Here is a 57671-nt window from a genome sequence, read left to right as displayed (position 1 = left end):
CCGTTTGTCAAAAGGCCAAATTAAGCTTCAAGGCACAGAAAAACGCGTCATCGCACCAACAGCCAAAAAAGCGACTTACATTTTCCTGACAGCCATCGTTCTTGTTGTGGCTTATGCCGCTGCCATTTCAGGCTCTATCGGTTTGATTGAAAACCCAACATTGGGCCGCAATGAAGCCATCATGACCTTCATGCTGGCAGCCGCGTCGCTCATCGTTCTTACAACCGGCATTGATGCGTCTAAAATTGCCGCTGCACCGACGTTCCGATCAGGCATGACAGCGTGTGTATGTGTATTGGGTGTGGCTTGGTTAGGTTCGACCTTTGTTAACGCACACGTTGAAGGCATTAAAGAAGTGGCTGGTACTCTATTGTCAGATTACCCATGGATGCTGGCATTGGTGTTGTTCTTTGCTTCTATGTTGCTTTACTCACAAGGCGCAACCACAGTTGCATTGATGCCTGCCGCTTTGGCGATAGGTGTTGCACCACTGACAGCGATTGCGTCATTTGCTGCGGTATCTGCATTGTTTGTATTGCCAACCTACCCAACGTTACTTGCCGCAGTAGAAATGGATGACACAGGGTCAACCCGTATCGGCAATCTTGTCTTCAACCACCCATTTTTCATTCCAGGTGTGGTGACCATTGCAACGTCTGTCGCACTAGGCTTTGTGATCGGCGGGTTAGTGCTGTAGATAGCAGTTAAATCCCAACAAGCTATTATCAAAGGGCTCTTCGGAGCTCTTTTCTGTGCGCTTTTACCAATACCAATACCAATACCAATACCAATACCAATACCAATCATCTCAATTCATCAATATTGAACGACTCAATCTTTCCGTTCTCATTATCGAGTACTTTCTGGAAACGAATTCGGGCTTTTCCGGTCTCAGTGATATAGTTCTTTTCTCTTTTAGGATTAACGGTTGCTAATGAAGGCCATGTCAAAGATAGGCTCGCGATTTTTCGCACTTTTTGCCTTTACGCTATTTAGCGTATTTCCAGCGCATGCAGAGTTTTCTCTGTTTAACTCTCCCGTTCCTTCGATAGGCACTGCACCCAAATTTGTGCCTGCCGATCAAGCGTTTCCGTTCAACTTCACGCAGCAAGGCGATCGCGTCTATCTTGATTGGCAAGTCACGCCAGGCTATTACCTCTATCAAGATAAAATCGAGGTCAATTCCAGTGAAGATGCAGAAGTCGGCGCACTCACCATGCGCCAAGGCTTGCCGCACAACGATGAGTTTTTTGGCGAAGTCTTTATCTTCAAAAAACCATTAACCGTGACAGTGCCAATTGTTCACGCCACTAACAACAGCTCACTAAAAGTGACCTATCAAGGGTGTGCGGAAGCCGGTTTTTGTTATCCACCAGAAACCATCTCAGTCCCTTTAAGCGCGGTGAATGGTTCAACTAATGGTAATGACCCCACAAACTCCGTCGATAACACGAGCAGCCAAAACCAACGTGCAGCCTTACCAGCAACGGCTGAAACTCAAACCACATCATCAAGCTCAAACACCGAAGTCAGCAGCTTAGCGGACAATTGGTGGCAACCTTTGTTGTTTCTAGGCCTTGGTATCGGGTTGGCGTTTACGCCTTGCGTATTGCCTATGTACCCGATTCTCACTGGCATCGTTCTCGGCGGTGGTAAGAAGACTCATGGGCAAACGTTCAAGCTTTCCATGCTTTACGTTCAAGGCATGGCGCTGACATACACCCTGCTCGGTCTCGTTGTTGCCTCGGCGGGTTTACAGTTTCAGGCAGCCTTTCAGCACCCCTATGTGCTCATGGGGTTAAGCGGTTTGTTTGTGTTACTGGCGCTGTCGATGTTCGGTGTCTTTAACCTACAACTTCCCGCCAGCCTTCAAACCAAACTCAGCGAGATGAGTAACCATCAGAAAGGTGGCAGCAGCGCTGGCGTGTTTGCGATGGGCGCGATTTCAGGGCTGATCTGTTCGCCTTGCACCACGGCTCCTCTTTCTGGCGCGTTACTGTATGTCGCGCAAAGTGGCGACCTACTCACAGGAGCGGTAACGCTGTATGCGTTGGCGTTAGGTATGGGGATCCCACTGATTATCGCCGCCATGTTTGGCAACAAACTGCTGCCAAAAGCAGGGGCGTGGATGGATCGTGTGAAAACCTTCTTTGGGCTGATTTTGCTCGCCGCCCCTATCTTCCTGTTAGAAAGGTTACTGCCAGAAAATATCAGCGTATGGCTGTGGGCTTTATGGTTACTGGTGTCACTGAGCTGGCTCTATCACATCAGTCGTTCACTGAAGCCAGGCAAGCTCGCCAGTGCCTTGGGTATCGTGGCGATTCTCGGACTCAGTGGTGGTGCGGCTTATACCTATAACGCTTTAGTGAGCCCCACAGTTAAAGCGACCATTCCGTCAGTAGAATTCATCAAGATAGTGACAAACGAAGATCTCAACCGCGAACTAGCGGCAGCAAAAAAAGCGGGTAAACCCGTTATGCTCGATTTCTATGCGGATTGGTGCGTGGCCTGCAAAGAGTTTGAAAAATACACCTTCCATGACGCCAGTGTCGCACCAAAATTACAGGACTTTGTATTGCTACAAGCTGACGTTACCGCCAATCGACCACAAGATATCAAGCTGCTTATGTCGCTCAATGTTCTTGGTTTGCCGACACTGGATTTTTGGGATGAGAACGGCAACCCAATGCCCGACGCCAGATTAACGGGCTTTATGAAGCCAGCGCCCTTTCTGTCTCACTTAGCGCAAAATCAGCTGATTAATTCTCAGAACTAATTGCAGTCAAACTTGATCCCGACGACATTGCCGCCAATGACGGGGGATCAAGCTCTTAATTCGCACCTATGCAAATTGATCAATTTACCCCCCAGTGTTAACTTTTTTGTTAAAGACGTATTAATGAAATTGTTATGGACGCTCAATACACCATTGTCATCGCTGACGATCATCCCTTGTTTCGCAATGCACTGTTTCAATCCGTGCATATGGCGATCAGTGGTGCCAATCTGCTGGAAGCCGATTCACTCGACAGTTTGTCAGCCCTTTTAGAGAAAGAGCCTGACATTGATTTGCTGCTTCTCGATCTCAAAATGCCCGGTGCCAATGGTATGTCGGGATTGATTCATTTGCGTGTGCAATACCCCGAACTTCCTATTGTTGTGGTGTCTGCCAGTGAAGAAGCGAGTGTTGTTCGACAAGTCAAAGCCAATGGCGCGGTTGGGTTCATTCCTAAATCCAGCGACATGCGAGAGCTGATTAACTCGCTCAATCATGTGCTAGATGGCGAACCTTGTTTTCCTGCAGGCATCGACTTTAGCGGACACAGTGACGAAGAAACCATCATGGAGAAAGTCGCTTCACTTACCCCTCAACAATACAAAGTGCTGGGTATGTTGTCTGACGGCTTGCTCAATAAGCAAATTGCCTACGAATTGGATGTCTCAGAAGCGACCATCAAAGCGCACATGACCGCTATTTTTCGCAAACTAGGGGTTAAGAACCGCACACAAGCGGTGATTTTGCTGCAGCAAAGCAGTCCTGATCACTAACCTTTCCCGAAACACTCTCACATCTCGCTTTAATTTTTGTACATTCAGCCAGCAGTCAGCGCCGTGTGATAACATTGCTTATCACAGTTCGCTGTTCTGGCGAGCCATCTTTTGACCTTCTCTACCTGTTAGGAGGCCATTCTTGCTTACTGCACTGATCACTCAATTCGTTGTCCTTTGGGCTGTCATCGACCCTATTGGATCCGTTCCGGTTTACCTTTCACAAACCAGCCACATGACCAAACAGCAGCGCCGAATCGTCGCCATCAAAGCTGTGACCATCTCTTCATGTATCTTGTTATTCTTTCTCATTGCTGGACAGTTCCTGCTCGAAGCGATGCAAATTCCTCTGCCCGCCTTTCAGGCTGCGGGCGGTTTAGTGTTGTTGCTGTTTGCATTAACCATGATATTTGGCGAGAGCAAACCCGACCAAGAAACAAAAATGAGCAGTGATAACCTGTCGCGCTCTGATTTATCCGCTACTGCCGTTTACCCCTTAGCCGTGCCGTCCATTGCCTCCCCAGGTGCAATGATGGCGATTGTGATGCTGACTGATAACCACCGCTTTGCCCTCGTAGAACAAGCCATGACCGCAGGCATTATGATGCTGGTATTGGTAGCAACCTTGCTACTGTTGCTCAGTGCTAATGTCATCCACAGAATCATCGGTCATGTCGGGGCATCCATCATAAGCCGCGTTATGGGTTTAATCCTTGCAGCCGTTGCAACCAGCAATTTGCTACAGGGCATCCTCGACTTTTACACCTTAGCCTAAAGACTATTAGACCTTTGGCGTAGTTAACAACCTGTTAACATGCCGAAGGTTTGTCTCACATCACATAAAACCCTATCTCACAGGCAGTTACGGGCTTTTCCGCCTCGACTAAAGTTGCAGTGTTTCCTTATACCTAGGCTGCTATTGTCGAAGCGTAACAATCCGTTAACCCGTCACTTAAGGAGATGGTGATGTCTGAGGAACAGAAAAGAGATAACGCCCAAGCGTACTGGCAAAAAAATGTCAGGCTAATGGCTGGCTTACTGGTCGTTTGGTTCGTGGTGTCATTTGGATGCGGCATCTTATTTGTCGATGAGCTGAATCAAATTCGCATCGGCGGCTATAAGCTGGGCTTTTGGTTTGCACAGCAAGGTTCAATCTACACCTTTCTAGCAATCATATTTATTTACGCTTTTCAAATGCGCAAACTCGACCGTGAGTTTGGCGTAGAAGACGACGAGTAAGGAGCTGTATCATGGATTTGAAAACCGTTACTTACCTTGTCGTAGGTTTTACGTTTGTGCTGTATATCGGCATCGCGATTTGGGCTCGCGCTGGCTCAACTAAAGAGTTCTACGTTGCAGGTGGTGGTGTTAACCCCGTTGCAAACGGTATGGCAACAGCCGCAGACTGGATGTCAGCAGCATCGTTTATCTCAATGGCTGGTCTTATTGGCTTCATGGGATACGGTGGCTCAGTATTTTTGATGGGTTGGACTGGTGGCTACGTTCTGCTGGCTCTGCTTCTCGCACCTTACCTACGTAAATTTGGTAAGTTTACTGTGCCAGAGTTTATCGGTGAGCGTTTCTACTCAAACACTGCCCGTATTGTGGCCGTTATCTGTTTGATTATTGCGTCTATCACTTACGTAATCGGTCAAATGAAAGGTGTTGGCGTTGCGTTCGGTCGCTTCCTAGAAGTGGACTACGAAACAGGCCTCTACATCGGTATGGCTATCGTATTCATGTACGCTGTTTTCGGTGGCATGAAAGGCATTACCTATACCCAGATCGCGCAGTACTGTGTCCTCATTTTGGCTTACACCATTCCAGCTATCTTTATCTCGCTGCAACTAACGGGTCACCCTCTGCCACAAATTGGCTTAGGTAGCACCATGACGGGGACAGATACCTACTTGCTCGATCGGCTTGATCAAGTGGTGACCGAACTCGGCTTCAGCGAATACACAACATCAGTACGTGGTGACACTCTTAACATGTTCGTCTACACCCTGTCTCTGATGATTGGTACAGCTGGTTTGCCACACGTTATCATCCGTTTCTTCACTGTACCTAAAGTCCGTGATGCACGTATCTCTGCAGGTTGGGCATTGTTCTTCATCGCGATTCTTTACACCACTGCACCTGCTGTTGCTGCAATGGCGCGTTTGAACTTAATGGACACTGTTAACCCAGCGCCTGGTCAGCACCTCGCCTATGACGAGCGCCCTGATTGGTTCAAAAACTGGGAGAAAACAGGCCTACTCGGTTTTGACGACAAGAACAATGATGGCGAAATCAACTACACCTCAAGCGCTGCAACGAACGAACTGAAAGTTGACCGTGACATCATGGTTCTAGCGAACCCTGAAATCGCGAAACTTCCTAACTGGGTGATTGCATTGGTAGCGGCAGGTGGTCTTGCTGCGGCACTGTCCACAGCGGCAGGTCTCCTATTGGCAATATCCTCTGCGGTGTCTCATGACCTATTGAAAGGGGTCGTGATGCCGAACATATCAGAGAAGAATGAGCTTATGGCGAGCCGGATAGCTATGGCCTTTGCCATCGCCTTCGCGGGGTACCTCGGACTCAATCCGCCCGGATTCGCCGCAGGCACGGTGGCACTCGCCTTCGGCCTGGCAGGCTCGTCCATCTTCCCTGCTCTGATGATGGGTATCTTCTCGAAGACCATCAATAAAGAAGGCGCTATCGCCGGTATGATTGCAGGTATCAGCGTAACCTTGTTCTATGTATTCCAACACAAAGGCATCTTGTTTGTGTCTGATTGGAAATACCTACAAGACTGGGGCAGCAACTGGTTCTTCGGCATTGAACCAAACGCATTTGGTGCTATCGGTGCGATGATTAACTTTGCCGTAGCAATCGCGATTTCTCGTGTAACCGCAGCAACACCACAACACGTGAAAGACCTTGTAGAACACGTGCGTATTCCTGCAGGCGCAGGCGATGCACAGTCACACTAATCCTCTTCGTCTCGCTGCTCGCAGCGTAGGAAGCGACTCGCTTCTAAAAAGAAGGGTATAAGCATCACGTTACCGCTAAAAAGCCCCTTAATGGGGCTTTTTTTAAGGTATGTTTAGCCCATAAGCCCAAGGATGAAAGCGAATAGCCTACCTATTATGTTAAAAAACAAACATATAATTGCCGCAATGCTCGTTGCCCCTATCTTAGCCATCATCGCTTACTTCGGTGTAGACCTCGCCGTTAGCGAGAAGCCACATGCTGCAAAAGAAGGGGAATCTTATAAATTGGTGGCCAGCTCAAACTGCCGATATACCAGTGGTATCTGTACGTTAGAAAATGGTGACTTCAAACTAAAACTTCGTTCAGAACAGCTCACAGAAAATGCGTTGGTCATTAAGCTAGTCTCTGATTTTCCTTTGGATGGCGCCAAGATCAGCTTGGTACAACAAGAAGGGAAAAGTGCTACGCCCATCGACATGAGCGTCACGCAAGAAGATAAGAAAGAATGGTTCGTAGATCTTCCAGCCCCTACAACGGCAGAAAGTGAGATTCATTTGGTGGTCAAAGCAGGTGAAACACTCTACTACGGAGAAGCGCCTGCGATATTTGCTGAATACAAAACCCTATTTACGGAAGATAAATAACGTTCGTGCGCGTTGGGCTTTCGCATACAACGCGCAATAACAGTTCAGCACTCGCACTTATTGCCCCAAAAGATAATGTTTGGCAGCGCTCACCACCGCTGCCACTCTTCCTTCGTGTTCTTGCTCTGAAAGCCAAAAAGTCACATCAACCCAGCCATCAGTACTCATCATCGCTAACTCCGCGAACTGGATATCAGCCGTCAATGGATCCCACGCGCCATCAGCACGAATAAGGCCAACTTCAGTATCTAACCTAGGTATAGAGAATGCTTCCATGTCAGCTCACTTTTTGTTGAAGAAGAGTTCTTAGCTTTAAGGGCTTAACGGGTTTGGCGATATAACTAAAGCCCAACTCGCGAATTAACGTTCGCGTATCCATCGTACGATCTGCGGTAATAATCGCGCCGATAAACGCATCATCACCCAGTATTTCTCTGCAGCGCTGCAACACATCTATTCCCGTTAGCGACGGGGCAAGATGATAATCACTGAGGATGGCGTCAGGCACGAGGCCTCCGTCCAATAGACTGACAACTTCATCAAGGTCTTCCGCGAGGTCAACGTGGCAGCCCCAGCGAGTCAGCAAGCTTTCCATACCGGACAAGATGTCTCTCTCATTATCCACACAGAGCACACGAACCCCAGCGAGTGGTTCATCAATTTTCACCGATTCTTCAGCCACAACCCCAGTGTTACAATACTGAGGCACTGCACTGTCACATTGCGCAGTGATTGAAAACACCGTTCCTTCTCCCGGCCAAGATCGCAGGCCCAACGGTTGATTAAGAATCCGACTAATCCCTCGCGCGATGGCCAGCCCAAGCCCTAACCCTAATTCAGCCCCTTTGCGGTCAATGCGCGTAAATTCATTGAAGATATCTTGCTGGCGATCTTCGGGAATACCCAATCCGTTGTCCCACACTTCTATGCGACATTGTGAGCCTTGGCGGCGCACACCGAGTAAAACGCGGCCATCGGGGTTATAGCGAAAGGCATTGGTGAGGAAGTTTTGCAGTACTCTTCGCAGTAAGCGTCGGTCTGATCGGATCCACAAGCCAGTGTGCTGCACGCGAAAATCCACGCCCTGCTGACGGGCGATCATGCCAAACTCTGCGGCAAGGGTAGAAAACACCTCATCGAGTTGAAAGTGGGTGACCTTGGCTTTCATCTTGCCCGACTCTAGGCGGGAAATATCCAATAAATCACCAATCAAATCTTCGGCTGCGCCCAAAGCGCTCTCAATGTGAGATGAAGTTTTTTGCACATCTTTATCTTGCGCCATTTCACTGAGTGACGACGCAAACAGGCGCGCCGCATTCATCGGCTGCATCAAATCGTGGCTTACCGCCGCAAGCAGACGACTTTTTGATTGGGAAGCTTGTTCCGCTTTTGCCGTCGCGCTGATAAGGCGTCGGTTTAGTGATTCCAGCGCTTGAGTACGTTCTACAACCCGCGCTTCCAAGGTTTCATTGGACTGTTTCAACGCTTCTTCCGCATCACGGAACGCTGTGATATCCGTAAAACTCATCACAAATCCACCGCCGGGCATCGGGTTACCCTGCACTTCGATCACTCGACCATCAGGATGAACGCGCGATGACGTATGCGAGGAGCCTTGGCGAAGGTAAGAGACTCGCTTTTTTATATGATCTTCAATCTCGCCCGGGCCACACAGCCCACGCTCTGCGTTATAACGCACCACGTCCGCAATCGGCCTGCCCACTTGAATCAAATCCGGCGGGAAGTTGAATAGCTCCACGTATCTTTGGTTCCACGCCACCAGCCTCAACTGCTTATCAACCACTGAGATGCCTTGGCTGATGTGCTCGATCGCGCCTTGCAATAAGCCACGACTGAAATCAAACAGCTCTGACGCTTCATCAACAATGGTGGCGATTTCTTCTAGCTGCATGTTGCGACCTTGCAGCGCCGAGGTCAGTACGAGCTTGGCCGATGACGCACCAAACACCCCAGCTAACACGCGCTCGGTGTGACGAATCAGCGCTGCACTGGCTTGCTGTTGTGGCAGTAGCACTTCACCGCGTTGTTCACCAAAAGCGCGGAAGGTTTGACGCATGCGAGTGCGGCCAACGAAACGCGCAGCCAGCATCTCAAGTTCGGCCACTGTCACGCGGCTTTGATACAAGCTCGAATCGTCACCTTCAGGTAATGGCGTTCCCACAAAGCTTGCGGCTTGCAGACGTTCACTCAACGACGGGCGCGTGGCCATCGAGACCACCACAAAGCAAGATGTGTTCACCATCAAGCTCAATACCATGCCCCAATCCACCGGACTCAATGATCGGAAAAACGGAATATCTGGCGGCGCTAATAGCCACAACACAATGTTGGTATTGGCGTCTCCAGCGAGCATGCCGGTTTGCATCATCAGGGTCATAATCCACACGATAAACCCAGAGAGTAATCCTGCATAAACGCCTTTCTTATTGGCTTGTCGCCAGTAGATACCCGCCACTAAAGGCGGTGCGAATTGCGCTATCGCCGCGAAAGAAAGGAAGCCTATCGCAGACAACGACGGCACTTCGAGGATCAGTTGATAAAAGCCCCATGCCGCGATGAGCAGCAAGAAAATCAGCGCGCGGCGCACATTGAGCAATAAGCCAGAGAATTGCGTAAAGTTACGGTTAGACACACGCATTCTGCGCAACAACTGCGGCAAGACAAGATCGTTCGACACCATGATCGCCAGCGCGATGGTGGATACAATCACCATGCCACTCGCCGCCGATGCGCCACCTAAAAACGCCAGCAACGCGATGCCTTCGTTACCCATTGAAAGCGGCAATTGGATAACATGGGTTTCAGCTGACAAATGCGGCAAGAATATCTGCCCTGCATAAGCCAGCGGCAGTACAAACAGACCCATTAATACTAAGTAGGACGGAAACACCCATCGCGCCGTGTGCAAATCTTGGGCGCGGGCATTCTCAACAACCATGGTATGAAATTGGCGCGGTAAACAAATAATCGCCGCCATGGTGAGCAAAGTATGCACCAGCAACGCCCCCCACTCAGGCTCACCGATGAGGTTGGTTTCTTTTAAGCTGGGCAAAGGGCCGGGGGCGTCAAATAGTAAAAAGACCGCGAAAACACCGACCACCAAAAACGCGACAAGCTTGACGATAGACTCAAACGCCACCGCCATCATCATGCCTCTATGATGCTCCGTTGAATCAATATGTCGCGTACCAAACAGCACGGTAAACATCGCCAACGACATACACACGAGCCAAGCAATCTGCCCTTGGTTCAAGCCAGCGCTTTTCCCAATATCCGGCGCGATGACATCTAACCCCATGGTGATCCCACGGAGCTGTAACGCGATATACGGTAAGATCCCCAACACGGCGATCACCGTGACCATCACCGCCAACCCCTGCGATTTTCCATAACGCGCAGCAATAAAGTCGGCAATAGAGGTGATGTGTTCACGCTTGGCGATCAGGATAATTCGAGCGAGAAAACGCCACCCTATGGTGAACACCAATATCGGAGCAAGATAGATGGGAAGGAAGGACCAGGGCTGGCTAGATGCTTGCCCTACCGTGCCGAAAAAGGTCCACGAAGTACAATAGACCGCAATCGATAGGCTATATATCCACGGACGCCAGCCGCGTAACCAACGTGGTCGACTATCGCCATACCACGCAATTAAAAACAAAACGCCAAGGTACGCCAGTGCCACTGGCACCACTATCCATCCAGCCGACATAATTCCTTCCATGACATGCGGTTATCAATTGCTTATTTACCACGGCAGGTAAAGCGCAACAACGTGCATGCTGAATGCCGTGAGCCACCTCTCCCTGACGCAACACGGCATCTAAAGTTCATTCATTGTTGACGTATTTTTGGCGCACCTAAAGAGAGGAACAATACCGGCACACCTAACAGAGCCATGATGTAGAAGCTGTCACCACTCCACAGCGAATAAAACTCACCGCTGATCACCGTTAGCACCGCCATAACGCCGCCTAATGGCAGTGCACTGTAAAGTGCCTGTAACGCCATCACCTTCTCAGGCACTTGTTGTTGGATATACCGCATCGCCGCAAGGTGTGCGACACCAAACGTCACGCCGTGCAGCGACTGCGCAATCACCAGAACGCTCAATTCTGTCGACCACCCTGTAAGCAACCAACGCACAATCACCGCAAGCGCAGCCAGTCGAAATAACGATTGCACCGACCAATGTCCAAACAAGCGCGCGCTGAATGCAAACATCAACACTTCTACCGCAACACCCAAACTCCACAAATAGCCTACCCACAGATCTGACACGCCAGATTGCGTCCAATGGAGCGCGCTAAATGCATAGTAAGTGGCATGACTGCCCTGAATCAGGGAGACAATCAAAAAGAAAACCAACACATCGCGGGATTTGAGTACTTGAACGAGGGGCATTCTGACTGGCGAAGAGAGCGCTTCGTTCTCAGGTAACGGGGTCGGTGACACCAAACTCCAACACCAAGAAACAAACAAGGCACCAGCGGCCAGAGGAACGATAATAGAAGGCCCGAACGTATCGATCATACTGCCCGTGATGGTCGAACCCACCACAAAGGCGAGCGATCCCCACAACCGAGCTTTTCCATAATCCACCAACTTGCGGCGATGATAATGATTCGCTAAGGCATCCGAAACAGGAATCGTGGGTCCAATCACCGCGTTGATCATCACTGATAGCGCCGTTAGCCAAAGCACATTCGGCGTCGCGATCAAATGCAGAAAACCAATAAGCGTCGCCAGAAGCGCCAGACCACGCACTGCGGGAAGTAAATGTTCGGGCAAGTGAAAACGAGGGGTGACGGTCAGGTTGACGACAAAACGCGTCATGATGCCAGCACCAAGCACGATGCCAATATCATCAGGAGAAAGCCCTAGCCAAGCAAGCCACACTGACCAAAAAGGCAGATACACGCCAAAGGCAAAAAAGAAGGTCCCGTAATACATCGACAACCAATGAAATGGTGAGGGACGAAGACGTTTCAAACTGGTGGATCCTTCTACCAAGGTTGAACCCCTTGCTTGCCGAAGCGGAGACTTCAGATGGCGCAGAGTTGAGAGTTAGAATTCTGACAGCGAATGCGAAAAACTGATAGCGCAAAAATACAACAAGGGTTCATATACCCAAACAACTGAAGATGCCGTATTCAGGTTGTTTGGGCATAGACTAAAGTCGGCTGGCAAGCGTCCAAGCGGTGAGACACACTGAAACTATACGCTGTGTGCCGTATTTACTATGCAAAAGGAGTTGCCATGCCAGAGCCCTTTGATACGTCTTCTCCGCCGTTTGATCGCCTTGATAGCAAACAGGCGCATACCTTGCTGTCGGCACTCGACGTAGCCTATTACCGTCGCGGTGACACTTTGGTAGAGAAAGGCTATCAAAACAGCGCCTTAAACATCGTGATCAAAGGGCGAGTGCAAGAACTGAACCCCGACACCAAAGAAGTGCAAGCACAGTACATCAAAGATGATTTGTTTGATGCCCGTGCACTTTTGCTTGGGCATTCGCACCACAGCTATCGCGCTGTCGAAGACACCTTGTGCTACGTGCTGCCAAAAGCCGTTTTCGTTGCCCTTTATGAAGAAAATCAGGCCTTCGCTGATTACTTCAATACCAGTTTCAGTCAGCGAAAACGTCTGTTAGAAAAAGCGCAACAACAGCAGAACTTAGCAGAGTTCATCTTAACCCAAGTTGACGACAGCAATATTCAGCCCATTCTTACCCTCGATCACGACACATCGATTCATGACGCCACACACATCTTGCGCAAACAACGTCAAGACTGCGCATTGGTGGCGATGAAAAGTGGCACAAACGACATAGGGATCATCACGCGTACCAATCTGTTGCATGCATTAGTCGAAGATGGCGTTTCGCAAGCTCATCCTATTGGCGATGTCGCCACTGTCCCCGTGATCAGTGTTGAGATCGGAGATTTTCTCTTTAATGTGATGATATTGATGACCCGAGATCGGGTGAAGCGCGTTCGCGTCACGCACAATGGCGACACCGTGGGCATGCTCGATATGACGCAAGTTTTGAGCTTGTTCTCAACACACTCCCACGTGCTCACCCTGCAAATTAATCGCGCTCACACCATCGAAGAACTGGCACTTGCCGCCAACAACCAACAACAGTTGGTGGCATCACTCACCAACAACGGCATTCACACCCAGTTCGTGATGGAGCTGATTTCCGCGGTTAACGAACAAATTATTGAAAAAGCCTTTCGTCTAACTATGCCAAAGGCCTTCCATGACAAGTGCTGTTTGTTTGTGATGGGCTCAGAAGGGCGCGGAGAGCAGATACTAAAAACCGACCAAGACAATGGTCTGATTCTGGCCGACGACGCCGATTGGCCGGATGTTCAACATTACATGGGGCGCTTTAGCGAAGTGTTGAGCCGACTGGGTTATCCCCCCTGCCCTGGTAATGTCATGGTCAGCAATCCGCGCTGGGTAAAAACGCAGTCAGAGTGGAAAAATGAGATGCTCGCATTGTGCAAGATTTCAGACGAAAGAAGCCTCATGGACCTCGCCATTATTGCTGACAGCCATGCAGTGGCAGGCAATAAAAGCCTATTGGACCCCGTTTCCGATCTGCTTCGAAGCACGCTAAAAGGCAACATGCTCACCCTCAACACTTTTGTTCGCCCCTGTCTCGCGTTTCGAGTTCCTCTGACATTATTTGGCAGCCTGAAAACCGACAAAGAAGGGTTGGATGTCAAAAAAGGCGGGATCTTCCCACTCGTCCATGGCGTTCGAACCCTCGCGTTGGAAAAAGGGATCAGCGAAACCAACACTTTCGACCGTCTCAACGCACTGGTGGAATGCCACGCGCTTGAACAAGAAACCGCTAACAACCTCGCCGAAGCGTTGAAATTGTTCGTTAAAACCCGATTGGTTCAACAACTCGACAACGACGCTACAACTGGCAACCAACTCGATGTCACGCGCCTACCCCGCACTGAGCGCGATCTGCTGCGAGACTGCTTGAGTGTGGTCAAGAAGTTCAAAGAACGGCTCGCGTCTCACTACCAAGTGAGGGACTAGCATGAACGTGTTGTCGCGGTATTGGCACCAGTACAAGTGGCGAAACACCCCGTATGCACCGCTCTTTGTGTCACCGACACATCAAGAGTTGGTCGCACTCGATTGCGAAACCACCAGCCTCGACCCATACAAAGCCGAGCTAGTGACCATTGCCGCGACAAAAATACGCAACAACACTGTGCTCACCAGCGAGCCACTGACTCTCACACTGCGTGCGCCGTCATCGCTCAACGCCCAATCGGTCAAAATTCATGGTATTCGCCATCAAGATCTCAACGATGGACTAACGGAAAAAGATGCCATGCAGCAACTGGTCGATTTCATCGGAAATCGGCCCATCGTCGGGTATTACATTCACTACGACAAAGCCATACTTGATCGCTACGCCAAACGGCTATTGGGGTTCAAACTGCCTAACACCACTATTGAGGTAAGTGACATTTACCGCAAAAAGCTCGAACACATACTTCCCAACGCAGATTACGATTTGAGTATGGAGGCAATAGGACACAACTTGGATTTACCACTGTCTGGTCGACATGATGCACTTCAGGATGCGGTCAGCGCAGCCTTGATATACGTGCGTTTAAAGTACGGTGACGTACCAGTACCCAGATCATATTGAACAAAACGCAACTAGGTGCATTCAAGTGAGATCAAGGCCTCATTGTAAGGCTCGTCAGTTCACAAATATCAGAGAAAATGGACACGTCATCCTAAAGTCTAATTGTCGAGAACCTTCATCTGACCGACCTTAATGTAAAACAAGACCACAATACCGTACCCTATTCTTATATGACGTGGTCGAAAAATCAGGATGCCAGACAGCATCACGCAGGAACACAAGGAGAAAGATAATGAGTGAGGTTCACCTGCACCCGGTAATGCCGGAGATTGAAGCAAACGCGCACGTAAACAACGATGGCTACCGTGAGATGTATCAGCAATCTGTTGTGAACCCAGAAGGATTCTGGCGCGAACACGGCAAGATCGTTGATTGGATCAAACCGTACACCAAGGTGAAACACACCTCTTTTGACACCGGCCACGTCGACATCAAGTGGTTCGAAGACGGCACTCTCAATGTTTCTGCCAACTGTATTGACCGCCACCTTGCAACCAAAGGCGACCAAGTCGCGTTAATTTGGGAAGGTGACGACCCAGCTGATGACAAATCACTGACCTACAACGAACTGCACACTGAAGTGTGTAAGTTTTCCAACGCATTGAAAAGCCAAGGCGTACGTAAAGGCGACGTGGTTTGCCTATACATGCCAATGGTACTTGAAGCGGCGATTGCCATGCTGGCATGTACCCGCATTGGTGCGGTTCACACCATCGTATTCGGTGGTTTCTCGCCAGATGCACTGGCTGGGCGCATTGTCGATTCCAATGCAAAAGTGGTTATCACTGCCGATGAAGGCGTTCGTGGTGGCCGCGCTGTTCCTCTGAAACAAAATGTTGATGCTGCGCTAGCAAATCCAGCCGTCACCTGTGTAGAAAAAGTGGTTGTTTATCAGCGCACAGGCAACACGGTTGAGTGGCATTCCGATCGCGATGTGTGGTGGCATGAAGCAACCGCTGTCGTCTCAGACAACTGTGAGCCAGAAGAAATGAACGCAGAAGATCCGCTGTTCATTCTCTACACGTCAGGCTCAACAGGCACGCCAAAAGGCGTGCTGCACACCACGGGTGGCTACTTGGTTTACGCCACCATGACCTTCAAATACGTGTTCGATTACCAAGAAGGCGAAGTCTTCTGGTGTACGGCGGATGTGGGTTGGATCACCGGTCACAGCTACCTCATTTACGGACCGTTAGCGAACGGCGCAAAAACAATCCTGTTCGAAGGTGTACCTAACTACCCGTCAACGGCGCGCATGAGCGAAGTCGTTGATAAGCACCAAGTGAACATTCTGTACACCGCACCAACCGCAATCCGTGCATTGATGGCAAAAGGCAACGAAGCCGTTGAAGGCACCAAGCGTGATTCTCTGCGTATTATGGGTTCAGTGGGTGAGCCAATTAACCCAGAAGCGTGGGAGTGGTATTACAAGACGATTGGCGATAGCAAATGTCCGATCGTTGATACATGGTGGCAAACTGAAACTGGCGGCATTTTGATTTCACCATTGCCGGGCGCAACAGCGCTAAAACCTGGTTCCGCGACACGTCCGTTCTTCGGTGTTCAACCCGCGCTTGTCGACAACATGGGCAACATCGTCGAAGGCGCAACCGAAGGTAACTTGGTGATGCTAGATTCATGGCCAGGACAAATGCGTACCGTATTTGGTGACCATGAGCGTTTCGAGCAAACCTACTTCTCTACGTTTAAAGGCATGTACTTTACCGGTGACGGTGCGCGTCGCGATGAAGACGGTTACTACTGGATCACAGGTCGTGTCGATGACGTATTGAACGTATCCGGTCACCGTATGGGTACGGCAGAAATCGAATCAGCACTGGTTGCTTTCGATAAGATTGCTGAAGCGGCGATTGTTGGTGTTCCACATGACATCAAAGGTCAGGCTATCTACGCCTACATCACCCTTAATTCTGGTGAAGTGCCAAATGCAGAGCTAACCAAAGAAGTGAAGAACTGGGTGCGTAAGGAAATTGGTCCTATCGCCACACCTGATTTCATCCACTGGACAGAAGCGCTGCCGAAAACACGCTCAGGTAAAATCATGCGCCGTATCCTGCGTAAGATTGCCACTGGCGACACTGGCACCTTGGGTGATACCTCGACGCTGGCTGACCCAGGTGTGGTTGATAAACTGATTGCAGAGAAATCTACGGTCGTTTAAACCCCAACTAACTGAATGAAAGGCCGCATTGCGGCCTTTTCTTTTTCCATGTTTTAAACGGCTAGCCTGTAATCACTTTTAGTCATAGCAACCCCATGCACAATTATTCATGGGAGCGAGATAACACTTTTTATTTCAGGAGTGGTTAAATCGTGAACTACTCTGTCTTAATTCCGGTCATAACCCCGTAATCTAAAGCTCTCATTGTCCTAATATGTCTGATTAGACCAGTATTTTGCTGCCATTTGCGGTGATTTCTCTATAATTGCCAATTAGTGAATGGTCGGAGTGCCATTTTAGAGGCTCTCGCATCACTCTGTGTTGAAAAGCAGAAGTTACGGTCTTTTCGCAACAAGAACAGGAACAAAGCGATCACTATGACGACAAATCGCAAAGTTTTACTACTCAACGGCCCCAACCTCAACATGCTGGGCGTTCGGGAACCTGGGCACTATGGACAGAAAACGTTAGACCAAATTGTCGCCGATCTGACCTCCCTTGCTGCAAACCTCAACCTCCAGCTTGAACATCTTCAGTCAAACGCCGAATACGCGTTGATTGATAGAATTCATCAAGCCATGGGCAATGTTGATTTTATTATTATCAACCCCGCCGCTTTCACACACACAAGCGTCGCGCTTCGCGATGCCATTCTCTCGGTAGGTATCCCGTTTATTGAGGTACACCTATCCAACGTCCACGCACGCGAACCTTTTCGCCACCACTCTTACTTTTCTGATAAAGCAGAAGGGGTGATTTGTGGCTTAGGCGCCGATGGATACGAATTTGCACTGAAGGCAGCGGCACGCCGTCTGCAATCAGACGCCAACTGAACAACAATTTTGAAGAGACTAGACAACATGGATATTCGTAAAATCAAGAAACTGATTGAGCTGGTTGAAGAATCAGGTATCGCTGAACTAGAGATTTCAGAAGGTGAAGAATCAGTGCGCATCAGCCGTGCAATTGCACCTGTTGCAGCTCCAGTACAATATGCAGCGGCGCCAGTTCAAGCACCTGTAGCACCTGCACCAGCGGCGGCGGCTCCTGTAGCAGCTCCTGTAGCAGCTCCAGTTGAAGCTGCACCAGCAGAAGTCTCTGGCCACAAAGTTCTTTCGCCAATGGTAGGTACGTTCTACCGTTCGCCAAGCCCAGAAGCGAGCTCGTTTGTTGAAGTCGGTCAATCAGTCAACGTTGGCGATACCCTTTGTATTGTTGAAGCGATGAAAATGATGAACCAGATCCAATCGGATAAAGCCGGTGTGGTGAAAGCGATTTTGTGTCAAGACGGCCAAATCGTTGAGTTTGATGAGCCACTGATCATCATCGAGTAATCGAGGACAGTTATGTTAGATAAAATTGTCATCGCTAACCGCGGTGAGATCGCGCTTCGTATCCTGCGTGCATGTAAAGAGCTTGGCATCAAAACCGTTGCCGTTCACTCTACCGCTGACCGCGATCTGAAGCACGTGTTGCTGGCAGACGAGTCGATTTGTATCGGCCCTGCATCAAGTGTTGAAAGTTACCTGAATATTCCGCGCATCATCAGTGCAGCAGAAGTCACTGGCGCTGTGGCTATCCACCCAGGCTACGGTTTCCTGTCTGAGAATGCGGATTTCGCAGAACAAGTCGAGCAATCTGGCTTTATCTTCGTTGGCCCTCGCGCTGAAACCATTCGCATCATGGGCGACAAAGTTGCAGCCATCAATGCGATGAAAAAAGCGGGCGTTCCATGTGTACCGGGTTCAGATGGCCCGTTGGACAACGACGAATCGAAGAACAAAGCCTTTGCCAAGCGCATTGGCTACCCAGTGATCATCAAAGCATCTGGTGGTGGCGGCGGTCGTGGTATGCGCGTCGTTCGCTCAGAAGCTGAACTGATTGAATCAATCGCGATGACTCGCGCAGAAGCCAAAGCAGCGTTCAACAACGACGTGGTTTACATGGAGAAATTCCTAGAAAACCCTCGTCACATTGAAGTGCAAGTATTGGCTGATGGTCAAGGTGGTGCTATTCACCTTGGTGAGCGTGACTGTTCAATGCAGCGTCGTCACCAGAAAGTGGTGGAAGAAGCGCCTGCACCAGGTATCACCGCTGAAATGCGTCGTTATATCGGTGAGCGTTGCTGCCGTGCATGTATTGAAATTGGTTACCGCGGCGCGGGTACATTTGAATTCTTGTATGAAAACGGCGAGTTCTACTTCATTGAAATGAACACCCGTATTCAGGTTGAGCACCCAGTCACTGAAATGGTTACTGGCGTTGACTTGATCAAAGAACAACTGCGCATTGCAGCAGGCCAGCCGCTGTCGTTCACGCAAGATGATATCGTTATTCGTGGCCATGCCATTGAATGTCGTATCAATGCAGAAGACCCAGTACGCTTCCTACCTAGCCCAGGTAAGATTGATCGTTTCCACGCACCTGGCGGTATGGGTGTGCGTTGGGAGTCACACGTGTACTCTGGCTACACCGTGCCTCCACACTACGACTCAATGATTGGTAAGCTGATTTGTTTCGGTGAAAACCGCGATGTTGCCATCGCTCGTATGCGTAATGCATTGAGTGAAACCATCATCGACGGCATCAAGACCAATATCCCGCTTCAGTTGGAAATCATGAAAGATGAAAACTTCCAGCACGGTGGCGCGAACATCCACTATCTGGAAAAGAAATTGGGTATCCATAAGTAATCACGCGTTGCGATGATTGCCCAATCTCTCGAAAGGCTGCAGCAATGCAGCCTTTTCTTTTTGTATCTTTCTTAGCTTAGGAACAGGCACAGCAACTGCACACGCCCCTCGACCTCGACCTAGCAGTTAAGCATTCCCTTTAGCCATTACTCGGCACCAAAATATTCACCCCGCAAACGTTTCTGGCTGCGACTTGTTTGAGAAAAACAGACACGCATCTTAACCCCTGCACCTGACAAGGGATTGGGAGTACAATGTGCCCCTTTTCTTAACACCGTATTGTTGCAAACAGACTCGGGGTACCGCCGTTTCTGTTTTGGAGACGTCTTATGAAGACACTTAGCAGCCGATACCGCCAAGCGCACAAAGAAGCGAAATGGGCTATTGCGCTCGCCATTGCTTACTTTGTTTGGTGGTATGCCTCCGCCTATGGACTTGCCCCTGAAGGCATTGAACAAACACTTCCAACGCTGTATTTCGGCATGCCACTTTGGTTTCTCATGGCATGTGTTATCGGCCCTTTGCTCTTTACCGTACTGTGCGCCTTAATGGTGAAGTACCTCTACAAAGATATGCCTCTCGATATCGAACAGGACACCACCAATGAATAGCCAGTTACTCATTCCCATGGCGTTGTATTTGGTGGCCGTGTTTGCATTGGCGATTTACTCACGCCGAGAAGGCAAAAAGAGCCAAGGCTTTTTGAACGAATACCTGCTCGGTAACCGCAGCATGGGCGGTTTTGTCCTCGCCATGACCTTAGCGGCCACTTACGCCAGCGCCAGTTCATTTATTGGTGGCCCCGGCGCGGCTTACAAAATGGGGTTAGGTTGGGTGTTACTGGCGATGATCCAGCTACCCGCCGCTTGGCTCACTTTGGGTGTGCTTGGCAAAAAGTTCGCCATCGAATCTCGCCGTCACAACGCGCTGACACTGAATGACATGCTCTATGCGCGATACAAAAATCGTGCTGTTGTCGTTTTTGCCTCACTGGCTCTACTACTCGCATTCTTCGGCACCATGGTGGTCCAGTTTGTTGGCGGCGCCCGTTTACTCCAAACGGTCACTGGCCTTTCTTACATGCATGGATTGATGCTGTTTGCTCTGACCGTTGGTATATACACCACCATTGGTGGGTTCCGTGCGGTAGTGATGACCGATACCCTGCAAGGCATCATGATGATCATTGGCACCATCGCGCTGCTGGTTGGCATCGTGCATGCAGGCGGAAGCATCGGTGAAATGATGACTGACCTTCATGCTATCGATCCTGCATTGATCACGCCTTATGGCCCCGATGAATTCCTCTCACAGCCATTCATGCTCAGTTTTTGGGTCTTAGTGTGTTTCGGTGTGATTGGCCTGCCACACGCAGCGGTGCGTTGTATGTCGTATAAATCGAGTGGCTCGCTGCACAAAGGCATGGTGGTGAGTACCGCGATGGTAGCCTTTTTAATGCTGGGGATGCATTTAGCAGGCGCATTAGGCCGCGCCATCGTGCCGGATATCGCCAATCCCGATCAGATCATGCCCACGTTGATGATGACCGTGCTTCCTCCTGTGGTTGCCGGTGTGTTCCTTGCAGGGCCGATGGCAGCAATTATGTCGACCATCGATTCACAATTGATTCAGGCATCCGCGACGCTGCTGAAAGATTTGTACCTGAACTACATCAACCCCAATGCCGAACGCCAGCCTGAAATCGAAAGAAAGCTGCCGACACTCTCTCTTTGGGTAACGGGCATTTTCTCACTGCTGGTGTTTGTTGCTGCCACCAATCCCCCCGACATGATTATCTGGCTCAATTTATTGGCGTTCGGTGGTATGCAAGCAGTGTTCCTTTGGCCTCTTGTTTTGGGTTTGTACTGGAAGAAGGCCACTGCCGCAGGTGCGATGGCTTCCATGCTCACGGGGCTAGGTAGCTACGCTGCGTTGTCGACCTTCAAGCCCGATATGAGTGGCATTCATGCCATTGTACCGGCCTTGAGTATCAGCCTTGTGGCATTCATTACCGTCAGCACATTCCAGCACCTTCGCCGCCAACCCGTCGCAAACGCTTAATACTTATCTCACTAGACTCTCGGACAGCCTTGGCTGTCCGTTTTTTTACATTTTCTCACTCATACGCTTCTACGTGCCTATGCGAGCTGACTACTTTTTATGCTAGACTCCGCCCCCTAAAACCGTAGTGAAACGAAAAAAGTGAATTAACCATGCCTTGGATTCAAATCAAACTGAACGCAACAGCGGAAACCGCAGAACCAATCGGCGATATGCTGATGGACGACGCAGGTGCCCTGTCAGTGACTTTCCTTGATGCTAAAGACACACCTGTCTTCGAACCTATGCCAGGTGAAACCCGCCTGTGGGGTGAAACAGACATCGTGGCACTTTACGATGCAGAAACTGACATGGATGCGGTGATGAGCATACTGAAAGCAAGCCCGCTGCTTGTTGAAGGTTTCGCACATAAAATCGAACAATTGGAAGACAAAGATTGGGAACGTGCTTGGATGGATAACTTCAAGCCAATGCGTTTTGGTCAGCGCCTATGGGTTTGCCCAAGCTGGTGCGACGCACCCGATCCTGATGCCGTGAACATCATGCTGGATCCTGGCCTTGCGTTTGGTACTGGCACACACCCAACCACCTCTCTTTGCTTAGAGTGGCTAGACGGTCTCGACCTTAATGGTAAAACCGTGATCGATTTCGGTTGTGGTTCAGGCATCCTTTCCCTAGCCGCCTTGCTGTTAGGCGCAGAGAAAGTGATCGGTATCGATATCGACCCACAAGCACTGCAAGCTTCAAAAGCCAACGCAGAGCGCAATGGCGTGGATGATCGTCTTGAGCTTTACTTGCCAAAAGATCAGCCAGAAAACCTGCAAGCGGAAATCGTGGTTGCAAACATTCTTGCAGGCCCACTTCGCGAGCTATCTCCTGTGATCAAAAGCCTGATGATGCCAAACGGTAAATTGGCGATGTCAGGTGTTCTCGAGGCGCAAGCAGAGTCTGTTGCCGATTGTTATCGCGACGAACTGACCGTTGATGACATCATTGTGAAAGAAGAATGGTGTCGTATTACGGGCCAGAAAGCCTAACCCAGTGATAATTGAACAAATTTTGTACTAAAAATTTGAATTCACTGACTTTTTAGAAAATCAATACAGAACGCTCAAATATTGGCCTTTTCAGCGCGGGAAAAAATGCGTAAAATGCGCGCCCTTGCTGAGTTAGAAGGTAATACCTTGCAAATTGGACCATACAAGCTGGAAAACACCCTTATCGTTGCGCCCATGGCTGGCGTAACAGATAGGCCATTTCGCGAGCTTTGCCTTAGCCACGGCGCAGGCATGGCTGTCAGTGAAATGATGTCTTCCAATCCAGCGATGTGGCGAACCGCTAAATCGATGAACAGGATGGTTCATCTCGATGAAAAAGGGATTCGTTCTGTTCAGATTGCAGGTGCAGAACCGACGTTGATGGCAGATGCCGCACGTTACTGTGTTGAGAATGGCGCGCAAATCGTCGATATCAACATGGGCTGCCCGGCAAAAAAGGTCAATAAGAAACTGGCTGGTTCAGCATTGCTGACCCGACCTGACATCATTGAGCAAATCCTAAAAGCAGTGGTTTCAGCGGTTGACGTTCCCGTCACCTTGAAAACACGGACAGGATGGGATCCGGAGAACAAGAATTGTCTCCAGATTGCCAAACTGGCGGAAGACTGCGGCATTCAAGCGTTGGCCCTACACGGTCGAACACGCGCTTGTATGTATAAAGGAGAAGCTGAGTACGACAGCATTCGTGCCGTTAAAGAGGCTATTTCTATTCCCGTTATCGCCAACGGAGATATTGATACCCCTCAGAAAGCGAAACATGTGTTGGAGTATACAGGCGCAGACGCTTTAATGATCGGTCGCCCGGCACAGGGGCGTCCATGGATTTTCCGAGAAATCCAACACTACCTCGACACTGGTGAAGAGCTTGCTGCTCCGCCAATGGAAGAAGTAAAAGCAATTTTGTTAGGTCATGTTCAAGAGCTCCACCAATTTTATGGTGAACTCAAAGGGCTGCGTATCGCACGTAAACACGTGGGATGGTACCTAAAAGAACATGACGTAATTGGCGATTTTCGCCGGACTTTCAACGCAATCGAAGACGCTAACCAGCAGATCGATGCGCTGCAAGATTATTTCGTAAACGTTGCATAAAATACGAGAAGAGCTGACAGAGTATGTTCGAACAAAACCTGACTTCAGAAGCATTGACAGTGACTACTGTGACTTCACAAGATCAAATCACCCAGAAGCCACTGCGTGACTCAGTAAAAGCCTCCCTGAAAAACTACCTAGCGCAGTTGAATGGGCAGGAAGTCAACGACCTGTACGAGCTGGTACTGGCAGAAGTTGAGCAACCACTGCTAGACACCATCATGCAGTACACTCGCGGTAACCAAACCCGCGCTGCAACCATGATGGGTATCAACCGCGGTACTCTGCGTAAGAAACTGAAAAAATACGGCATGAACTAAGTTCAAGCCCTATAAACAGTTTTAAAACGAAGGCCAAGCTTATATAGCTTGGCCTTTGTTGTTTCTGATCATCAACAAAACCGTCCCCTTCGATTTTTCGCTTATCATTGAACGTGCTGAGAAACGCTAATCCCTGATTTTTGACGTGGTTTGGGTATATAATCTCCCCCTAAAATCGTTCAGCCTAACGCATGACTGGAGAGACACAATGGGGCACACCAACGCCACCAGCGACATCCAAAAGATGAGCAACCAAGATAAACCCGCCATCTTACATATCTGTCTTTCTACTGGCTGGGGCGGCCTTGAGATGTATCCCTCTCGCATGGGCAAAGAGTTCATCGACAAAGGCTATCGCGTGTTCGGGCTGGCGTCAGAAAGCTCCCGTGTAGCCAATGCGATGAAAGAAGCAGGCATGGATGTCTTTACCGTGCCGAAAAAATCAGCCTTGTTTGGCGCGACGCTTGTCAAACTCAACAAATGGCTCAAGGCCAACAATGTGCAGATCGTTCATTGCCACAAGTCGGGCGATATCTTGATCTCCGCGTTGCTCAGTCTTCTGACCCGCCGATACACTCTGTTCACCGAGCACATGGGCGTTAAGCGTCCGAAAAAAGACTACTACCACCGCTGGGTGTATGGTCATGTCGATCAGGTGCTTTCGATCAGCAACGAAACCTATCAGCGCAATATAAAGGCACTGCCTGTCGCTGAAAGCAAAATCGAACGACTGTGGCTTGGTACCTACATTGAAAAGAAAACCTTCACTGAAGAAAACCGCCCTCACCTTTTAGCGGACGAGTTCGGCCTTCCCCACGACACCACTTTTATCGGTTCCGTCGGTCGTATCTGTGATGGAAAAGGTCAGGCTGATTTACTGGCAGGGTTTGAATTAATTGCGGCAGATTACCCTAACACGCACTTGGTATTGATTGGTGGACTTAACCCTGATGAAGGCGCAGATGACGATTTCTCTAACAAGCTGCAAGAGAAAGCTAAGTCCTCAGCGTTTGCAGATAGAGTGCACCTTGCAGGCTATCGCAAGAATGTACCAGCCTTGCTTGAAGAGATTCAGGTGGTTTGCCTGCCTTACTGGAACGAAGCATTTGGCTTGACCGCCATTGAAGCCATGGCGCAGCATTGTGCGATTGTGGCATCCAACACTGGGGCACTGCCTGAGATATTGGAAGAAATGGGCGTGTATTGTACGCCTCAAGATCCGCACTCTATTGCCGCGGGTTTGAAGCAATATTTGGAGAATCCGGCGCTCATAAAGAAAAACGCGCAAGAGGGTTATTTACGCGCCTTAGAGCACTTTTCGATGCTAGGACACGCAGACAAGCTGGAAGAAATCTATTTGCGAGGGCTTTAGCCGCCTTTCTAAAACATTCAGTGGCAAACACCCTGCTCGCAAACAACAAAAAAGCGCCAATCATGGCGCTTTTTAAATGCTGACACCTAACAAATTTAGGTATTCACCAATTACAGGTACTCACACAGGTACGCGGTGGTTTGTTCAACTTTCACTAGGAAAGAAGACTCACCAGGGACTTCAAAGTCATCACCTGCGCCGAAGGTTTCCCATTCGATATGACCCGGCAGCTTAACCGTTAGCTCACCTTTGATCACTTTCATACGCTCTGGTGCCGCGGTGCCAAACGTGTATTCGCCTGCTTCCATGACGCCTACGCTCAATGGGCCTTTGTTTTCAAAGCTGATGGACTTTACGCCACCATCAAAATATTCGTTTACCTTTAACATCTTTGTCCTTTATTCACTTGTGATGTACCCATGCGATGGCAAAATGTGTTTGTCACTGCGCGCTATTAGGGGTACGTATCCATTCAGTTTCCCTGACGCTACCACACTCTTTTTGCGTTCCCAAACACTATTTAGTCTCGTGACGAAGAGAACCAAATCAGAGTCTTAGCCCGTATCACGTATTTTATACACTTGATATCGCTAGCATGTGCCAGACTTACCAATCGAACGCGTATTCATTTACAAGGAACCCACAATGTCACAAGTTACCTTTCACGGACAGCCACTTCCACTTTCTGGTTCACTTCCTGCGGCAGGTGCTCCGGCTCCTGACTTCTCGCTGACTGCAGGCGATCTGTCTGATCTCACACTAGAAAGCCTGCGCGGCAACAAAGTGGTTCTTAACATTTTCCCAAGCATTGATACGCCAACCTGTGCGAGCAGTGTGCGTGCATTCAATGAAAAAGCGGCATCGACCAGCAATACCAAAGTGGTGTGCGTCTCTGCGGATCTGCCATTTGCTGTCAGCCGTTTTTGCGAATTGGAAGGCCTTAACAACGTTCAGCATGCTTCGACGTTTCGTAGCCCTGCATTTTTGAAAGACTATGGTCTATTGATTGCAGAAGGTCCCCTGCGTGACCTAGCCGCGCGTGCCGTGGTGGTATTGAATGAAGGTGGTGTTGTGACCTACGTTGAGCTTGTCGGCGAATTGGGCGATGAGCCAAACTACGACGCTGCGCTCGCGGCCTTGTCAGCGTAACTCTGACTTAATGCATAAAAAACAAAGCGAGCCGTTTGCGCTCGCTTTTTTGTTGTCTCAATCGGCTAACCATCCGCCAGCGCTTCAAGTATCGAGCAATGGCTGGCATCATCATCGACATGCCCACAGCAGGCATCATTGAGCTTTTTCAACGCGACCCGAATTTGCGTCAGTTCCGCAATTTTCTGATCAATTTCGTTGAGTTTATTCTGAGTGATACCTTTGACTTCCGCACAACTGTGTTGGCTCGCTTCAAGGCGAATATCCAATAGCTCGTGAATTTCTTCAAGGGTAAGGCCGATACGTTTTGCTTTTAAAATAAAATGAATACGCGATACCGCATCTTCATCATAAAGCCGATAACCACTGTCACTGCGTGATGCGGGCTGAAGGAGTCCGACTTTTTCGTAGAAACGCAAGGTATCGCCTGATACGCCCGCGCGTTTAGCTAGCTGCCCAATCTGCAACATCTTCATGAATTGTTCTTCCGTATTCTGTGACAAAACCACAAAAGCAATCGATTGCGTCATTAAATTAGGTTAGAATGTGCGCCATTCCAGCAAGAGACACCACAGTGTCTGGGTCTTTGGCAAAATGGTCGCTCGCTGACCCTTTTGCCAAATATCCTATCCCCACAGTTAAAGAGATGGTAGCAATGGAAAACGCTCGTCCTATTCGTCGCGCATTGATTAGCGTATCTGACAAAACCGGCATTGTTGAATTTGCCAAGGCCCTCGCGGAAAAAGGTGTAGATATCCTCTCCACTGGCGGTACTGCTCGCCTACTGGCAGAACAAGGTCTCGCGGTCACTGAAGTCTCAGACTATACCGGTTTTCCAGAGATGATGGACGGACGCGTTAAGACCCTGCATCCGAAAGTTCACGGTGGTATTTTGGGCCGTCGTAACACCGATGACAACATCATGAACGAGCACGGTATCGCACCGATCGACATGGTGGTTGTCAACCTTTACCCATTTGCAGAAACCGTCGCAAAAGAAGGCTGTGCGCTGGAAGATGCAGTTGAGAACATCGATATCGGTGGCCCAACCATGGTGCGCTCTGCTGCCAAGAACCACAAAGATGTCACCATCGTGGTTAATGCATCTGATTATGGCCGCGTGCTGTCTGAGCTAGATGCTAACAACGGCTCTCTGACTCTGAAAACACGTTTTGATTTAGCCATTGCTGCGTTTGAACACACAGCAGCCTATGATGGCATGATCGCGAACTACTTCGGTACCATGGTGCCATCGTATGGCGATAACAAAGAAGGTGACGAAGCATCCGCATTCCCACGCACCTTCAACCAACAGTTCATCAAGAAACAAGACATGCGCTATGGCGAGAACAGCCACCAAGCGGCGGCGTTCTACACAGAAGCCAACCCAGAAGAAGCGTCAGTTTCAACGGCGACTCAGCTTCAAGGTAAAGCACTGTCTTACAACAACATCGCAGACACCGACGCCGCACTTGAGTGTGTGAAAGAATTCGTTGAGCCTGCGTGCGTTATCGTTAAGCACGCCAACCCATGTGGCGTTGCACTCGGCGACAACCTGCTTGAAGCATACGATCGCGCTTACAAAACCGACCCTACCTCGGCATTTGGCGGCATCATCGCCTTTAACCGTGAACTGGATGCGGAAACTGCACAAGCGATTGTTGACCGCCAGTTCGTAGAAGTCATCATTGCTCCCTCTGTTTCAGCAGCCGCTTCTGAAGTCGTCAGCGCGAAGAAAAACGTTCGCCTGTTGGTATGTGGTCAATGGAGCACGCAAACCACTGGCTTCGACGTGAAACGCGTTAACGGTGGTTTGTTGGTGCAAGACCGCGACCAAGGCATGGTGTCATTGGGCGATTTGAAAGTAGTCACTAAGCGCCAACCTACCGAAGAAGAACTTCGCGACGCGCTGTTCTGCTGGAAGGTAGCGAAGTACGTAAAATCAAACGCCATCGTCTACGCGAAAGGCAACATGACAATCGGTGTAGGCGCAGGCCAAATGAGCCGTGTCTACTCAGCGAAAATTGCGGGCATTAAAGCGGCTGATGAGAATTTGGAAGTCGCAGGTAGCGTGATGGCATCTGATGCCTTCTTCCCATTCCGCGATGGCATTGATGCCGCCGCTGAAGCAGGAATTACCTGTGTGATTCAACCAGGTGGCTCTATGCGTGATGACGAAGTGGTTGCCGCCGCTGACGAGCACGGCATGGCAATGGTCTTCACTGGTATGCGCCACTTCCGTCACTAAGAGACAGTCGCAAACAAATAGCACATGATGTGCAGTGTCATGAAGAGACTGCACATCTATCCACACTTACGTTTTTGCCCTTTTAAGCGCGCTACGCCTTAAAAGAAAGAGGGAACGCAAAAATATGAACATCCTTGTTATTGGTGGCGGTGGTCGTGAGCATGCACTTGCATGGAAAGCCGCTCAATCTGCAAATGTTGAAACGGTTTTTGTTGCACCAGGAAACGCGGGCACTGCGCTTGAACCAAAACTAGAAAATGTCGCTGTCGACGTTGAAGACATTGCAGGTCTTGTTGATTTTGCTAAATCAAAAAACGTGGATTTGACTATCGTTGGCCCTGAAGTGCCTTTGGTGCTGGGTGTGGTTGATGCCTTTCGTGCTGAAAGCCTCGCTATTTTTGGCCCAACACAAGCCGCAGCACAACTTGAAGGTTCAAAAGCCTTCACCAAAGATTTCTTAGCGCGTCACGCGATTCCTTCTGCTGACTACCAAAACTTCACTGAAATAGAGCCAGCATTGGCTTATGTTCGTGAAAAAGGTGCACCTATCGTCGTAAAAGCTGACGGCTTGGCAGCAGGTAAAGGCGTTATCGTTGCCATGACCTTGGAAGAAGCAGAAGACGCAATTCGCGACATGCTGGCAGGTAACGCCTTTGGTGAAGCCGGTCACCGTGTGGTGGTTGAAGAATTCCTTGATGGCGAAGAAGCCAGCTTCATCGTGATGGTTGATGGTGAGAACGTCTTGCCAATGGCCACCAGCCAAGACCACAAACGTGTGGGCAATGGCGACACTGGCCCCAACACTGGCGGCATGGGCGCGTATAGTCCAGCACCGGTTGTGACGGCTGACATTCACGAACGCGTGATGAACGAAGTGATCTTCCCGACCGTTCGCGGTATGGCTGCTGAAGGCAACCCTTACACGGGCTTCCTTTACGCGGGTTTGATGATCATGGCTGACGGTACGCCAAAAGTGATTGAGTACAACTGCCGCTTTGGTGACCCAGAAACACAGCCAATCATGTTGCGTCTTCAATCTGACTTGGTTGAGCTTTGCCAAGCTGCCATTGCTGGCCAGCTTGATACGGTTGAATCGAAGTGGGATCCACGCGCTTCGATCGGTGTTGTCCTAGCAGCAGGTGGATACCCTGCGTCTTACAACAAAGGCGACGTGATTTCTGGTTTGTCTGCTGAATCATCAGACAGTGCGAAAGTGTTCCACGCAGGTACGGCTGAGAAAGACGGTAACGTCGTAACAGCAGGCGGTCGCGTATTGTGTGCCACTGCCATGGGCGATAGCGTTTTAGACGCTCAGCAACGCGCTTATGCGCTTGCATCGCAAATTAGCTGGGATGGGATGTTCCACAGAGATGACATCGGCTATCGCGCGATAGCGCGTGAGAAAGACGCATCGTCTAACTAACCCCTATCACCTGTCTTAGCGCCAAACGCAAAAACGCGCCCATGAGGCGCGTTTTTTAATTCGTATTTTTTCTTCGCTTAAAACGTTGGCCGCTCGAAGCAATCTTCGCTGTCGTTATTCAATGCAATGATGGCGTCAACGGTATTAGTTTTTCGACCTACGTTTCCGACAGCCGCAATAAAATTGTCTTCTTGGTTCAGGCGCTGCACGATGAAATTCGGTAAAGCGACCTCAAATGACAGCTTTTTCTCTCGTCCCGTATCGCACTCATCCAAGATACCTTCACTCCAGTAACCTTGAAAGAACAGCTGACCGTTCTTTTTAAGCTCTCTCGCTTGAATCAGAGCTTGTTCTGCTTGCTGATAATAGCGAGCAAGGTCTGTATTGCGTAAAGGGCGCATATCGCCATCTAGGCGGTTTTGCTGATAAACAGCCTGACCTTCGGAGTCATAACGAATCACAAACGATTGGTGCGTTAATTTGCCGTCCATCATCACTTCACCGTCACGGTGAATTTCGCGGACAATGCCTTTTCGCCAACGATACTCGGTGCTGTATTGGCCGTAATCACCCATCAACACGCGTTCTGACAAAATTTCTGGAAATCCCTGACGTTCATCCAACCAAAAAATGGTGGTTGCATCACCTTGGACGATAGCCGTTTGGGTTTGTGTAGGAGGCTTGATGCTCTCTGTCGAGCCACAGCCCGCCAAAGACAAAATAAGAAGTGTTGCGAGAGGTGTTAGCGCTAAACGCATAAATATCCGCCAAAACATAAGACATGCTTTGGCGGAGTATAACTTACTTCACTGCGTCTTTAAGCGCTTTGCCCGCTACAAACGCAGGAACGTTTGCTGCAGCAATTTGAATTTCCTGACCAGTTTGTGGGTTACGGCCAGTGCGCGCAGCACGGTGGTTAACTTTAAACGTACCGAAACCGATCAGTTGAACCTGGTCACCGTCTTTCAGTGCACCTTCGATGCCTGCTAGCGTTGCTTCAAGTGCTGCTTTTGCTTGTGCTTTAGACAGGTCTGCTTTCTCAGCAATCAGGTCGATCAAGTTGGTCTTGTTCATTAGGTCTTCCCTTCTTTAGGTTTTCTTGAGACAAGGCAACTCTAATTCAAAAGAAGCCCGACTGGCAAAGGTTTGTGGCGCTACAAGTGACTGTCTGCAGAGTCTTTAACCATAAACTGAGCGCATCCTCACAAAATATTGGGTATATTCCCCTATCAACACTTGTATTTGCTGCGCTAAGACCCGATCTTTGCCGCTTACTTTATTCCTGTTTTATTACTATTACGCTGGAAAACGATGATCCTGCTTATCATGTTTGTGACGCTATCTATTGGTGTCTCATTTATTTGTTCTGTACTCGAAGCGGTGCTTTTGAGTATCACGCCCAGTTATTTGGCCCAAATGCGACAACAAGGTCACCCTGCAGCAGCACGCCTGCAAGAACTCAAAGATGACATTGATCGTCCACTGGCTTCTATCCTAACGCTCAATACCATTGCCCACACCGTAGGTGCAGCTGCATCCGGCGCACAAGCGACCAAGGTATTTGGCGATGCATGGTTAGGCGCGTTCTCCGCGTTCCTCACATTGGCTATTTTGTTGCTGTCAGAAATTGTACCGAAAACCATTGGGGCAACGTACTGGCGCCAAATGGCACCAAGCGCAGCTTCAACACTACGTTGGATGGTATGGGCACTTACCCCGATTGTTTGGGCGTCTGAGCAACTGACCCGCCGCCTATCTCGCGGTAAAGAGCAACCTAAACTGCGTGACGAAATCTCAGCCATGGCATTGCTAGCCAAAGAGAGCGGCGAATTGGCAGATGATGAATCCACCATGCTAACCAACTTGCTGAGCCTGCGTGATGTGTCTGTGACTAAACTGATGACGCCACGCCCAGTGCTTTTCCGCGTTGATGCAGACATGACGATTGAAGCGTTTCTTGACCAGCACCACGACACGCCGTTCTCTCGTCCTCTGATTTATACCGAACAGCGCGATAACATCATGGGCTTTGTTCACCGCTTAGAATTGTTCTACGCTCGCCAACACGGTCGCGGCGCAGACAAGCTTGGCACCATGATGCGCTCAATCCCTGTATTGCACGATTCAACCCATGTTCCTAAAGCGTTTGATCGTCTCATGGCGCAACGTTCGCAGTTGGCATTGATTGTGGACGAATACGGTGATGTACAAGGCATCATCACCTTAGAAGACATTTTCGAACATTTGGTTGGCAAAGACATTGTCGATGAAGCTGACACCACCACCAGTATGCAAGAGCTCGCACATGAGCGCTGGGCAGATTGGAAAGAAACCCACGGTGTGATTGAAAGCAAAGATGATGACGAAGAAGAGGCAAAGCTAGAAGCGATGAAAGCAGAAGCGGCCTCTGCTGAAAACGTCACTGAAACCGAAAATACACCAGCAGAAGATGCAAAAGAAAAAGTCGGTGCATCTAGCAGCGAAGAAAACACAAAATCTTCAAAATAAAAAAACGGGCGAAAGCCCGTTTTTTTCATCTCGATGTTTGCTGTTTATTACAACGACAAACCAAGATTGCTGACACCGTCTTCGCGAAGCTCAGCACGAATTCCGCGGATCATTTCAACGTCGCGCGACTCAGCATCTTTCAGTACGCGGAAGATTTCCCACTGCACATCCCACTCAGCGCAAACTGATTCAATTTCCTTTTGATTCTCGTTAGTCACTTCTATCCCAGTTTGTGCTTCTTCTAACTGGGCAACGCTTGCCACTGACTGCTGGCTGATTTTCAGCACAGATTCCATCATCAGATCGCGATCAAGCAGAGTATGAAGCAGCGTCGACATTGATACACACGCATCCACCGCAGGATAGGTCAGATACATGTCGAACTCTTCGTTGGTTGGGATCAACTCTTCCAGCTTCTCAAGCTGGTTTTCGAAGTTTATCTTGGCCGTTTTTACGGTCAGGATTTCCCATACTGCATCCAGCAGGTTACGAAAAGCCTGTGGTTCAGCAAAATTTGTTTGCTGACAGAACAGTGCGTAATTGGGATACATGCGCTCCACCAGCGCCGTCATAAAAGTGATATGCTGCCAAGGTTCAAGTTTTTCGAGTCGCAGCTGGATCGGATTTTGTAACATGGTCTGCCGTCTATCTTATGACACAGCAAGTGCTGGCCAGAAAGGAATGTGGGGCAAGTTTACTTGATAACCACGAAAGACCTCAAGAAACATGCTTCATAGGCGTTTCAAGGATGATTCAAAATGGAAAAGGAAGTGATATTGAACCGACTGTATCTTTGTTCTGAGAACCATGAGCAATACGTTGATTTGCTCGAGAAAGCCTGTCTGCCCGATATCACGCTCACGACAAATATCGAAGACGCCAATGTGGTGCTTGCTGACCCACCGCGCATTGCACCGCACATTGAGCAAGCCCAAAAGCTGATTTGGCTACAATCCACATTTGCGGGTTGTGATGCCTTGCTCGCCAATCCCAAGCGAGATTACCAACTGACTAACGTGCGCGGTGTATTTGGCCCGCTCATGTCAGAATATGTCTTTGGACAACTGCTTTCTGTTACCCGTCATTTACGTGAGTATCACACACAACAAACTGAACACCATTGGTCGCCCATCCCTTACGGCAGTCTTCAAGGCAAGCAGATGGTGATCCTCGGAACGGGGTCAATAGGCGCACACGTGGCAACCACCGCCAAGCACTTTGGTATGAAGGTGACAGGTGTCAGCCGCCGAGGCGCACCAACGGAGCCGTTTGACGATGTGGTATCCAACGCTGACTTACGCCACGCGCTGGCATCCGCGGACGTGATTGTGTCGACATTGCCTTCGACGCCGCAAACCAAACACCTGTTAAATGCTGAGTCACTGTCTCACTGCCATCAAGCATTACTGTTTAATGTAGGGCGAGGCCCAGTGTTAGAAGAGCAAGGCCTGTTAACCGCCATTGAAAATCAACACATCAAGCATGCCTTTCTCGATGTGTTTGCCACCGAACCGCTTGGAAGCGAGCATCCATTTTGGGCCCATCCCGCCATTTCGGTCACACCGCATATTTCAGCTATCAGTTTTCCCGAGCAAGTTGTCACTATATTTAAGGAAAACTATCTGCGATGGCGAGAAGGACAGCCGTTACAGCACATTGTCGATTTTGAATCAGGCTATTAATCGTGTCTAAAACGCTGCCGACGCTCCTTGAAGAGATAACAAAATGCCAAGTGTGTACCAAGCATTTGCCATTGGGCCCTCGCCCCGTGGTGCAAGCGGCGTCTTCAGCTCGATTACTGATTATTGGCCAAGCACCAGGGACACGCGTTCATGAAACCGGTATCCCTTGGAATGACCCGAGCGGCGATCGCCTGAGGGAATGGCTGCAAATGGATAAAGCACGCTTCTACGATCCCAATGCTATTGCCATTATGCCGATGGGGTTTTGTTATCCCGGTAAAGGAAACTCTGGCGATTTGCCACCACGGCCTGAGTGCGCGCCAACATGGCATGCCTCCATTAAGCAGCACCTTCAAAATGTCGAATTAACCATACTGATTGGTGATTACGCGCAGCGTTACTATCTACCCAATAAACCGCGCACACTGACAGAGACAGTCAAAAACAATGCGCGCTGGGCGCCTGATTTTATTGCACTGCCTCACCCATCGCCGCGTAACAACATTTGGTTAAGAAAGAATCCGTGGTTTGAGGAAGAGGTTCTTCCTAATTTACGAGAGAGAGTTGATCAGCTTTTACGATAACGTTCTGCTTTTCGCTGCACACAAATTCAATCATCGCCTCAGCAATAACATAAGCTATTGATATCTAAAGCCACATTCGATGCGTACAGCTTTCTTAGCAATTTCCCCAGTGAACCCTGCACAGCAAAATCCTATTCAATACAGCCGCCAAGACAGATATCCCTTACATGATCAGCTTTTTTCCCAATTATCAGCCTTTTGGATCACAAGAATAACGGCATAACATATCGAAACCCTAATCCATTGATAATATTGAATTAAATATCACGTACAGCTTTTCGAGGAATTTCCCGAGTGAACCTTCACGTGGTACATCAGTGTGAAAGCCCAAAAACAAAAATGGCCAGCAAACGCTGACCATTTTCAAATTAAATAGGGTGCGGCTTACTTGTGGTAAGGCTTAGAAAGCTCATGCACCGCTTCAACGAACACACCTGCATTTTCAGGTGGCACGTCCAAGTGAATACCATGGCCCAAGTTGAACACGTGGCCGGTATTGCTGTTACCAAACCCTTCAAGAATGGTTCCAACTTCTTGGCGAATACGCTCAGGTGATGCATACAGCATGGAAGGATCCATGTTGCCTTGAAGCGCCACTTTGTCACCGATACGGCGCTTGGCTTCACCAATATCAATGGTCCAATCCAGACCGACGCCATCACAGCCAGTCGCTGCAATTTTCTCTAGCCACATGCCACCGTTTTTGGTGAACAGGGTAACAGGCACACGGCGACCGTCATTTTCACGGATCAAGCCATCAACGATCTTGTGCATGTATTGCAAAGAGAAGTCGTTGTAGTCACGCGGTGTCAGCACACCACCCCACGTATCAAACACCATCACTGATTGTGCACCGGCTTTGATCTGTGCGTTAAGGTACTCAATCACGCTATCTGCCAGCTTATCCAAAAGCAGGTGTAGCGTTTGAGGATCGGCGTACATCATTTTTTTGATCTTAGTGAAGGCTTTCGAGCTGCCACCTTCGACCATGTAAGTCGCCAGTGTCCAAGGGCTTCCAGAGAAACCAATCAATGGCACTTGGCCTTCAAGACCTTTACGAATGGTGCGAACGGCGTTCATTACGTACTGCAGTTCACCTTCCGGATCCGGAAGACCGATTTTTTCTACGTCGGCTTTACAGGTGATTGGACGCTCAAACTTTGGACCTTCACCGGTTTCAAAGTACAAGCCCAATCCCATCGCATCAGGAATGGTCAAAATATCAGAGAACAAAATTGCCGCGTCCAAATTATAACGGCGCAGCGGCTGCAGAGTGACTTCACAAGCCAGTTCCGCATTTTTACACAATGACATAAAGTCGCCTGCTTCCGCACGCGTCGCCTTATACTCAGGCAAATAACGACCTGCCTGACGCATCATCCATACCGGCGTGTAATCGACCGGCTCTTTTAACAGAGCACGCAAATAGCGATCATTCTTTAGTTCTGTCATTGTTCACTTCCTGAAAGTTGAGTGGCGCTATTGTATCACCCTCAGAGAGCAACAAAAGCTGCCCTTTGTGGGTACGATCATAAATATCATCTCTCAGGATGCAGGATGTTTGCCGAAGCATTACGCACATGTTAAAAATTTGCTTCTAATAACAAAATGTCTGATAGACACTACCCATAAATATCGCATCTTACTCCCGCCTCCCTACGGCGGGTTTTTTTTGCCTACTCATCGGCTCGGAAGCCAGACTGAGTCCCGTAATGACGGGTGACTCCGGCTTTTTTCATGCGCCGATGTACGGTAGAACGGTCAACCCCCAGCACCCTTGCCGCTTCCGATATATTCCATTTACAGGCTTGTAGCACCAGCAATATCTCGTTGTCATCTCGGGCTGATTCCTCGCACACGCCAACAGTTTCTTGCGTCTCTTGGTGCGTAAATCGAATGTCGTCGGGCAGATGCTCTGGCAGGATTTCACTCCCAGGGCAAAATGCCAGCGCGAAACGCACGGCATTGTCCAACTCGCGAATGTTCCCCGGCCACGAATATCGGGTCAGTAGATAGCGGACTGATTCACTCAGCACCATGGGTTGAGTGGCTGATTTCTCGATGAGCATGGACGTCAGCCAAATGATGTCCTTTCGTGCCCGTAATGGCGGGATGCACAAGCGAGCGCCACGGATCCGATAAAACAGGTCCTCACGAAAGCGACCGCTTTTCACTAGCTGCGTTAAATCTTGATGCGTCGCGGCCAATACACGAAGCCGAACGGGAACCGCCGTTGTGGCACCAACGGGAAGCACCTCATTCTCTGCCAATACGCGAAGCAGTCTTGCTTGCAGCCCGAGGGGCATATCCCCAATTTCATCCAAAAATAGCGTGCCACCGCTGGCCTGTTCGATCAGTCCTTTCTTCCCTTTCCCTCTCGCGCCAGTAAACGCCCCATCAACATAGCCAAATAATTCACTTTCAATAAGAGACTCTGGGATAGCAGCACAGTTGATCGCCACGAAGTGCCCTTTTCGCTGTGGACTGGATTGATGAATCGCACTCGCAAGGTACTCCTTACCACTGCCAGTTTCACCTTGAAGCAAAATGGGCAATGGCGACAACGCCAGTTGAGAAGCTTTCTGGGCGAGCGCCTCCATCTCACTGTCTCCTTGATACAAGGTAGCGAGAGGCCCACTGACAATGCGTCGCTTATGATGCCCAATAGGCGGTTGCTGCGGCGCGAGTGCATGGGCAAACCAAAGCTCTCCGGTGCATGTGCTGATCAAGCGCTCCTCTGTTGGCAATGCGCGTGTCAGGGTAGGCAGTTCATTGATGTTGATATTGAAGTAATCGGATAATCCGCTGTTTAGTAACACGGATGTATTCTGCCACGGCGTACCTTTGACCCGAGCGAGCAAACGCTGGGCGCTGTGTGTCATACCTATGACCTCGCCGTTGCCATTCACTGCGATGGCACACTCAGGGTCGACATCAAGAAATGCGGGTGATTGGCTAAAACGCACGATCCATTCGCGGCGAAAGGTGTTCATGAGTGCCGCCATTTCTATACGGCGAGTGCAGGATTGAACAAGGCTAAGCGCTAGCGCCTGACTGGCTTTAGGTTCTGGGCTTTTTAATGCGGAGATATCCAGCACCGCAGCGAGTGACCCATCAACATCATAAATGGGGGCCGCCGTGCAGGAGAGCGGCGCATGAGTGGCATCGAAATGATCGGTTTGATGAACGGTGATCGCTTCACCGGTAAAAATGCACGAACCAACACCACAGGTCCCTGCTCGCTGTTCCGACCATTCTGCACCAAGATACAAACCGGACTTTTGCAATTCCCATCGCAGCGATGCATCGCCTTGAAAATCGACAGTCACTCCATCAGCATCTGTCAGCAATAGCACATAGCCGTGCAACGCGATTTGCCGATACAAATCGTCTAACCCGTGTCGCGCCGTGCGCAACAACTTATCAATGCGCTCTTGGTGATACTTCAACTCGGCATGAGGAACGATATACGCCTCTTGCATTACAAGAGGATCCAGCTTGTGATCGGAAACGCAGCGCCGCCACGATTGCTCAATCACAGCATCGCGAGCGCTGTTAACGCCTTCAGCGACACCTTGAACTTCTTTAATATGATCGCGAACCTGTCTAACCACTTCCATGAGACGACTCCTTTCACTCCTTGAAAGTATGCACCTCATTCAGAATTTTCTCGCTCAACCCGCCGCCAACACGCTTCTATCCATCTTATTTTCGCGCCATCAAGACACCGTTAATCTTTTGGGACGCCCCCTCTGGTTGCAACGCCACACCTGTTGCACACGCTACACCACCCATGCATGCCTACGCCCCAGCTAACCAGCTTAAAACACTGAAAAATAGTGATTAAAACTTATTGCCCAGCTCTGGCACGCTTCTTGGTTTAAGCCTGTTATCACTCACCCAAGGACGAATACATTGTGACCAAGCCAATCACTGTCGGCATCATCGCAAACCCGGTTTCTGCCCGCGATATCCGTCGGATCATCGCGCATGCCGCCAACTTACAAATCACTGACCGCGCCAACATGGTGCTGCGGATATTGGCAGGTCTGCGTCACTCTGGGGTGAATAACGTGGTGATGATGCCAGAGCGAGCAGGCCTTGGTGTGCATATTCGCCGCGGGTTGAAACAGGCGCAACGGGCGGATAACGCCCGCTTTCCGGCGTTGGAATGGTTAGATATGCCCGTCACGGGCACATCTCAAGATACGGTCATGGCTGCGCAGCTCATGAAGGAACAAAACGTCGCGGCGATTGTGGTACTTGGCGGCGATGGAACGCATCGACTGGTGGTACGTGAGTGCGGAAACATTCCCATTGCGGGTGTGTCGAGCGGCACAAACAACGCGTTTCCGCCACTACAGGAACCCACCATCACAGGACTAGCGACGGGTCTGGCGGTCAGCGGAACGATCCCTGCCGCGCTGGCTTTTCGCGGTAACAAATGGCTTGAAGTGACACTCAATCATCAGCGAGACATCGCATTGGTTGATGTCGCCGTGGTGCGAGAGCAATTTACTGGCGCGCTTGCAGTTTGGCGCGCTGACAGCCTGAAGGAATTGTTCGTCACATTCGGCCGCACCGATGGTATTGGTTTGTCTTCCATCGCTGGCTTATTGCATCCCATCACCCGTGAAGAGCCTGCTGGGTTACATGTTCAATTTGCCCGTCATTCATCGCCCCCATCGTTGTCGCTATCTGCCCCTTTGGCGCCGGGACTCATTGCCACGCTTCCCATCGAAACGTTTAACGCATTTCCACCCAACGTTCCCCTGTCGCTTGCGTCATCTTCTGGCTCTCTTGCCTTGGATGGGGAGCGTGAGTGGCCATTTACCACCAATGATGCCATCAGCATCACCTTACGTTCTGATGCTTTTCACACCATCAATGTCGAGCAATGTATGGCGTTTGCCGCCCGACAAGGTCTGTTTATTCAACACCATGGGCAGATGCCCACCCCGCTATCACAAGGAGAACACCATGAGTGACAATCCCTTTCCACTGTCTCGCGAGCAGTTGCTCGACGCCTACACCATGATGAAAACCATTCGAGATTTCGAAGAGCGTCTGCACATCGATTTTGCGCGTGGCGACATTCCCGGCTTTGTTCACCTTTATGCCGGAGAGGAAGCCACAGCCGTCGGCATCATGATGCACCTCAACAACAATGACCGCATTGCCTCAACACACAGAGGCCACGGTCATTGCATCGCCAAGGGCGTCGATGTTCACGCCATGATGGCAGAAATTTATGGCAAGCAAACCGGCGCTTGCAGCGGCAAAGGTGGCTCCATGCACATTGCGGATTTATCGAAAGGCATGATGGGCGCGAATGGCATTTTAGGTGCTGGTTCGCCGCTGGTTTGCGGCGCCGCATTGGCGGCAAAACAGCTCGGCCATACTGGCGTGGGGATCAGTTTCACCGGTGATGGTGCCTCTAACCAAGGTACCTTTTTGGAGAGCCTTAACCTTGCTGCGGTGTGGGAGCTTCCTGTCATCTTTGTTGTAGAAAACAACGGGTATGCCGAATCCACCGCCGCAGAATGGGCAGTATCTTGCGATTCATATGTCGACCGTGCGACAGGCTTTGGGTTACCTGGAATCACGGTCGATGGCACAGACTTTTTTGCCGTCTATGAAGCCGCTGGTGAGGTCATTCAACGCGCTCGACAAGGAGGAGGCCCTTCCTTACTGGAATGCAAAATGGTGCGCTTTTTTGGTCACTTTGAAGGCGATGCACAAACCTACCGCGCCGATGGCGAAATCAAAGACATTCGAGACAACCGGGACTGCCTGAAAATTTTGCGTCACCGCGTTGAACAGAGCGGAGTCATTTCCACCAGCGAATTCGATCGCATCGATGACGAGGTCAAAGCGCTGATTGAGGATGCCGTTCAAGCAGCCATCGCTGCGCCATCTCCGGACATGTCAGCCCTGCTGAAAGATGTTTACGTCAGTTACTAATTCAAGGAAGGAAATCATTATGGCCAGAACACTCTCCATGAAAGATGCGATTAATGAAGCCATTGATCAAGAAATGAGCCGAGACCCCACGGTGTTTATGATGGGGGAAGACATTGTTGGGGGCACGGGCGCACCCGGTGAAGATGATGCATGGGGCGGCGTATTGGGTGTTACCAAAGGCTTATATGCCAAACACCCTAACCAATTGATCGACACGCCTCTGTCAGAAAGTGCCTATGTGGGCGCAGCTGTTGGTGCCGCGACCTGCGGTTTACGCCCTATCGCTGAACTCATGTTTATTGATTTTATGGGCGTCTGCTTTGATCAAATTTTCAACCAAGCGGCTAAGTTTCGCTATATGTTCGGGGGGAAAGCCGAAACGCCCGTGGTCATACGCGCCATGTGTGGGGCAGGGTTTCGAGCCGCCGCACAACACAGCCAAATGCTCACACCGCTGTTCACGCACATTCCCGGCTTAAAGGTGGTGTGTCCGTCTAACGCCTATGACACCAAAGGTCTGCTGATCCAAGCCATTCGAGATAACGACCCTGTCATTTTTCTTGAGCACAAAAACCTTTACGGCAGTGAATGCGATGTCCCTGAATCAAGCTATGCCATTCCCTTTGGGGAAGCCAGTGTGATCAGAGAAGGCAACGACGTCACCTTGGTCAGCTATGGTCAAACCGTACACCGCGCGCTCAGCGCAGCGGAACAGTTAGCCAAAACGGGTATTCAATGCGAAGTCATTGACTTACGTACCCTATCGCCATTAGATCTTGATACCGTGCTTGAAAGTGTCGAGAACACCGGTCGACTGGTTTGTATTGATGAAGCGCATCCACGATGCTCTATTGCCGCAGACATTTCCGCTCAGGTCGCCCAAGCGGCGTTTTCTTCTCTTAAATCACCAATAAAAATGGTCACCGCGCCTCACACACCCGTTCCCTTCTCGCCGACCTTAGAGGATGCGTTTGTTCCTTCTGTCGATGCCATTGTCGATGCCGTGAATGCCATCGCGGGAGGACACGCATGAACCCAAACATCATACCGATTGTGATGCCCAAGTGGGGGCTTTCAATGAAAGAGGGCACTCTCGTTGAATGGCATGTCAACGATGGCGATCTCATCAATGTCGGCCAAATCATCATGGACGTTGAAACGGATAAAATTGCCAGTGAAGTCGAAGCGCCAGATGCTGGGTTATTTAGGCGAAGAGTGGCACAAGAAGGCGATATATATAGCGTTCAAGCCTTGCTTGGAGTCATTGCCCCACAAGATGTCACTGATTTGGAAATCGATGCATTTATCGCTGCATTTGTTCAACCGGATGCCAACGATGAGTCTGATGAAACACAGGCCTCTCCTTACGCATTCTCAAACACATCTGTTGGGCAAGTCCGTTATAGTCTAATGAACAAGGATGCTGACGGCATTCCGTATGTGCTTATCCATGGCTTTGGTGGCGACTTGGACAATTGGCTATTTAACATGGATGCCTTGAGCGCATCCTCCCCCGTTCTAGCCATTGATTTGCCTGCTCACGGCCAGTCCGCGATTCCACTCTTTGCACTGACGCTTGCGAAATTAGTGCAAACCGTGGTTGAGGTTTTCGATGAACTCAATCTGGGTCACGCGCATTGGGTGGGGCACTCGATGGGGGGCTTAGTTTGCAGTGAGGTAGCAAAACTACACCCCGAAAAAGCAAAGTCATTGGCGCTTATTGCCAGTGCTGGGCTTGGAAAAGAGATCAGTGGAGACTACATACAAAGCTTTATTCATGCGCAAAATCGCCGTGAACTGAAGCCTGTTCTGCAAATGTTATTTGCAGATAAAGGATTAGTGACGCGTAGCTTGGTTGACGATGTACTCAAATACAAGCGACTGGACGGCGTCACCTCTTCATTGACCTATCTTGCGAGCGAACTCTTCCCTGCGGGCACGCAAATGCGCACGATGGGCGAATCCCCTTCTACGCCCACACTGGTGATTTGGGGAGACAAAGATGAGGTGATCCCAGCGTCACATGCTCATCATCCGTTAGGTGCCGAATGCCATATTATTGAGAATACCGGGCATATGGTGCAAATGGAGAAAGCCAATGAGGTCAATGCCATCATTTTGGCGCACAGCCAGTAACAACATCGCGACCAGCAACAGCGCGTAATTAGCAACAGATGGTAAGTAGCAGAAAAAAGAGGGATGCATTCACATCCCTCTTTTATCTCTCATCTTTCATATTTCATTCGAGCTGTTTCTTGAGAGTGACTGACTGACATCACGCTCGGATATCTGAGTCAGTTGCCAATTCAGTCGAAGGGTCAGTCACATAGTGTGCGCGCCTCTTCGATCAACCGACGCGCAATCGTGCCCTCTGGCGCCACCAGCGGCAAGTTGTCTAAATCAAACCACTGTGCATCCGTAAGCTCTTCATAGTCTGGGCTAATTTCGCCTGCTGCGTAGTCGGCAACAAAGCCAATCATGAGGTTCGAGGGGAACGCCCAAGGCTGGCTATCGAAATAGCGAATATTCGTCACGACAATCCCGGTCTCCTCAAACACCTCACGAGCGACGCATTGCTCCAAGGTCTCACCCGCTTCAACGAAGCCTGCAATCACGGTATACATGCCATTTCGATGACGAGGATGGTGCGCGAGCAATATCTCCCTATCTCGCCTTACCGCTACAATGACGCACGGGGAGACACGAGGATAATGCACGGTATGACATTGCTGACAAACCATGGACGTATGTTGCTCGTCGACACTATTTTTGCCGCCGCACAGACTACAAAAACGCTGAGTATTTCGCATGTGGTCGAGTTGTATCGCCCTACCTGCGAGGTTGAACAAATCAGGAGGGAGTGACAACTGGCTGCGAAGGCCATCAAAGGCGTCAACAGAAAATCCCTCACTATCAGCAATGTAGTGAACCTCTTTTCCATCAAACTCCCCAATGACGTAGCTAGATAACGTCATTTCCTCAAGCTCTGCTTTGGTAATTAAAGGCAAGCTGTGATCGGGCAACCATAACTTTCCGTCGTTTGCACAACACAAGTACACAAGATCTTTTTGATCAGACATAACGCAGTTTCGATCCTTGCTAACCGTGACAAATTGGGGCACTCTAAAATCAACTACCTGATGTTAGTAAAATGATAGCCAGAATGATATGGCTCAAATCCTATAAAAGCGCTCAGGTGCGCTGATCATGAGGAACGTGGTCATGCTTAATAAACTCGAAAAAGCACAACAACAGTGGGGCGGATACAGCGATGTCATCGACTACTGGTTGACGTTGCGACAAGAACTGTTGGTTGAATATTCAAAGGTCGCTGGGCTGTCAGGCGGCAATAAGAATTGTCTTCCCACCGAGCAGGAATTAAATCGATTCTGCGAAGCATTGGTCGATTACATATCTGCTGGGCATTTTAAAATTTATGACATGGTCATGAATCGATGGCAATCCACTGGGTTTTCCAGCAATGCCGAGATAGATACGCTCTACTCTCGCATCGTAGAAACCACAGAGCCACTGCTGACGTTCAATGACAAATACAGCGCATTCGTATTGGATGAAGATAATTTCGCCCGTTTTGACAATGATATTTCTCGTGTCGGCGAAATCATGGAGCTGCGCTTCGAGCAAGAAGATATGCTTATTCAGCTTATTGCCGATAGTCTGTCGATCCCGCCAGGGGCTTAACGTCTAGTATCGTGTCTTAGAACATCCCGCTCTCCGGTTAGTGCCCTTCACTAGCCGGCTTTAGTGTCTATATCTCTCTCGTTTCTCGTTTCTCGTTTCTCGTTTCTCGTTTCTCGTTTCTCGTTTCTCGTTTCTCGTTTCTCGTTTAGCACCAGAATTGTCAGCATGCTTTTCATTAGGCAATAAAAAAGGCACCCCGGAGGGTGCCTTTTTTCACTTCAAGTCAGAGACTTAAAGGTCGTCGTTAAGACCAGCGTTTAGAAGTGCTGCTAGATCCTGAGATGCTTGTTCAGCATCCATTTGCGGAGCAACAGGTGCTTCTACCACTTGACGACGAGTTTGACGCGTCTTGTGGTAAGCAAAACCTGTACCTGCAGGGATCAGGCGACCAACGATAACGTTCTCTTTAAGACCACGAAGCTCATCACGCTTACCAGAAACCGCAGCTTCAGTAAGTACGCGAGTCGTTTCTTGGAACGATGCTGCAGAGATGAACGACTCAGTTGCCAGAGACGCTTTAGTAATACCCAACAGATCACGTCCGAAAGAAGCAATTTGCTTGCCTTCGTCTTCAAGCTTACGGTTCGCAATGGTTACGCGAGAGAATTCTACCTGCTCACCTTCTAGGAACTCAGAGTCACCAGAAGATGTGATAGTTACCTTACGTAGCATCTGACGAACGATAGTCTCGATGTGCTTATCGTTAATCTTAACGCCTTGCAGACGGTAAACGTCTTGCACTTCGTTAGTGATGTATTCAGTTACCGCACGTACACCACGTAGACGCAGAATGTCGTGTGGAGATTCTGGACCATCAGCGATTACGTCACCCTTCTCAACTTTTTCACCTTCGAATACGTTCAGTTGACGCCACTTAGGAATCATCTCTTCGTATGGTGAACCGTCAGTTGGCGTGATGATCAGGCGGCGTTTACCTTTGGTTTCTTTACCGAAGGAAATTGCACCCGTGATCTCTGCCAAAATTGCAGGTTCTTTAGGCTTACGAGCTTCGAACAGGTCGGCTACGCGTGGCAGACCACCGGTGATATCTTTCGTACCACTTGCAGCTTGCGGGATACGCGAAAGAACTTCACCGATACCAACTGTTGCACCATCTTCCAACTGGACAATTGCTTTACCAGGTAGGAAGTATTGTGCAGGCATGTCGGTACCTGGGATCATGATGTCGTTACCAGCCGCATCAAGCAGCTTAACGGTAGGACGCATGTCTTTACCAGCAGATGTACGCTCAGCAGCGTCCAAAATCACCATTGAAGACAGACCTGTCAGCTCATCAGTTTGACGCTGAACAGTCACGCCATCGACCATGTCATGGAATTGGATACGACCTTCCACTTCGGTGATGATTGGCATTGTGTGCGGATCCCAGTTTGCTACGGTTTCACCGATAGCCACTGCGTCACCGTCTTTCTTCGCAAGGATAGTACCGTAAGGAAGCTTATAGTTTTCCTTAGTACGACCAAACTCATCAACGATAGTCAGTTCAGATGCACGAGACGTGATAACCAGCTTGCCCGCGTTGTTCGTAACGAACTTCGCGTTGTGAAGGTGCAACGAACCGTTGTTCTTCACTTGGATGCTGTTTTCAGCTGCCGCACGCGATGCCGCACCACCGATGTGGAACGTACGCATTGTAAGCTGCGTACCTGGCTCACCGATTGACTGAGCAGCGATAACACCCACTGCTTCACCGTGGTTAATAATATGACCACGTGCCAAGTCACGACCGTAACAGTTAGCACAGCAACCGAAGTCGGTTTCACAGCTAACCACAGAGCGCACTTTCACTTGGTCAACAGAGTTCTGTTCTAAGATCTCACACCACTTCTCATCAAGAAGCGTGTTACGAGGTGCTAGAACTTCTTCTGTACCAGGTTTCATGACGTCTTCAGCAACAACACGACCAAGAACACGCTCACGCAGTGCTTCTTTAACGTCGCCGCCTTCGATAACAGCCATCATGTGGATACCTTCGCTGGTACCACAGTCGGATTCAGTTACAACAACATCTTGTGCAACGTCTACTAGACGACGAGTCAGGTAACCTGAGTTCGCAGTCTTAAGTGCGGTATCCGCAAGACCCTTACGAGCACCGTGCGTCGAGATAAAGTACTGAAGTACGTTCAGACCTTCACGGAAGTTCGCGGTGATTGGCGTTTCGATGATTGAGCCATCTGGCTTAGCCATCAGACCACGCATACCCGCCAACTGACGAATCTGAGCAGCCGAACCACGAGCACCAGAATCGGCCATCATGTAAACGCTGTTAAACGATTTCTGTTCTTCTTGCTCGCCATCGCGGTTAATAACAGTGTCGTGAGACAGGTTATCCATCATCGCTTTAGCAACTTGTTCGTTCGCCGCAGCCCAGATATCGATAACTTTGTTATAACGTTCGCCAGCGGTTACCAGACCAGACTGGAACTGCTCCTGAATTTCAGCAACTTCAGCTTCAGCTGCTTCGATCAGGTCGTATTTAGCCTGTGGGATCACCATGTCGTCGATACCAACAGATACACCAGACAGTGCCGCGTAAGCGAAACCGGTGTACATGATTTGGTCAGCGAAGATAACGGTGTCTTTCAGACCCAGCTTACGGTAACAAGTGTTCAGCAAGTTAGAGATCTGCTTTTTACCCAACGCTTGGTTAACGATGTCGTATGGCAGGCCTTCAGGCACGATTTGCCACAACATTGCACGACCAACGGTGGTGTCACGCAGTTCTACAGTCTCTGTGCGGTTACCCATCTCGTCGAACAGCACTTCTTTCAAGCGTACTTTTACGCGAGCGTGCAGTTCAGCGTTGCCAGTACGGTAAGCTTTTTCAGCTTCCGCAGAGCCTGACAGGTAAAGGCCTTCGCCTTTCGCGTTAACTTTGTCGCGGGTCATGTAGTACAGACCCAATACAACGTCCTGAGAAGGTACGATGATTGGATCACCGGACGCAGGAGACAGGATGTTGTTGGTCGACATCATCAGAGCACGTGCTTCAAGCTGAGCTTCCAACGTCAACGGTACGTGTACCGCCATTTGGTCACCATCGAAGTCGGCGTTGTATGCCGCACAAACCAGCGGGTGAAGCTGAATCGCTTTACCTTCGATCAGTACAGGTTCAAATGCCTGAATACCCAAACGGTGAAGTGTTGGTGCACGGTTTAGCAATACTGGGTGTTCACGGATAACTTCATCCAAGATATCCCAAACAACTGCTTCTTCGCGCTCAACCATCTTCTTAGCAGCTTTGATCGTCGTCGCAAGACCACGTGCTTCTAGCTTGCCATAGATGAATGGTTTGAATAGCTCAAGTGCCATCTTCTTAGGAAGACCACACTGATGTAGACGAAGGTATGGACCTACGGTGATTACCGAACGACCAGAGTAGTCTACGCGCTTACCAAGCAAGTTCTGACGGAAACGACCTTGCTTACCTTTGATCATGTCAGCTAGAGACTTAAGCGGACGCTTGTTCGAACCAGTAATGGCACGACCACGACGACCGTTGTCTAGCAGGGCATCAACTGACTCTTGCAGCATACGTTTTTCGTTACGTACGATGATGTCAGGTGCCGCCAAATCAAGTAGGCGTTTCAGACGGTTGTTACGGTTGATGACACGACGGTACAGATCGTTAAGATCTGAAGTCGCGAAACGACCGCCATCCAGTGGTACCAGAGGACGAAGATCCGGTGGCAGAACTGGAAGTACAGTCAGGATCATCCACTCAGGGTTGTTTCCAGACTGAAGGAATGCTTCAACAAGCTTCAAACGCTTGGTGATTTTCTTGCGCTTAGTTTCAGAGTTGGTTTCTTCCAGCTCTTCACGCATTAGCTCTGTTTCAGCTTGCAGATCCATGTTGGCCAGCAATGCTTTAACTGCTTCGGCACCCATGCGAGCGTCGAATTCATCACCCCATTGCTCAAGCGCGTCAAGGTACTGTTCTTCAGACAGCATTTGGCTACGCTCAAGATCGGTCATGCCTGGTTCGATCACAACGTATGATTCGAAGTACAGAACACGCTCGATATCACGCAAAGGCATGTCCATCAGCAAACCGATACGAGACGGTAGTGATTTCAGGAACCAGATGTGGGCAACAGGTGAAGCAAGCTCAATGTGACCCATACGCTCACGGCGTACTTTGGTCTGAGTAACTTCAACACCACATTTTTCACAGATCACACCACGGTGCTTAAGGCGCTTGTATTTACCGCAAAGACATTCGTAGTCTTTTACCGGGCCAAAGATACGTGCACAGAAAAGGCCGTCACGTTCAGGCTTAAAGGTACGGTAGTTAATGGTTTCTGGCTTTTTAACTTCACCGAAAGACCATGAACGGATCATGTCTGGTGAAGCTAGACCGATTTTGATTGCATCAAATTCTTCGGTCTTATGCTGTGCTTTCAGAAACTTAAGTAAGTCTTTCACATTTGGCTCCTGTGAGGAGTTGACCCAGAAAGGCGCTGGCTATCAGCGCCTTCATATTGATACCGGAAATCCCTTCGCAGTTTCGTGCGAAGGGAGTTACGAGCAAGCCTTGGCTTATTCGTCTTCCAGCTCGATGTTGATACCCAACGAGCGGATTTCTTTCAGCAATACATTGAAAGATTCCGGCATACCCGGCTCCATGCGGTGATCGCCATCGACGATGTTCTTATACATCTTCGTACGGCCGTTCACGTCATCCGACTTAACAGTCAGCATTTCTTGCAAGGTGTATGCTGCGCCGTATGCTTCAAGCGCCCACACTTCCATCTCACCGAAACGCTGGCCACCGAACTGAGCTTTACCACCCAGCGGCTGCTGAGTAACTAGGCTGTAAGAACCGGTAGAACGAGCGTGCATCTTGTCATCAACCAAGTGGTTCAGTTTCAGCATGTACATGTAACCTACAGTTACAGGACGCTCAAACTTCTCACCAGTACGGCCGTCGAACAAGTTCAACTGACCAGACTCAGGCAGATCAGCCAGCTTCAACAATTCTTTAATTGAAGGCTCTGGTGCACCGTCGAATACTGGCGTTGCAATCGGAAGACCTGCACGCAAGTTTTGGATCAATGTACGCACTTCGTCATCAGTCATTGTGCTGATATCGACTTGCTGACGAGTATCACCCAGGCTGTAAACCTTCTGCAGGAATTCGCGGAATTTCGCCAATTCTTGCTGCTCTTTAAGCATCTTGTTGATCTTGTTACCGATACCTTTCGCCGCTAGGCCAAGGTGGGTTTCAAGGATCTGACCGATGTTCATACGAGACGGTACACCCAGTGGGTTCAATACGATATCTACTGGCTCACCAGTTTCGTCGTACGGCATGTCTTCAACAGGGTTAATCTTCGAGATAACACCCTTGTTACCGTGACGACCCGCCATCTTATCACCAGGCTGGATGCGACGTTTAACAGCAAGGTAAACCTTAACAATCTTAAGGACACCTGGTGCTAGATCGTCACCCTGAGTGATCTTACGACGCTTGGTATCGAACTTCTTATCGAAGTCAGATTTCAGCTCGTCGTACTGCTCAGCCAGTTGCTCAAGCTGAGTTTGCAGCGCTTCGTCATCAAGAGTTTGCGTTAGCATGCTCTGACGATCCATGTTCGCCAGCTTCTCTTGGCTGTAACCGGCATTACCCAGTACATTGCGAACACGAGCCACCAAACCACCTTCAAGAATAGAGAACTCTTCTGTCAGGTCTTTTTTGGCTTCTTTCAGCTGCATTTCTTCGATTTCTAGCGCACGCTTGTCTTTCTCTACACCATCACGGGTAAATACTTGTACGTCGATAACCGTACCAGATACACCGTTAGGAACACGTAGAGAAGAGTCTTTCACGTCAGACGCTTTCTCGCCGAAGATTGCACGTAGTAGTTTCTCTTCTGGTGTCAGCTGAGTTTCACCCTTAGGTGTCACTTTACCTACCAGAATGTCGCCGCCTTTCACTTCCGCACCGATGTAAACAACACCAGATTCGTCAAGCTTAGACAGAGCCGCTTCACCCACGTTAGGGATGTCAGCAGTAATTTCTTCGCTACCCAGTTTAGTATCACGCGCCACACAAGAAAGCTCTTGAATGTGGATGGTAGTCAGGCGGTCTTCCTGTACTACACGCTCAGATACAAGGATGGAATCCTCGAAGTTGTAACCGTTCCAAGGCATGAACGCGATACGCATGTTCTGGCCAAGTGCTAGTTCACCTAGGTCGGTTGAAGGACCATCGGCCAACACGTCACCACGAGCACATAGTTCACCAGGCATCACAGTTGGACGCTGGTTGATACAAGTGTTCTGGTTAGAACGGGTGTACTTCGTTAGGTTATAGATATCGATACCAGCTTCACCAGAAACTAGCTCGTCTTCGTTAACCTTGACAACGATACGTGATGCATCAACTGACTGAACAACACCGCCGCGTTTAGCAACAGCAGTTACGCCCGAGTCAACCGCTACCGCACGTTCAATACCAGTACCTACTAGCGGCTTATCAGCTCGCAAAGTTGGAACGGCCTGACGTTGCATGTTCGCACCCATCAGTGCACGGTTAGCATCATCGTGCTCTAGGAACGGGATCAGAGATGCCGCCACCGATACAACCTGGTTGGTTGCAACGTCCATGTACTGAACGTGATCGCGTGGGTGCAGACCTGAATCGCCTTTCTGGCGAGCAGTGATCAATTCTTCACCGAAAGAACCATCTTCGTTCAACACGGCATTTGCCTGTGCAATAACGAATTGACCTTCTTCGATAGCAGAAAGGTAATCAATTTGATCTGTTACTTTACCGTCAACAACTTTACGGTAAGGCGTTTCTAGGAAGCCGTACGGGTTAGTACGTGCATACGCAGAAAGCGAGTTAATCAGACCGATGTTTGGACCTTCAGGCGTTTCGATAGGACATAGGCGACCGTAGTGGGTTGCGTGTACGTCTCGAACTTCAAAGCCTGCGCGCTCACGCGTCAGACCGCCTGGACCCAATGCAGAGATACGACGCTTGTGCGTAACTTCTGACAACGGGTTGTTTTGGTCCATAAACTGTGACAACTGAGAAGAGCCAAAGAACTCTTTCACTGCCGCAGAGATAGGTTTCGCGTTGATCAGATCTTGAGGCATGATTGCATCAAGGTCGCCAAGGCTTAGACGTTCTTTAACCGCACGCTCAACACGAACCAGACCTACACGGAATTGGTTCTCTGCCATTTCGCCAACAGAACGAATACGACGGTTACCCAAGTGGTCAATGTCATCCACTTCACCGATACCGTTACGGATATCGATAAGCTTACGCATAACCTGGATAATATCGTCATGGCTAAGTACACCAGAACCAGTCATTTCTTCACGGCACAGTGAACTGTTGAACTTCATGCGACCTACCGCAGACAGATCGTAACGATCTTCTGAGAAGAACAGGCTTTCAAAAAGCTGCTCTGCTGCTTCGCGCGTTGGTGGCTCACCAGGGCGCATCATGCGGTAAATTTCAACCAACGCGCTTAGACGGTCAGTAGTGCTGTCGATACGTAGTGTATCTGACATGTACGGGCCGTTGTCCAAGTCATTGGTGAACAAGGTTTCGATCTTCTTGTGACCTGCTTGAGAAAGAAGCGCTAGCGTTTCTAGGCTCAGTTCTTGGTTAGCAGGTGCAATGATCTCACCAGTTTCCTCGTTGATGTAATCACGTGCAGCAACTTTGCCCACGATATACTCAACAGGAACTTCAATTTTTGTAACGCCGTCTTTTTCAAGCTGACGAATGTGGCGCGCAGTAATACGGCGGCCTTGTTCGATGTATACCTTGCCGTCAGCTTCGATATCAAAGCTCGCAGTTTCACCACGTAGACGATCAGGTACCAGCTCCATCACCAGAGACTTGCCCTGTACTTCGAACACAATTTTGTCGAAGAACATGTCAAGAATTTGCTCTGTGGTGTATTCCAGCGCACGAAGAATGATCGATGCAGGTAGTTTACGACGACGGTCAATACGGACGTAAACAGCATCTTTAGGATCAAACTCAAAGTCCAACCACGAACCGCGGTATGGAATGATACGTGCGTTGTACAGCACTTTACCTGAGGAATGGGTTTTACCCTTATCGCTGTCGAAGAAGACGCCCGGGCTACGATGCAGCTGGGATACGATAACCCTCTCAGTACCGTTAATTACGAAGGTACCATTGTCGGTCATGAGTGGAATTTCACCCATGTAGACTTCTTGTTCTTTGATGTCTTTTACGGTGCCAGCAGGTGCGTCTTTGTCAAACATCACTAAACGCAGTTTAACGCGAAGCGGTGCAGAGTAAGTTACGCCACGAATTTGGCATTCTTTAACATCAAAAACTGGCTCACCGAGACGATAGCTAACGTATTGCAGCTCGGAATTGCCATTGTAGCTCTGAATCGGAAATACAGAGCGAAAGGCAGCTTCAAGACCGTATTGCCCTTCTGGATCCTGCTCGATAAATTTTTCGAAAGAATCAAGCTGGATAGACAGTAAGTATGGTACGTCCAAGACTTGCGGACGCTTACCAAAATCCTTACGGATACGCTTTTTCTCGGTATAAGAGTAAACCATAGGGTTCCTCAGCTCGCTGATAAGTGACCCAAACTGTCCAGACTGAGGGACAGTAACTAAACAACCAACCGTTTACTGTAGGAACATCAGAGGGTTAATCTGATGTTTTTTTGCATGGATAGTAGTGACTAAACGGGGTGCAAAATTCACTACTGCCCTACAGCGCAAAAAGGCCGGTGACTATTTAGCCACCAGCCATTAGCCATTTCAGGCTAAGAAGCTAAGCAATAATTACTTAACTTCAACAGAAGCACCAGCTTCTTCTAGCTGTGCTTTAAGAGCGTCAGCTTCTTCTTTAGAAACAGCTTCTTTCAACGGAGCTGGAGCACCGTCAACTACAGCTTTAGCTTCTTTAAGACCTAGGCCAGTTGCGCCACGTACTGCTTTGATAACAGCAACTTTGTTTGGACCACAAGCAGTTAGGATTACGTCGAATTCAGTTTGCTCTTCAACAGCTTCTGCTGCTGCGCCGCCTGAAACTACTGCTGCTGCAGCAGAAACACCGAACTTCTCTTCCATAGCTTCGATTAGTTCAACAACTTGCATTACAGACATTTCTGCAACTGCGTCTAGGATTTGCTCGTTAGTGATAGACATAACAATTCTCTTTAAAGTCAACAATTAGTTTAAATAGCAACCAGTTAAAAGCAAGGCAAATTATGCCGCAACTTCTTGTTTCTGATCGCGAACAGCCGCAATAGTACGTACCAGCTTGCCAGCAGACGCTTCTTTCATGCACATCATTAGGCGTGCGATAGCTTCGTCGTAAGTTGGCAGCGTTGCTAGAACGTCAGCATCAGTGATAGAGCCTTCGAATGCAGCAGCTTTGATTTCGAAATTTTTGTTCTCTTTAGCGAAGTCTTTGAAAAGACGCGCCGCAGCACCTGGGTGCTCATTTGAGAACGCAATCAGTGATGGACCAACGAAGGTGTCTTGAAGACACGCATAGTCAGTACCTTCAACTGCACGACGAGCAAGGGTGTTACGAACAACTCTCATGTAAACGCCAGCTTCACGAGCTTGTTTACGTAGAGAAGTCATTGCACCAACCGCTACACCGCGAGAATCAGCTACAACTGCAGAAAGGGCACCACTGGCAGCTTCGTTGACTTCAGCAACAATTGCTTTTTTGTCTTGAAGATTTAATGCCATTTGGATTTGCTCCTGGATTATATATACACCACTCGCTGCTTCTCAGCAGGAGAGTAAGTACGGCGCAGATCCAAGAAAGAATTTATCTATCATGTTCTGGCACCGTCTACGTAGGCTGATTAAGTTCCTATCCGAAGATGAAACGCCTACGGTCTTGGACGAAGCCCGACTAGCGGACATCAGCCATTATTTTAAAGCGGGAAATTGTACAGTAACTCCCCGCTTTAAGCAAATTAGTTTGCTTGTGCGTCCAGAGTATTCTGGTCAACCGCAACACCTGCACCCATAGTGGTAGAGATGCTTACTTTCTTAACGAAAGTACCTTTCGCTGAAGAAGGCTTAGCTTTCTTCAGAGCTACCAACAATGCTTCAAGGTTACCCTTAAGTTTGTCAGCATCGAAATCAACCTTACCAATAGTGGTGTGGATGATACCGTTCTTGTCGTTACGGTAACGAACCTGACCAGCTTTAGCATTTTTAACTGCTTCAGCAACGTTAGGAGTTACAGTACCAACTTTAGGGTTTGGCATCAGGCCACGTGGACCCAAGATAGTACCCAATTGACCTACAACGCGCATTGCATCTGGAGATGCGATAACTACGTCGAAGTTCATTTCGCCTTTCTTGATTTGGTCAGCCAAATCTTCCATACCAACGATATCAGCACCAGCTTCTTTCGCAGCTTCAGCGTTTGCACCTTGAGTGAATACCGCTACGCGGATGTCACGGCCAGTACCGTGTGGCAACACAGTTGCGCCACGAACGTTTTGGTCTGATTTACGTGCATCGATGCCCAGGTTTACTGCAACATCAACACTTTCTACGAATTTAGCAGTAGCTAGTTCTTTCAGAAGAGCAACAGCTTCGTTGATGTCGTATTCACGAGTAGCATCAACTTTGTCACGGATAACGCGCATGCGCTTAGTCAATTTAGCCATTGTCTTAACCCTCTACTACCAGACCCATTGAACGAGCAGTACCAGCAATTGAGCGTTTCATCGCTTCAATGTCTGCACCAGTCATGTCTTTCGCTTTAGTCTCAGCGATTTCCTGAACCTGAGCGTCAGTAATAGTACCAACTTTCTCAGTGTTAGGACGGCCTGAGCCAGACTTGATACCAGCAGCTTTCATAAGAAGAACTGCAGCAGGTGGAGTCTTCATTTCGAAAGTGAAAGAACGGTCGCTGTATACAGAGATAACAACTGGAGTCGGCAAACCTTTCTCTAGAGATTCTGTACGTGCGTTGAACGCTTTACAGAATTCCATGATGTTTACGCCGTGTTGACCAAGAGCTGGACCAACTGGTGGACTTGGGTTAGCCATACCTGCTGCAACTTGCAGCTTGATGTAAGCTTCTACTTTTTTAGCCATTACTAAATACCTAAATTTGGGTTCAAACGTCTGCTTTTTAATAAACAGACTCCCCGTTTAACAAAAGGGCGCGAAATTGTATTCAAATTTCGCGCCCCTAGCAATACTTTCCGAGCAAAAAACGATCAGCTTTTTTCAACCTGACTGAATTCAAGCTCAACTGGCGTTGCACGGCCGAAGATCGAGACAGAAACCTTCACGCGGCTCTTCTCGTAATCTACTTCTTCTACCACGCCATTGAAGTCCGCAAATGGGCCTTCAGTAACACGGACAACTTCACCCGCTTCGTACACAGTTTTGTGCACTGGAGATTCGCTCGCTTTTTCCAGACGGTTCAGGATAGCATCAGCTTCTTTATCAGAAATTGGTGCTGGGCGGTCAGGTGTACCACCAATGAAGCCCATCACACGCGGTACACTACGTACCAAGTGCCATGATTCATCATTCATGATCATCTGAACCAGAACGTACCCTGGGAAAAACTTGCGTTCACTCTTGCGACGCTGTCCTGCGCGCATTTCTACAACTTCCTCGGTAGGTACAAGTATCTCACCGAAGAAATCTTCCATTTCGTGAATCTTGATATACTCGTTCAGAGACTTAGATACACGGCCTTCAAAGCCGGAGAAAGCCTGAACAACATACCAACGTTTTTTAGGAGCTTCGCTCATGTAGTTATCCTCACACGCCAGTGAATAGGCGGACCAGACGGACCATAATACCGTCGATACCCCACAGGATGAGCGCCATGACGACAGTAACAGCCAGAACGATGAGAGTGGTCTGCAAAGTTTCTTGACGCGTTGGCCATACCACTTTACGCACTTCCATACGCGACTCACGTGCAAACGTGATAGCCGCTTTGCCTTTACCTGTTAGCGCAGCAACACCACCGGCCGCTGCAACAAGCACAACAACCGCAGCTGCACGTAGTACGACAGACATATCGCCGTAAACGCTATTTCCTACTACAGCAGTCGCCACTAAGGCAAAAACCACAACCCATTTTAGGGTGTCCATTGACCCGGTTGGGGCTTCAGCATTCGCTTTCATACATTCTACCTGTAACTAATCTATTTCATCGACGACAACAACCTCGCGTTAGCGAGGTGAAAAGAACAAGAAAAACCATGCGGACTTACATCGTCGCTCATTTTCTTCTCTTAAAACGTATATCACTGCGACCAATCGGCGAAAAAAAGTTCAATCTAAAGATTTGGTGCAGAAAAAGGGCATCAAATGATGCCCTTTTTGCTAGTGTGTCGTCAAATCTTATTCGATGATTTTAGCAACAACACCCGCACCTACTGTACGGCCACCTTCGCGGATTGCGAAGCGTAGACCTTCATCCATCGCGATTGGCGCGATTAGAGTTACAGTCATAGCAATGTTATCACCAGGCATTACCATCTCAACGCCTTCTGGCAGTTCGATAGTACCGGTCACGTCAGTTGTACGGAAGTAGAACTGTGGACGGTAGCCTTTGAAGAACGGAGTATGACGGCCGCCTTCATCTTTCGACAGAACATAGATTTCTGAAGTGAAAGTGGTGTGTGGAGTGATTGAACCAGGCTTAGCCAGTACTTGACCACGTTGAACTTCGTCACGCTTAGTACCACGTAGAAGAACACCAACGTTCTCACC

Annotated in this window: 50 protein-coding genes (1 of these 50 running past the window's edge); 30 read left to right on the top strand and 20 right to left on the bottom strand. The window is 49.3% G+C overall.

Annotation, left to right across the window (positions count from 1 at the left end):
• From Q365_RS0117185 to Q365_RS0117155, 7 genes are all read left to right on the top strand, one after another.
• Positions 1-697: the 3' portion of an anaerobic C4-dicarboxylate transporter gene (locus Q365_RS0117185; protein WP_028024506.1), read on the top strand. The gene continues 611 nt to the left of window position 1, outside the view; the window shows 697 of its 1308 coding nt (coding positions 612-1308); its start codon lies off the left edge, out of view; the stop codon is at positions 695-697.
• Between the two features lie 246 nt (positions 698-943).
• Entirely contained in the window at positions 944-2776 is a 1833-nt protein-coding gene (locus Q365_RS0117180; protein ID WP_028024505.1) for a protein-disulfide reductase DsbD, read from the top strand.
• A gap of 134 nt (positions 2777-2910) precedes the next feature.
• Positions 2911-3549 carry a response regulator transcription factor gene (locus Q365_RS0117175; RefSeq protein WP_028024504.1) on the top strand — a complete coding sequence of 213 codons (639 nt, stop codon included), beginning with the start codon at positions 2911-2913 and terminating at the stop codon, positions 3547-3549.
• Between the two features lie 142 nt (positions 3550-3691).
• The gene (locus tag Q365_RS0117170) at positions 3692-4324 is read left to right on the top strand and encodes a MarC family protein (protein ID WP_028024503.1); all 633 of its coding nucleotides are present in this window, start codon (positions 3692-3694) and stop codon (positions 4322-4324) included.
• A 191-nt stretch (positions 4325-4515) separates the two neighbouring features.
• Positions 4516-4788, top strand: a complete 273-nt coding sequence (locus Q365_RS0117165; protein ID WP_028024502.1) for a DUF4212 domain-containing protein — start codon at positions 4516-4518, stop codon at positions 4786-4788.
• 11 nt (positions 4789-4799) lie between these two features.
• Complete coding sequence (locus Q365_RS0117160; RefSeq protein WP_028024501.1) at positions 4800-6527, top strand: sodium:solute symporter family protein; 1728 nt, start codon at positions 4800-4802, stop codon at positions 6525-6527.
• 156 nt (positions 6528-6683) lie between these two features.
• Positions 6684-7172 (top strand): hypothetical protein, encoded by a 489-nt coding sequence (locus Q365_RS0117155; RefSeq protein ID WP_028024500.1) that lies wholly within the window; start codon positions 6684-6686, stop codon positions 7170-7172.
• Positions 7173-7229: 57 nt separating this feature from the next.
• Here Q365_RS0117155 and Q365_RS0117150 read toward each other — a convergent pair whose 3' ends face one another.
• From Q365_RS0117150 to Q365_RS0117140, 3 genes are all read right to left on the bottom strand, one after another.
• Positions 7230-7448: a hypothetical protein gene (locus tag Q365_RS0117150; protein ID WP_028024499.1), complete on the bottom strand. Its 219-nt coding sequence runs from the start codon at positions 7446-7448 to the stop codon at positions 7230-7232.
• 1 nt (position 7449) lies between these two features.
• Entirely contained in the window at positions 7450-10905 is a 3456-nt protein-coding gene (locus Q365_RS0117145; protein WP_028024498.1) for a PAS domain-containing hybrid sensor histidine kinase/response regulator, read from the bottom strand.
• A gap of 122 nt (positions 10906-11027) precedes the next feature.
• Positions 11028-12185 (bottom strand): 3-phenylpropionate MFS transporter, encoded by a 1158-nt coding sequence (locus tag Q365_RS0117140; protein ID WP_155859024.1) that lies wholly within the window; start codon positions 12183-12185, stop codon positions 11028-11030.
• Positions 12186-12452: 267 nt separating this feature from the next.
• Here Q365_RS0117140 and Q365_RS0117135 point away from each other — a divergent pair, with 267 nt between their 5' ends.
• The 12 genes from Q365_RS0117135 (at position 12453) to Q365_RS0117080 (ending at position 25658) form a co-directional block, all read left to right on the top strand.
• The gene (locus tag Q365_RS0117135; protein ID WP_028024496.1) at positions 12453-14255 is read left to right on the top strand and encodes a DUF294 nucleotidyltransferase-like domain-containing protein; all 1803 of its coding nucleotides are present in this window, start codon (positions 12453-12455) and stop codon (positions 14253-14255) included.
• Between the two features lies 1 nt (position 14256).
• Entirely contained in the window at positions 14257-14880 is a 624-nt protein-coding gene (locus Q365_RS0117130; protein WP_028024495.1) for a 3'-5' exonuclease, read from the top strand.
• A 232-nt stretch (positions 14881-15112) separates the two neighbouring features.
• Positions 15113-17062: an acetate--CoA ligase gene (gene acs, locus Q365_RS0117125; protein ID WP_028024494.1), complete on the top strand. Its 1950-nt coding sequence runs from the start codon at positions 15113-15115 to the stop codon at positions 17060-17062.
• 377 nt (positions 17063-17439) lie between these two features.
• On the top strand, positions 17440-17895 hold the full coding sequence (gene aroQ, locus Q365_RS0117120; RefSeq protein WP_028024493.1) for a type II 3-dehydroquinate dehydratase: 456 nt from the start codon (positions 17440-17442) through the stop codon (positions 17893-17895).
• 27 nt (positions 17896-17922) lie between these two features.
• Positions 17923-18396: an acetyl-CoA carboxylase biotin carboxyl carrier protein gene (accB, locus tag Q365_RS0117115; RefSeq protein WP_028024492.1), complete on the top strand. Its 474-nt coding sequence runs from the start codon at positions 17923-17925 to the stop codon at positions 18394-18396.
• A gap of 12 nt (positions 18397-18408) precedes the next feature.
• Entirely contained in the window at positions 18409-19755 is a 1347-nt protein-coding gene (accC, locus tag Q365_RS0117110) for an acetyl-CoA carboxylase biotin carboxylase subunit (RefSeq protein ID WP_028024491.1), read from the top strand.
• 329 nt (positions 19756-20084) lie between these two features.
• On the top strand, positions 20085-20366 hold the full coding sequence (locus Q365_RS0117105; protein WP_028024490.1) for a YhdT family protein: 282 nt from the start codon (positions 20085-20087) through the stop codon (positions 20364-20366).
• Positions 20359-21816 carry a sodium/pantothenate symporter gene (gene panF / locus Q365_RS0117100; RefSeq protein WP_028024489.1) on the top strand — a complete coding sequence of 486 codons (1458 nt, stop codon included), beginning with the start codon at positions 20359-20361 and terminating at the stop codon, positions 21814-21816. The genes Q365_RS0117105 and panF overlap by 8 nt, the downstream gene beginning before the upstream one ends.
• Before the next feature lie 152 nt (positions 21817-21968).
• Positions 21969-22853, top strand: a complete 885-nt coding sequence (gene prmA, locus Q365_RS0117095; RefSeq protein ID WP_028024488.1) for a 50S ribosomal protein L11 methyltransferase — start codon at positions 21969-21971, stop codon at positions 22851-22853.
• A gap of 147 nt (positions 22854-23000) precedes the next feature.
• A complete protein-coding gene (gene dusB, locus Q365_RS0117090; protein ID WP_028024487.1) occupies positions 23001-23966 on the top strand; it encodes a tRNA dihydrouridine synthase DusB in 966 nt (321 codons plus the stop codon).
• Positions 23967-23989: 23 nt separating this feature from the next.
• Positions 23990-24286: a DNA-binding transcriptional regulator Fis gene (gene fis / locus Q365_RS0117085; RefSeq protein WP_002542007.1), complete on the top strand. Its 297-nt coding sequence runs from the start codon at positions 23990-23992 to the stop codon at positions 24284-24286.
• A gap of 208 nt (positions 24287-24494) precedes the next feature.
• A complete protein-coding gene (locus Q365_RS0117080; protein WP_028024486.1) occupies positions 24495-25658 on the top strand; it encodes a glycosyltransferase family 4 protein in 1164 nt (387 codons plus the stop codon).
• A gap of 110 nt (positions 25659-25768) precedes the next feature.
• Here the strand turns inward: Q365_RS0117080 and ppnP are convergent, their stop codons facing one another.
• Positions 25769-26047 (bottom strand): pyrimidine/purine nucleoside phosphorylase, encoded by a 279-nt coding sequence (gene ppnP, locus Q365_RS0117075; RefSeq protein WP_028024485.1) that lies wholly within the window; start codon positions 26045-26047, stop codon positions 25769-25771.
• A gap of 256 nt (positions 26048-26303) precedes the next feature.
• Between ppnP and tpx the strand changes: the two genes are divergently transcribed.
• Complete coding sequence (tpx, locus tag Q365_RS0117070; RefSeq protein ID WP_028024484.1) at positions 26304-26807, top strand: thiol peroxidase; 504 nt, start codon at positions 26304-26306, stop codon at positions 26805-26807.
• 65 nt (positions 26808-26872) lie between these two features.
• Here the strand turns inward: tpx and zntR are convergent, their stop codons facing one another.
• Positions 26873-27283: a Zn(2+)-responsive transcriptional regulator gene (gene zntR / locus Q365_RS0117065; protein WP_028024483.1), complete on the bottom strand. Its 411-nt coding sequence runs from the start codon at positions 27281-27283 to the stop codon at positions 26873-26875.
• 179 nt (positions 27284-27462) lie between these two features.
• Here zntR and purH point away from each other — a divergent pair, with 179 nt between their 5' ends.
• Together purH and purD are read left to right on the top strand one after the other, a co-directional pair.
• Positions 27463-29055 carry a bifunctional phosphoribosylaminoimidazolecarboxamide formyltransferase/IMP cyclohydrolase gene (gene purH / locus Q365_RS0117060; protein WP_028024482.1) on the top strand — a complete coding sequence of 531 codons (1593 nt, stop codon included), beginning with the start codon at positions 27463-27465 and terminating at the stop codon, positions 29053-29055.
• 124 nt (positions 29056-29179) lie between these two features.
• Complete coding sequence (gene purD / locus Q365_RS0117055) at positions 29180-30478, top strand: phosphoribosylamine--glycine ligase (protein ID WP_028024481.1); 1299 nt, start codon at positions 29180-29182, stop codon at positions 30476-30478.
• 77 nt (positions 30479-30555) lie between these two features.
• Here purD and Q365_RS0117050 read toward each other — a convergent pair whose 3' ends face one another.
• Positions 30556-31254 carry a DUF1481 domain-containing protein gene (locus Q365_RS0117050; RefSeq protein ID WP_245621572.1) on the bottom strand — a complete coding sequence of 233 codons (699 nt, stop codon included), beginning with the start codon at positions 31252-31254 and terminating at the stop codon, positions 30556-30558.
• Between the two features lie 25 nt (positions 31255-31279).
• Positions 31280-31552, bottom strand: coding sequence for a nucleoid-associated protein HU-alpha (gene hupA / locus Q365_RS0117045; protein ID WP_002542017.1), 273 nt, complete (start codon positions 31550-31552; stop codon positions 31280-31282).
• 237 nt (positions 31553-31789) lie between these two features.
• Here hupA and Q365_RS0117040 point away from each other — a divergent pair, with 237 nt between their 5' ends.
• Positions 31790-32986 (top strand): CNNM domain-containing protein, encoded by a 1197-nt coding sequence (locus tag Q365_RS0117040; protein WP_028024479.1) that lies wholly within the window; start codon positions 31790-31792, stop codon positions 32984-32986.
• Positions 32987-33033: 47 nt separating this feature from the next.
• Here the strand turns inward: Q365_RS0117040 and Q365_RS0117035 are convergent, their stop codons facing one another.
• A complete protein-coding gene (locus tag Q365_RS0117035) occupies positions 33034-33621 on the bottom strand; it encodes a YjaG family protein (protein ID WP_028024478.1) in 588 nt (195 codons plus the stop codon).
• A gap of 123 nt (positions 33622-33744) precedes the next feature.
• Here Q365_RS0117035 and Q365_RS0117030 point away from each other — a divergent pair, with 123 nt between their 5' ends.
• Both Q365_RS0117030 and Q365_RS0117025 read left to right on the top strand, forming a co-directional pair.
• The gene (locus Q365_RS0117030) at positions 33745-34668 is read left to right on the top strand and encodes a D-2-hydroxyacid dehydrogenase (RefSeq protein WP_028024477.1); all 924 of its coding nucleotides are present in this window, start codon (positions 33745-33747) and stop codon (positions 34666-34668) included.
• A gap of 2 nt (positions 34669-34670) precedes the next feature.
• Complete coding sequence (locus tag Q365_RS0117025; RefSeq protein WP_028024476.1) at positions 34671-35252, top strand: uracil-DNA glycosylase family protein; 582 nt, start codon at positions 34671-34673, stop codon at positions 35250-35252.
• 384 nt (positions 35253-35636) lie between these two features.
• Here Q365_RS0117025 and hemE read toward each other — a convergent pair whose 3' ends face one another.
• Both hemE and Q365_RS0117015 read right to left on the bottom strand, forming a co-directional pair.
• Positions 35637-36704: a uroporphyrinogen decarboxylase gene (gene hemE, locus Q365_RS0117020; protein ID WP_028024475.1), complete on the bottom strand. Its 1068-nt coding sequence runs from the start codon at positions 36702-36704 to the stop codon at positions 35637-35639.
• Between the two features lie 224 nt (positions 36705-36928).
• Positions 36929-38872 carry a sigma-54-dependent Fis family transcriptional regulator gene (locus tag Q365_RS0117015; RefSeq protein ID WP_028024474.1) on the bottom strand — a complete coding sequence of 648 codons (1944 nt, stop codon included), beginning with the start codon at positions 38870-38872 and terminating at the stop codon, positions 36929-36931.
• A gap of 297 nt (positions 38873-39169) precedes the next feature.
• On the opposite strand from Q365_RS0117015, the gene Q365_RS0117010 reads away from it, so the two are divergent.
• From Q365_RS0117010 to Q365_RS0116995, 4 genes are read left to right on the top strand one after another with little or no spacing between them, the layout of a single operon-like run.
• Complete coding sequence (locus tag Q365_RS0117010) at positions 39170-40240, top strand: ATP-NAD kinase family protein (protein WP_028024473.1); 1071 nt, start codon at positions 39170-39172, stop codon at positions 40238-40240.
• The gene (locus Q365_RS0117005; protein ID WP_028024472.1) at positions 40233-41216 is read left to right on the top strand and encodes a thiamine pyrophosphate-dependent dehydrogenase E1 component subunit alpha; all 984 of its coding nucleotides are present in this window, start codon (positions 40233-40235) and stop codon (positions 41214-41216) included. The genes Q365_RS0117010 and Q365_RS0117005 overlap by 8 nt, the downstream gene beginning before the upstream one ends.
• Positions 41217-41235: 19 nt before the next feature.
• On the top strand, positions 41236-42249 hold the full coding sequence (locus tag Q365_RS0117000) for an alpha-ketoacid dehydrogenase subunit beta (protein WP_028024471.1): 1014 nt from the start codon (positions 41236-41238) through the stop codon (positions 42247-42249).
• Positions 42246-43352, top strand: coding sequence for an acetoin dehydrogenase dihydrolipoyllysine-residue acetyltransferase subunit (locus Q365_RS0116995; protein WP_028024470.1), 1107 nt, complete (start codon positions 42246-42248; stop codon positions 43350-43352). Before Q365_RS0117000 ends, Q365_RS0116995 begins: the two co-directional genes overlap by 4 nt.
• A 182-nt stretch (positions 43353-43534) precedes the next feature.
• Here Q365_RS0116995 and nudC read toward each other — a convergent pair whose 3' ends face one another.
• Positions 43535-44296 carry an NAD(+) diphosphatase gene (gene nudC, locus Q365_RS0116990; RefSeq protein WP_028024469.1) on the bottom strand — a complete coding sequence of 254 codons (762 nt, stop codon included), beginning with the start codon at positions 44294-44296 and terminating at the stop codon, positions 43535-43537.
• A 142-nt stretch (positions 44297-44438) separates the two neighbouring features.
• Between nudC and Q365_RS0116985 the strand changes: the two genes are divergently transcribed.
• A complete protein-coding gene (locus Q365_RS0116985) occupies positions 44439-44918 on the top strand; it encodes an Rsd/AlgQ family anti-sigma factor (protein WP_028024468.1) in 480 nt (159 codons plus the stop codon).
• 231 nt (positions 44919-45149) lie between these two features.
• Here Q365_RS0116985 and rpoC read toward each other — a convergent pair whose 3' ends face one another.
• The 9 genes from rpoC to Q365_RS25820 all read right to left on the bottom strand — a co-directional run.
• On the bottom strand, positions 45150-49364 hold the full coding sequence (gene rpoC, locus Q365_RS0116975; protein WP_028024467.1) for a DNA-directed RNA polymerase subunit beta': 4215 nt from the start codon (positions 49362-49364) through the stop codon (positions 45150-45152).
• A 114-nt stretch (positions 49365-49478) separates the two neighbouring features.
• Entirely contained in the window at positions 49479-53504 is a 4026-nt protein-coding gene (gene rpoB / locus Q365_RS0116970) for a DNA-directed RNA polymerase subunit beta (RefSeq protein ID WP_028024466.1), read from the bottom strand.
• 231 nt (positions 53505-53735) lie between these two features.
• Positions 53736-54101, bottom strand: a complete 366-nt coding sequence (gene rplL / locus Q365_RS0116965; RefSeq protein WP_028024465.1) for a 50S ribosomal protein L7/L12 — start codon at positions 54099-54101, stop codon at positions 53736-53738.
• 60 nt (positions 54102-54161) lie between these two features.
• Positions 54162-54656, bottom strand: a complete 495-nt coding sequence (gene rplJ, locus Q365_RS0116960; protein ID WP_028024464.1) for a 50S ribosomal protein L10 — start codon at positions 54654-54656, stop codon at positions 54162-54164.
• 233 nt (positions 54657-54889) lie between these two features.
• Positions 54890-55594 carry a 50S ribosomal protein L1 gene (gene rplA / locus Q365_RS0116955; protein WP_028024463.1) on the bottom strand — a complete coding sequence of 235 codons (705 nt, stop codon included), beginning with the start codon at positions 55592-55594 and terminating at the stop codon, positions 54890-54892.
• A gap of 4 nt (positions 55595-55598) precedes the next feature.
• Positions 55599-56027, bottom strand: coding sequence for a 50S ribosomal protein L11 (gene rplK / locus Q365_RS0116950; RefSeq protein ID WP_028024462.1), 429 nt, complete (start codon positions 56025-56027; stop codon positions 55599-55601).
• Positions 56028-56152: 125 nt separating this feature from the next.
• Positions 56153-56698 carry a transcription termination/antitermination protein NusG gene (gene nusG / locus Q365_RS0116945; protein ID WP_028024461.1) on the bottom strand — a complete coding sequence of 182 codons (546 nt, stop codon included), beginning with the start codon at positions 56696-56698 and terminating at the stop codon, positions 56153-56155.
• Between the two features lie 10 nt (positions 56699-56708).
• On the bottom strand, positions 56709-57080 hold the full coding sequence (gene secE, locus Q365_RS0116940) for a preprotein translocase subunit SecE (RefSeq protein ID WP_028024460.1): 372 nt from the start codon (positions 57078-57080) through the stop codon (positions 56709-56711).
• A 219-nt stretch (positions 57081-57299) separates the two neighbouring features.
• Positions 57300-57671: EF-Tu C-terminal domain-related protein (locus Q365_RS25820; protein WP_035025234.1), on the bottom strand; the 372-nt coding region annotated here is incomplete at its 5' end.

Origin of the sequence: Enterovibrio calviensis DSM 14347 (assembly GCF_000621165.1) — a bacterium.
Lineage (GTDB): Bacteria > Pseudomonadota > Gammaproteobacteria > Enterobacterales > Vibrionaceae > Enterovibrio > Enterovibrio calviensis.
The sequence above is the reverse complement of the archived record's forward strand: the minus strand, read 5'-3'. Positions and strand labels throughout refer to the sequence as shown.

What these genes read in the sequence shown, in the direction of transcription:
- Q365_RS0117180 (WP_028024505.1), top strand. Translation starts at nt 944, where the DNA reads ATGTCAAAGATAGGCTCGCGATTTTTCGCACTTTTTGCCTTTACGCTA.
- Q365_RS0117175 (WP_028024504.1), top strand. Translation starts at nt 2,911, where the DNA reads ATGGACGCTCAATACACCATTGTCATCGCTGACGATCATCCCTTGTTT.
- Q365_RS0117165 (WP_028024502.1), top strand. Translation starts at nt 4,516, where the DNA reads ATGTCTGAGGAACAGAAAAGAGATAACGCCCAAGCGTACTGGCAAAAA.
- Q365_RS0117160 (WP_028024501.1), top strand. Translation starts at nt 4,800, where the DNA reads ATGGATTTGAAAACCGTTACTTACCTTGTCGTAGGTTTTACGTTTGTG.
- Q365_RS0117155 (WP_028024500.1), top strand. Translation starts at nt 6,684, where the DNA reads ATGTTAAAAAACAAACATATAATTGCCGCAATGCTCGTTGCCCCTATC.
- Q365_RS0117150 (WP_028024499.1), bottom strand. Translation starts at nt 7,448, where the DNA reads ATGGAAGCATTCTCTATACCTAGGTTAGATACTGAAGTTGGCCTTATT.
- Q365_RS0117145 (WP_028024498.1), bottom strand. Translation starts at nt 10,905, where the DNA reads ATGTCGGCTGGATGGATAGTGGTGCCAGTGGCACTGGCGTACCTTGGC.
- Q365_RS0117135 (WP_028024496.1), top strand. Translation starts at nt 12,453, where the DNA reads ATGCCAGAGCCCTTTGATACGTCTTCTCCGCCGTTTGATCGCCTTGAT.
- Q365_RS0117130 (WP_028024495.1), top strand. Translation starts at nt 14,257, where the DNA reads ATGAACGTGTTGTCGCGGTATTGGCACCAGTACAAGTGGCGAAACACC.
- acs (WP_028024494.1), top strand. Translation starts at nt 15,113, where the DNA reads ATGAGTGAGGTTCACCTGCACCCGGTAATGCCGGAGATTGAAGCAAAC.
- aroQ (WP_028024493.1), top strand. Translation starts at nt 17,440, where the DNA reads ATGACGACAAATCGCAAAGTTTTACTACTCAACGGCCCCAACCTCAAC.
- accB (WP_028024492.1), top strand. Translation starts at nt 17,923, where the DNA reads ATGGATATTCGTAAAATCAAGAAACTGATTGAGCTGGTTGAAGAATCA.
- accC (WP_028024491.1), top strand. Translation starts at nt 18,409, where the DNA reads ATGTTAGATAAAATTGTCATCGCTAACCGCGGTGAGATCGCGCTTCGT.
- Q365_RS0117105 (WP_028024490.1), top strand. Translation starts at nt 20,085, where the DNA reads ATGAAGACACTTAGCAGCCGATACCGCCAAGCGCACAAAGAAGCGAAA.
- panF (WP_028024489.1), top strand. Translation starts at nt 20,359, where the DNA reads ATGAATAGCCAGTTACTCATTCCCATGGCGTTGTATTTGGTGGCCGTG.
- prmA (WP_028024488.1), top strand. Translation starts at nt 21,969, where the DNA reads ATGCCTTGGATTCAAATCAAACTGAACGCAACAGCGGAAACCGCAGAA.
- fis (WP_002542007.1), top strand. Translation starts at nt 23,990, where the DNA reads ATGTTCGAACAAAACCTGACTTCAGAAGCATTGACAGTGACTACTGTG.
- Q365_RS0117080 (WP_028024486.1), top strand. Translation starts at nt 24,495, where the DNA reads ATGGGGCACACCAACGCCACCAGCGACATCCAAAAGATGAGCAACCAA.
- ppnP (WP_028024485.1), bottom strand. Translation starts at nt 26,047, where the DNA reads ATGTTAAAGGTAAACGAATATTTTGATGGTGGCGTAAAGTCCATCAGC.
- tpx (WP_028024484.1), top strand. Translation starts at nt 26,304, where the DNA reads ATGTCACAAGTTACCTTTCACGGACAGCCACTTCCACTTTCTGGTTCA.
- zntR (WP_028024483.1), bottom strand. Translation starts at nt 27,283, where the DNA reads ATGAAGATGTTGCAGATTGGGCAGCTAGCTAAACGCGCGGGCGTATCA.
- purH (WP_028024482.1), top strand. Translation starts at nt 27,463, where the DNA reads ATGGAAAACGCTCGTCCTATTCGTCGCGCATTGATTAGCGTATCTGAC.
- purD (WP_028024481.1), top strand. Translation starts at nt 29,180, where the DNA reads ATGAACATCCTTGTTATTGGTGGCGGTGGTCGTGAGCATGCACTTGCA.
- Q365_RS0117050 (WP_245621572.1), bottom strand. Translation starts at nt 31,254, where the DNA reads ATGTTTTGGCGGATATTTATGCGTTTAGCGCTAACACCTCTCGCAACA.
- hupA (WP_002542017.1), bottom strand. Translation starts at nt 31,552, where the DNA reads ATGAACAAGACCAACTTGATCGACCTGATTGCTGAGAAAGCAGACCTG.
- Q365_RS0117040 (WP_028024479.1), top strand. Translation starts at nt 31,790, where the DNA reads ATGATCCTGCTTATCATGTTTGTGACGCTATCTATTGGTGTCTCATTT.
- Q365_RS0117035 (WP_028024478.1), bottom strand. Translation starts at nt 33,621, where the DNA reads ATGTTACAAAATCCGATCCAGCTGCGACTCGAAAAACTTGAACCTTGG.
- Q365_RS0117030 (WP_028024477.1), top strand. Translation starts at nt 33,745, where the DNA reads ATGGAAAAGGAAGTGATATTGAACCGACTGTATCTTTGTTCTGAGAAC.
- hemE (WP_028024475.1), bottom strand. Translation starts at nt 36,704, where the DNA reads ATGACAGAACTAAAGAATGATCGCTATTTGCGTGCTCTGTTAAAAGAG.
- Q365_RS0117015 (WP_028024474.1), bottom strand. Translation starts at nt 38,872, where the DNA reads ATGGAAGTGGTTAGACAGGTTCGCGATCATATTAAAGAAGTTCAAGGT.
- Q365_RS0117005 (WP_028024472.1), top strand. Translation starts at nt 40,233, where the DNA reads ATGAGTGACAATCCCTTTCCACTGTCTCGCGAGCAGTTGCTCGACGCC.
- Q365_RS0117000 (WP_028024471.1), top strand. Translation starts at nt 41,236, where the DNA reads ATGGCCAGAACACTCTCCATGAAAGATGCGATTAATGAAGCCATTGAT.
- Q365_RS0116995 (WP_028024470.1), top strand. Translation starts at nt 42,246, where the DNA reads ATGAACCCAAACATCATACCGATTGTGATGCCCAAGTGGGGGCTTTCA.
- nudC (WP_028024469.1), bottom strand. Translation starts at nt 44,296, where the DNA reads ATGTCTGATCAAAAAGATCTTGTGTACTTGTGTTGTGCAAACGACGGA.
- Q365_RS0116985 (WP_028024468.1), top strand. Translation starts at nt 44,439, where the DNA reads ATGCTTAATAAACTCGAAAAAGCACAACAACAGTGGGGCGGATACAGC.
- rpoB (WP_028024466.1), bottom strand. Translation starts at nt 53,504, where the DNA reads ATGGTTTACTCTTATACCGAGAAAAAGCGTATCCGTAAGGATTTTGGT.
- rplL (WP_028024465.1), bottom strand. Translation starts at nt 54,101, where the DNA reads ATGTCTATCACTAACGAGCAAATCCTAGACGCAGTTGCAGAAATGTCT.
- rplJ (WP_028024464.1), bottom strand. Translation starts at nt 54,656, where the DNA reads ATGGCATTAAATCTTCAAGACAAAAAAGCAATTGTTGCTGAAGTCAAC.
- rplA (WP_028024463.1), bottom strand. Translation starts at nt 55,594, where the DNA reads ATGGCTAAATTGACTAAGCGCATGCGCGTTATCCGTGACAAAGTTGAT.
- rplK (WP_028024462.1), bottom strand. Translation starts at nt 56,027, where the DNA reads ATGGCTAAAAAAGTAGAAGCTTACATCAAGCTGCAAGTTGCAGCAGGT.
- nusG (WP_028024461.1), bottom strand. Translation starts at nt 56,698, where the DNA reads ATGAGCGAAGCTCCTAAAAAACGTTGGTATGTTGTTCAGGCTTTCTCC.
- secE (WP_028024460.1), bottom strand. Translation starts at nt 57,080, where the DNA reads ATGAAAGCGAATGCTGAAGCCCCAACCGGGTCAATGGACACCCTAAAA.